At 46.6% G+C, this 53,820-nt stretch carries 68 protein-coding genes and 1 pseudogene (1 of these 69 only partly in view); 36 read left to right on the top strand and 33 right to left on the bottom strand.

The window, feature by feature from the left end; translation table 11 throughout:
• On the top strand, positions 1 to 442 hold a 442-nt coding region (locus tag ACE1CM_RS22200; RefSeq protein ID WP_374880442.1), incomplete at its 5' end, for a zinc ribbon domain-containing protein.
• A gap of 60 nt (positions 443 to 502) precedes the next feature.
• Here ACE1CM_RS22200 and ACE1CM_RS22205 read toward each other — a convergent pair.
• On the bottom strand, positions 503 to 607 hold the full coding sequence (locus ACE1CM_RS22205) for a helix-turn-helix domain-containing protein (RefSeq protein WP_374880444.1): 105 nt from the start codon (positions 605 to 607) through the stop codon (positions 503 to 505).
• 351 nt (positions 608 to 958) lie between these two features.
• On the opposite strand from ACE1CM_RS22205, the gene ACE1CM_RS22210 reads away from it, so the two are divergent.
• The 4 genes from ACE1CM_RS22210 (at position 959) to psb29 (ending at position 6,058) form a co-directional block, all read left to right on the top strand.
• Complete coding sequence (locus ACE1CM_RS22210; protein ID WP_374880446.1) at positions 959 to 1,903, top strand: RtcB family protein; 945 nt, start codon at positions 959 to 961, stop codon at positions 1,901 to 1,903.
• 201 nt (positions 1,904 to 2,104) lie between these two features.
• Positions 2,105 to 4,054: an RtcB family protein gene (locus tag ACE1CM_RS22215; protein WP_374880447.1), complete on the top strand. Its 1,950-nt coding sequence runs from the start codon at positions 2,105 to 2,107 to the stop codon at positions 4,052 to 4,054.
• A gap of 132 nt (positions 4,055 to 4,186) precedes the next feature.
• Positions 4,187 to 4,378 (top strand): hypothetical protein, encoded by a 192-nt coding sequence (locus ACE1CM_RS22220; RefSeq protein ID WP_374880449.1) that lies wholly within the window; start codon positions 4,187 to 4,189, stop codon positions 4,376 to 4,378.
• A 951-nt stretch (positions 4,379 to 5,329) separates the two neighbouring features.
• A complete protein-coding gene (psb29, locus tag ACE1CM_RS22225) occupies positions 5,330 to 6,058 on the top strand; it encodes a photosystem II biogenesis protein Psp29 (RefSeq protein ID WP_374880451.1) in 729 nt (242 codons plus the stop codon).
• A 167-nt stretch (positions 6,059 to 6,225) separates the two neighbouring features.
• Here psb29 and ACE1CM_RS22230 read toward each other — a convergent pair whose 3' ends face one another.
• The 7 genes and pseudogenes from ACE1CM_RS22230 to ACE1CM_RS22260 all read right to left on the bottom strand — a co-directional run bounded on the left by ACE1CM_RS22230 (position 6,226) and on the right by ACE1CM_RS22260 (position 13,574).
• The gene (locus ACE1CM_RS22230) at positions 6,226 to 8,355 is read right to left on the bottom strand and encodes a hypothetical protein (RefSeq protein ID WP_374880453.1); all 2,130 of its coding nucleotides are present in this window, start codon (positions 8,353 to 8,355) and stop codon (positions 6,226 to 6,228) included.
• Between the two features lie 441 nt (positions 8,356 to 8,796).
• Positions 8,797 to 9,426: pseudogene (locus tag ACE1CM_RS22235) on the bottom strand (HEAT repeat domain-containing protein); the annotation flags it as partial.
• Between the two features lie 97 nt (positions 9,427 to 9,523).
• Complete coding sequence (locus tag ACE1CM_RS22240) at positions 9,524 to 10,363, bottom strand: HEAT repeat domain-containing protein (protein ID WP_374880455.1); 840 nt, start codon at positions 10,361 to 10,363, stop codon at positions 9,524 to 9,526.
• 116 nt (positions 10,364 to 10,479) lie between these two features.
• The gene (locus ACE1CM_RS22245) at positions 10,480 to 11,331 is read right to left on the bottom strand and encodes a phycobilisome rod-core linker polypeptide (RefSeq protein ID WP_374880457.1); all 852 of its coding nucleotides are present in this window, start codon (positions 11,329 to 11,331) and stop codon (positions 10,480 to 10,482) included.
• 167 nt (positions 11,332 to 11,498) lie between these two features.
• Positions 11,499 to 12,311: a phycobilisome rod-core linker polypeptide gene (locus tag ACE1CM_RS22250; RefSeq protein ID WP_374880459.1), complete on the bottom strand. Its 813-nt coding sequence runs from the start codon at positions 12,309 to 12,311 to the stop codon at positions 11,499 to 11,501.
• A 146-nt stretch (positions 12,312 to 12,457) separates the two neighbouring features.
• Positions 12,458 to 12,946, bottom strand: a complete 489-nt coding sequence (gene cpcA / locus ACE1CM_RS22255) for a phycocyanin subunit alpha (RefSeq protein WP_374880461.1) — start codon at positions 12,944 to 12,946, stop codon at positions 12,458 to 12,460.
• A 109-nt stretch (positions 12,947 to 13,055) separates the two neighbouring features.
• Positions 13,056 to 13,574 carry a phycocyanin subunit beta gene (locus tag ACE1CM_RS22260; RefSeq protein WP_374880463.1) on the bottom strand — a complete coding sequence of 173 codons (519 nt, stop codon included), beginning with the start codon at positions 13,572 to 13,574 and terminating at the stop codon, positions 13,056 to 13,058.
• Positions 13,575 to 13,960: 386 nt separating this feature from the next.
• On the opposite strand from ACE1CM_RS22260, the gene ACE1CM_RS22265 reads away from it, so the two are divergent.
• The gene (locus tag ACE1CM_RS22265) at positions 13,961 to 14,194 is read left to right on the top strand and encodes a hypothetical protein (RefSeq protein WP_374880465.1); all 234 of its coding nucleotides are present in this window, start codon (positions 13,961 to 13,963) and stop codon (positions 14,192 to 14,194) included.
• Positions 14,195 to 14,283: 89 nt separating this feature from the next.
• Here ACE1CM_RS22265 and ACE1CM_RS22270 read toward each other — a convergent pair whose 3' ends face one another.
• The 3 genes from ACE1CM_RS22270 to ACE1CM_RS22280 form a co-directional block, all read right to left on the bottom strand.
• Entirely contained in the window at positions 14,284 to 15,036 is a 753-nt protein-coding gene (locus ACE1CM_RS22270) for a phycoerythrobilin:ferredoxin oxidoreductase (protein WP_374880467.1), read from the bottom strand.
• 97 nt (positions 15,037 to 15,133) lie between these two features.
• Positions 15,134 to 15,868 (bottom strand): 15,16-dihydrobiliverdin:ferredoxin oxidoreductase, encoded by a 735-nt coding sequence (locus ACE1CM_RS22275; RefSeq protein WP_374880469.1) that lies wholly within the window; start codon positions 15,866 to 15,868, stop codon positions 15,134 to 15,136.
• 100 nt (positions 15,869 to 15,968) lie between these two features.
• On the bottom strand, positions 15,969 to 16,559 hold the full coding sequence (locus ACE1CM_RS22280; RefSeq protein ID WP_374880471.1) for a phycobiliprotein lyase: 591 nt from the start codon (positions 16,557 to 16,559) through the stop codon (positions 15,969 to 15,971).
• 56 nt (positions 16,560 to 16,615) lie between these two features.
• Here ACE1CM_RS22280 and ACE1CM_RS22285 point away from each other — a divergent pair, with 56 nt between their 5' ends.
• The 6 genes from ACE1CM_RS22285 to ACE1CM_RS22310 all read left to right on the top strand — a co-directional run bounded on the left by ACE1CM_RS22285 (position 16,616) and on the right by ACE1CM_RS22310 (position 19,321).
• A complete protein-coding gene (locus ACE1CM_RS22285) occupies positions 16,616 to 17,416 on the top strand; it encodes a pentapeptide repeat-containing protein (RefSeq protein WP_374880473.1) in 801 nt (266 codons plus the stop codon).
• Between the two features lie 112 nt (positions 17,417 to 17,528).
• Positions 17,529 to 17,744 (top strand): hypothetical protein, encoded by a 216-nt coding sequence (locus ACE1CM_RS22290; protein ID WP_374880475.1) that lies wholly within the window; start codon positions 17,529 to 17,531, stop codon positions 17,742 to 17,744.
• Between the two features lie 74 nt (positions 17,745 to 17,818).
• Positions 17,819 to 18,235, top strand: a complete 417-nt coding sequence (locus tag ACE1CM_RS22295; protein WP_374880476.1) for a XisH family protein — start codon at positions 17,819 to 17,821, stop codon at positions 18,233 to 18,235.
• Positions 18,223 to 18,564: a XisI protein gene (locus tag ACE1CM_RS22300; RefSeq protein WP_374880478.1), complete on the top strand. Its 342-nt coding sequence runs from the start codon at positions 18,223 to 18,225 to the stop codon at positions 18,562 to 18,564. Before ACE1CM_RS22295 ends, ACE1CM_RS22300 begins: the two co-directional genes overlap by 13 nt.
• 99 nt (positions 18,565 to 18,663) lie before the next feature.
• Complete coding sequence (locus ACE1CM_RS22305; RefSeq protein WP_374880481.1) at positions 18,664 to 19,185, top strand: DUF29 family protein; 522 nt, start codon at positions 18,664 to 18,666, stop codon at positions 19,183 to 19,185.
• Between the two features lie 4 nt (positions 19,186 to 19,189).
• A complete protein-coding gene (locus ACE1CM_RS22310) occupies positions 19,190 to 19,321 on the top strand; it encodes a hypothetical protein (protein ID WP_374880483.1) in 132 nt (43 codons plus the stop codon).
• A gap of 10 nt (positions 19,322 to 19,331) precedes the next feature.
• Here ACE1CM_RS22310 and ACE1CM_RS22315 read toward each other — a convergent pair whose 3' ends face one another.
• On the bottom strand, positions 19,332 to 19,541 hold the full coding sequence (locus ACE1CM_RS22315) for a hypothetical protein (protein ID WP_374880485.1): 210 nt from the start codon (positions 19,539 to 19,541) through the stop codon (positions 19,332 to 19,334).
• A gap of 300 nt (positions 19,542 to 19,841) precedes the next feature.
• On the bottom strand, positions 19,842 to 20,498 hold the full coding sequence (locus tag ACE1CM_RS22320; RefSeq protein WP_374880487.1) for a HEAT repeat domain-containing protein: 657 nt from the start codon (positions 20,496 to 20,498) through the stop codon (positions 19,842 to 19,844).
• Between the two features lie 95 nt (positions 20,499 to 20,593).
• Here ACE1CM_RS22320 and ACE1CM_RS22325 point away from each other — a divergent pair, with 95 nt between their 5' ends.
• The 6 genes from ACE1CM_RS22325 to ACE1CM_RS22350 all read left to right on the top strand — a co-directional run bounded on the left by ACE1CM_RS22325 (position 20,594) and on the right by ACE1CM_RS22350 (position 24,237).
• Positions 20,594 to 20,833, top strand: coding sequence for a hypothetical protein (locus tag ACE1CM_RS22325; protein WP_374880489.1), 240 nt, complete (start codon positions 20,594 to 20,596; stop codon positions 20,831 to 20,833).
• A gap of 231 nt (positions 20,834 to 21,064) precedes the next feature.
• Positions 21,065 to 21,979: a HEAT repeat domain-containing protein gene (locus ACE1CM_RS22330; protein WP_374880491.1), complete on the top strand. Its 915-nt coding sequence runs from the start codon at positions 21,065 to 21,067 to the stop codon at positions 21,977 to 21,979.
• Entirely contained in the window at positions 21,979 to 22,818 is an 840-nt protein-coding gene (locus ACE1CM_RS22335) for a DUF3598 family protein (RefSeq protein WP_374880493.1), read from the top strand. The genes ACE1CM_RS22330 and ACE1CM_RS22335 overlap by 1 nt, the downstream gene beginning before the upstream one ends.
• Positions 22,819 to 22,820: 2 nt before the next feature.
• Positions 22,821 to 23,219 carry a nucleotidyltransferase family protein gene (locus tag ACE1CM_RS22340; RefSeq protein WP_374880495.1) on the top strand — a complete coding sequence of 133 codons (399 nt, stop codon included), beginning with the start codon at positions 22,821 to 22,823 and terminating at the stop codon, positions 23,217 to 23,219.
• Positions 23,220 to 23,293: 74 nt separating this feature from the next.
• Entirely contained in the window at positions 23,294 to 23,545 is a 252-nt protein-coding gene (locus tag ACE1CM_RS22345) for a DUF86 domain-containing protein (RefSeq protein ID WP_374880497.1), read from the top strand.
• A gap of 86 nt (positions 23,546 to 23,631) precedes the next feature.
• Positions 23,632 to 24,237 carry a phycobilisome protein gene (locus ACE1CM_RS22350; RefSeq protein WP_374880499.1) on the top strand — a complete coding sequence of 202 codons (606 nt, stop codon included), beginning with the start codon at positions 23,632 to 23,634 and terminating at the stop codon, positions 24,235 to 24,237.
• 61 nt (positions 24,238 to 24,298) lie between these two features.
• Here ACE1CM_RS22350 and tnpA read toward each other — a convergent pair whose 3' ends face one another.
• Positions 24,299 to 24,742, bottom strand: coding sequence for an IS200/IS605 family transposase (gene tnpA, locus ACE1CM_RS22355; RefSeq protein WP_374880501.1), 444 nt, complete (start codon positions 24,740 to 24,742; stop codon positions 24,299 to 24,301).
• 3 nt (positions 24,743 to 24,745) lie between these two features.
• Between tnpA and ACE1CM_RS22360 the strand changes: the two genes are divergently transcribed.
• From ACE1CM_RS22360 to ACE1CM_RS22370, 3 genes are all read left to right on the top strand, one after another.
• Positions 24,746 to 24,907, top strand: coding sequence for a hypothetical protein (locus ACE1CM_RS22360; RefSeq protein WP_374880503.1), 162 nt, complete (start codon positions 24,746 to 24,748; stop codon positions 24,905 to 24,907).
• Positions 24,908 to 25,180: 273 nt separating this feature from the next.
• Entirely contained in the window at positions 25,181 to 26,083 is a 903-nt protein-coding gene (locus ACE1CM_RS22365) for an IS200/IS605 family accessory protein TnpB-related protein (RefSeq protein WP_374880505.1), read from the top strand.
• A 95-nt stretch (positions 26,084 to 26,178) separates the two neighbouring features.
• On the top strand, positions 26,179 to 26,832 hold the full coding sequence (locus ACE1CM_RS22370) for a Uma2 family endonuclease (protein WP_374880507.1): 654 nt from the start codon (positions 26,179 to 26,181) through the stop codon (positions 26,830 to 26,832).
• On the opposite strand, the gene ACE1CM_RS22375 is transcribed toward ACE1CM_RS22370, so the two are convergent.
• Both ACE1CM_RS22375 and ACE1CM_RS22380 read right to left on the bottom strand, forming a co-directional pair.
• On the bottom strand, positions 26,818 to 27,468 hold the full coding sequence (locus ACE1CM_RS22375; RefSeq protein WP_374880509.1) for a Uma2 family endonuclease: 651 nt from the start codon (positions 27,466 to 27,468) through the stop codon (positions 26,818 to 26,820). The genes ACE1CM_RS22370 and ACE1CM_RS22375 overlap by 15 nt on opposite strands.
• A 1-nt stretch (position 27,469) precedes the next feature.
• Positions 27,470 to 28,114 (bottom strand): Uma2 family endonuclease, encoded by a 645-nt coding sequence (locus ACE1CM_RS22380; RefSeq protein WP_374880510.1) that lies wholly within the window; start codon positions 28,112 to 28,114, stop codon positions 27,470 to 27,472.
• Between the two features lie 112 nt (positions 28,115 to 28,226).
• Here ACE1CM_RS22380 and ACE1CM_RS22385 point away from each other — a divergent pair, with 112 nt between their 5' ends.
• The 8 genes from ACE1CM_RS22385 to ACE1CM_RS22420 all read left to right on the top strand — a co-directional run bounded on the left by ACE1CM_RS22385 (position 28,227) and on the right by ACE1CM_RS22420 (position 35,316).
• Positions 28,227 to 28,931, top strand: a complete 705-nt coding sequence (locus ACE1CM_RS22385; RefSeq protein WP_374880512.1) for an ankyrin repeat domain-containing protein — start codon at positions 28,227 to 28,229, stop codon at positions 28,929 to 28,931.
• Positions 28,932 to 29,458: 527 nt separating this feature from the next.
• Positions 29,459 to 30,307 carry a phycobilisome rod-core linker polypeptide gene (locus ACE1CM_RS22390; protein ID WP_374880514.1) on the top strand — a complete coding sequence of 283 codons (849 nt, stop codon included), beginning with the start codon at positions 29,459 to 29,461 and terminating at the stop codon, positions 30,305 to 30,307.
• Positions 30,308 to 30,577: 270 nt separating this feature from the next.
• Complete coding sequence (locus ACE1CM_RS22395; protein WP_374880515.1) at positions 30,578 to 31,333, top strand: phycobilisome rod-core linker polypeptide; 756 nt, start codon at positions 30,578 to 30,580, stop codon at positions 31,331 to 31,333.
• 362 nt (positions 31,334 to 31,695) lie between these two features.
• Entirely contained in the window at positions 31,696 to 31,857 is a 162-nt protein-coding gene (locus ACE1CM_RS22400; RefSeq protein ID WP_374880517.1) for a hypothetical protein, read from the top strand.
• Positions 31,858 to 31,908: 51 nt separating this feature from the next.
• On the top strand, positions 31,909 to 32,436 hold the full coding sequence (locus ACE1CM_RS22405) for a phycobiliprotein lyase (RefSeq protein ID WP_374880519.1): 528 nt from the start codon (positions 31,909 to 31,911) through the stop codon (positions 32,434 to 32,436).
• Between the two features lie 3 nt (positions 32,437 to 32,439).
• On the top strand, positions 32,440 to 33,045 hold the full coding sequence (locus ACE1CM_RS22410) for a chromophore lyase CpcT/CpeT (RefSeq protein WP_374880520.1): 606 nt from the start codon (positions 32,440 to 32,442) through the stop codon (positions 33,043 to 33,045).
• Between the two features lie 12 nt (positions 33,046 to 33,057).
• Complete coding sequence (locus ACE1CM_RS22415) at positions 33,058 to 33,408, top strand: CpeR family transcriptional regulator (RefSeq protein ID WP_374880522.1); 351 nt, start codon at positions 33,058 to 33,060, stop codon at positions 33,406 to 33,408.
• A 393-nt stretch (positions 33,409 to 33,801) separates the two neighbouring features.
• On the top strand, positions 33,802 to 35,316 hold the full coding sequence (locus ACE1CM_RS22420) for a hypothetical protein (protein WP_374880523.1): 1,515 nt from the start codon (positions 33,802 to 33,804) through the stop codon (positions 35,314 to 35,316).
• Positions 35,317 to 35,856: 540 nt separating this feature from the next.
• On the opposite strand, the gene ACE1CM_RS22425 is transcribed toward ACE1CM_RS22420, so the two are convergent.
• From ACE1CM_RS22425 to ACE1CM_RS22445, 5 genes are all read right to left on the bottom strand, one after another.
• Positions 35,857 to 36,465 (bottom strand): HEAT repeat domain-containing protein, encoded by a 609-nt coding sequence (locus tag ACE1CM_RS22425; RefSeq protein WP_374880525.1) that lies wholly within the window; start codon positions 36,463 to 36,465, stop codon positions 35,857 to 35,859.
• 16 nt (positions 36,466 to 36,481) lie between these two features.
• Positions 36,482 to 37,750 carry a HEAT repeat domain-containing protein gene (locus tag ACE1CM_RS22430; protein WP_374880527.1) on the bottom strand — a complete coding sequence of 423 codons (1,269 nt, stop codon included), beginning with the start codon at positions 37,748 to 37,750 and terminating at the stop codon, positions 36,482 to 36,484.
• A gap of 135 nt (positions 37,751 to 37,885) precedes the next feature.
• A complete protein-coding gene (locus ACE1CM_RS22435) occupies positions 37,886 to 38,380 on the bottom strand; it encodes a bleomycin hydrolase (RefSeq protein ID WP_374880529.1) in 495 nt (164 codons plus the stop codon).
• Positions 38,381 to 38,444: 64 nt separating this feature from the next.
• Positions 38,445 to 38,993: a C-phycoerythrin subunit beta gene (gene cpeB, locus ACE1CM_RS22440; protein ID WP_374880531.1), complete on the bottom strand. Its 549-nt coding sequence runs from the start codon at positions 38,991 to 38,993 to the stop codon at positions 38,445 to 38,447.
• Between the two features lie 178 nt (positions 38,994 to 39,171).
• Positions 39,172 to 39,348, bottom strand: a complete 177-nt coding sequence (locus ACE1CM_RS22445; RefSeq protein WP_373872973.1) for an NblA/ycf18 family protein — start codon at positions 39,346 to 39,348, stop codon at positions 39,172 to 39,174.
• A gap of 471 nt (positions 39,349 to 39,819) precedes the next feature.
• On the opposite strand from ACE1CM_RS22445, the gene ACE1CM_RS22450 reads away from it, so the two are divergent.
• The 3 genes from ACE1CM_RS22450 to ACE1CM_RS22460 all read left to right on the top strand — a co-directional run bounded on the left by ACE1CM_RS22450 (position 39,820) and on the right by ACE1CM_RS22460 (position 42,014).
• Entirely contained in the window at positions 39,820 to 40,473 is a 654-nt protein-coding gene (locus tag ACE1CM_RS22450; RefSeq protein WP_374880533.1) for a phycobiliprotein lyase, read from the top strand.
• A complete protein-coding gene (locus tag ACE1CM_RS22455) occupies positions 40,470 to 41,063 on the top strand; it encodes a hypothetical protein (RefSeq protein WP_374880535.1) in 594 nt (197 codons plus the stop codon). The genes ACE1CM_RS22450 and ACE1CM_RS22455 overlap by 4 nt, the downstream gene beginning before the upstream one ends.
• Positions 41,064 to 41,261: 198 nt before the next feature.
• Positions 41,262 to 42,014 (top strand): phycobilisome rod-core linker polypeptide, encoded by a 753-nt coding sequence (locus tag ACE1CM_RS22460; RefSeq protein WP_374880536.1) that lies wholly within the window; start codon positions 41,262 to 41,264, stop codon positions 42,012 to 42,014.
• A 596-nt stretch (positions 42,015 to 42,610) separates the two neighbouring features.
• On the opposite strand, the gene ACE1CM_RS22465 is transcribed toward ACE1CM_RS22460, so the two are convergent.
• Entirely contained in the window at positions 42,611 to 43,531 is a 921-nt protein-coding gene (locus ACE1CM_RS22465) for an RluA family pseudouridine synthase (RefSeq protein ID WP_374880538.1), read from the bottom strand.
• A gap of 179 nt (positions 43,532 to 43,710) precedes the next feature.
• Here ACE1CM_RS22465 and ACE1CM_RS22470 point away from each other — a divergent pair, with 179 nt between their 5' ends.
• Positions 43,711 to 44,100: a hypothetical protein gene (locus ACE1CM_RS22470; RefSeq protein ID WP_374880540.1), complete on the top strand. Its 390-nt coding sequence runs from the start codon at positions 43,711 to 43,713 to the stop codon at positions 44,098 to 44,100.
• 76 nt (positions 44,101 to 44,176) lie between these two features.
• Here ACE1CM_RS22470 and ACE1CM_RS22475 read toward each other — a convergent pair whose 3' ends face one another.
• The 7 genes from ACE1CM_RS22475 to ACE1CM_RS22505 all read right to left on the bottom strand — a co-directional run bounded on the left by ACE1CM_RS22475 (position 44,177) and on the right by ACE1CM_RS22505 (position 48,791).
• The gene (locus tag ACE1CM_RS22475; RefSeq protein WP_374880541.1) at positions 44,177 to 44,575 is read right to left on the bottom strand and encodes a PIN domain nuclease; all 399 of its coding nucleotides are present in this window, start codon (positions 44,573 to 44,575) and stop codon (positions 44,177 to 44,179) included.
• Positions 44,562 to 44,798 (bottom strand): type II toxin-antitoxin system VapB family antitoxin, encoded by a 237-nt coding sequence (locus tag ACE1CM_RS22480; protein ID WP_374880543.1) that lies wholly within the window; start codon positions 44,796 to 44,798, stop codon positions 44,562 to 44,564. Before ACE1CM_RS22480 ends, ACE1CM_RS22475 begins: the two co-directional genes overlap by 14 nt.
• Positions 44,799 to 45,059: 261 nt before the next feature.
• Complete coding sequence (locus ACE1CM_RS22485) at positions 45,060 to 45,266, bottom strand: hypothetical protein (protein ID WP_374880545.1); 207 nt, start codon at positions 45,264 to 45,266, stop codon at positions 45,060 to 45,062.
• A 54-nt stretch (positions 45,267 to 45,320) separates the two neighbouring features.
• The gene (locus ACE1CM_RS22490) at positions 45,321 to 46,259 is read right to left on the bottom strand and encodes an SUMF1/EgtB/PvdO family nonheme iron enzyme (RefSeq protein WP_374880547.1); all 939 of its coding nucleotides are present in this window, start codon (positions 46,257 to 46,259) and stop codon (positions 45,321 to 45,323) included.
• Positions 46,259 to 46,438, bottom strand: a complete 180-nt coding sequence (locus ACE1CM_RS22495) for a hypothetical protein (protein ID WP_374880549.1) — start codon at positions 46,436 to 46,438, stop codon at positions 46,259 to 46,261. The genes ACE1CM_RS22490 and ACE1CM_RS22495 overlap by 1 nt, the downstream gene beginning before the upstream one ends.
• Positions 46,439 to 46,504: 66 nt before the next feature.
• Complete coding sequence (locus tag ACE1CM_RS22500; RefSeq protein WP_374880551.1) at positions 46,505 to 48,556, bottom strand: NACHT domain-containing protein; 2,052 nt, start codon at positions 48,554 to 48,556, stop codon at positions 46,505 to 46,507.
• Positions 48,557 to 48,611: 55 nt separating this feature from the next.
• On the bottom strand, positions 48,612 to 48,791 hold the full coding sequence (locus tag ACE1CM_RS22505; RefSeq protein ID WP_374880553.1) for a hypothetical protein: 180 nt from the start codon (positions 48,789 to 48,791) through the stop codon (positions 48,612 to 48,614).
• A gap of 150 nt (positions 48,792 to 48,941) precedes the next feature.
• Here ACE1CM_RS22505 and ACE1CM_RS22510 point away from each other — a divergent pair, with 150 nt between their 5' ends.
• Positions 48,942 to 49,181 (top strand): helix-turn-helix transcriptional regulator, encoded by a 240-nt coding sequence (locus tag ACE1CM_RS22510; protein WP_374880555.1) that lies wholly within the window; start codon positions 48,942 to 48,944, stop codon positions 49,179 to 49,181.
• A 67-nt stretch (positions 49,182 to 49,248) separates the two neighbouring features.
• Positions 49,249 to 49,437 carry a hypothetical protein gene (locus tag ACE1CM_RS22515; protein ID WP_374880557.1) on the top strand — a complete coding sequence of 63 codons (189 nt, stop codon included), beginning with the start codon at positions 49,249 to 49,251 and terminating at the stop codon, positions 49,435 to 49,437.
• 264 nt (positions 49,438 to 49,701) lie between these two features.
• Here the strand turns inward: ACE1CM_RS22515 and ACE1CM_RS22520 are convergent, their stop codons facing one another.
• From ACE1CM_RS22520 to ACE1CM_RS22535, 4 genes are all read right to left on the bottom strand, one after another.
• Positions 49,702 to 50,469 (bottom strand): MinD/ParA family protein, encoded by a 768-nt coding sequence (locus tag ACE1CM_RS22520; protein ID WP_374880559.1) that lies wholly within the window; start codon positions 50,467 to 50,469, stop codon positions 49,702 to 49,704.
• A 78-nt stretch (positions 50,470 to 50,547) separates the two neighbouring features.
• Positions 50,548 to 50,832, bottom strand: coding sequence for a hypothetical protein (locus ACE1CM_RS22525; protein ID WP_374880561.1), 285 nt, complete (start codon positions 50,830 to 50,832; stop codon positions 50,548 to 50,550).
• Between the two features lie 323 nt (positions 50,833 to 51,155).
• Positions 51,156 to 52,055, bottom strand: a complete 900-nt coding sequence (locus ACE1CM_RS22530; protein WP_374880563.1) for a pyridoxamine 5'-phosphate oxidase family protein — start codon at positions 52,053 to 52,055, stop codon at positions 51,156 to 51,158.
• Positions 52,056 to 52,303: 248 nt separating this feature from the next.
• Positions 52,304 to 52,900 (bottom strand): glutathione S-transferase family protein, encoded by a 597-nt coding sequence (locus ACE1CM_RS22535; RefSeq protein ID WP_374880565.1) that lies wholly within the window; start codon positions 52,898 to 52,900, stop codon positions 52,304 to 52,306.
• A 155-nt stretch (positions 52,901 to 53,055) separates the two neighbouring features.
• On the opposite strand from ACE1CM_RS22535, the gene ACE1CM_RS22540 reads away from it, so the two are divergent.
• A protein-coding gene (locus tag ACE1CM_RS22540) for an NB-ARC domain-containing protein (protein ID WP_374880567.1) crosses the window boundary here: on the top strand, positions 53,056 to 53,820 show its 5' portion. The gene runs 1,791 nt beyond the window's last position; 765 of the gene's 2,556 nt are visible here — the first part of the coding sequence; it begins with the start codon at positions 53,056 to 53,058; its stop codon lies off the right edge, out of view.

Genomic DNA, 53,820 nt, shown 5'->3' on the forward strand with positions numbered 1-53,820 from the left:
GTGGAAACAAGCAGTTTGTCTGGGAAAAGTCAATAATCAACATTTTGTTTCTATTCCCCACAAGCGGTTTGTGGATATGCTGGTGTACAAGTGCCATTTAGCTGGACTATCGGTGTTACTTATCGAAGAAAGTTATACATCCGTTGCTAGTTTTATCGATGGTGATGCGATTCCCACGATGGGAGAAGTTCGTTGTGCGCCTGTTTTCAGTGGTAAACGGATTTACCGAGGTTTGTACAGAAGCTTGGGTGGCGTCACTTTGAATGCGGATGTCAATGGCAGTGTGAATATTTTAGTTAAAGCATTCCCCGACGCCTTCGGGATAGGGGATAAGAGCTGCTATGTTCAGCCCAGGCGGGTCACACCGCTCAAAGTCAATAACGTTGCGGGAAATCTGCAATGGTTTCCGGGCTGGTTTAATATTTGCCTATATTTTGACTAACTATTCCCGATTGATCGAACATCTGTCCACCAAACACTTACGCGAACCCGTCCAGTCTTTCTACTCTCCCAGCGCTCGGTTATAAACTTGGCGCGAGGTTTCGAGCCATTCGAGCATCTGTGCCGATTGGTAAAAGTCTGGATAAATGCGGTAAGTGTAGTTCATTGTCAACATTCCTCTATTCTACCATATATAAAATGTTGTGGTAGAACCTTGCTAGACAAGTCGTTTGGTTGTTTTGCCGGTATTGATCGGACGCAACAACCTCGCTATTCATCCCCATCCGACGGGAGCGGTGGGGAATTCTGCGAAATTCGTTAATCAATTTTCCTCATCAATGCATTCCCAGCTTTACAATCTGGAATTGCTTTTGTAATACTTGTAGTATAAAATTGATTGCAGCGTCACTACTGTGATAGAAAACGAACGGTTATGCCCTACGAAAAGTTAAACATTTCAACGCCAGCCCCGGTATTGTCTTGGGCAAACCACGCCCTTGGCTCAGAAGAAACCAAAATGGCAAAGAACGTAGCATCCTTGCCATTTGTGTTCAAACACGTGGCGTTGATGCCAGATGTTCACTTAGGAAAAGGTGCATTAGTGGGTTCTGTAATTGCCACGAAAGATGCAATTATTCCGGCTGCTGTGGGTGTGGATATCGGTTGTTTTGTTGGAGAAACTTTAGTTCCTCTAGTTGATGGTAAATCTTATCGGATTCGAGAATTGGCTGGAGGTTATGAGGAGTTTATTGTTTACGCTTGTACTCCAACAGGAAGAATCGTAGTTGCTAAAGCAACCGCGAAGTTGACCCGAAAAAATGCGCCATTAGTCAAAGTGATTTTGGATAACGATGAGGAAATCATCTGTACGCCAGAACATCAATTTATGCGGCGCGATGGCAGTTATGAATCAGCGCAAAACTTGCAACCAGGGACATCTTTGATGCCATTTTATTCTCAAGTGGATAAAGATGGTTATACATTAATTCAGCAACCAGATTCAGGTGAGTGGGAGAGAGCGGAGTTGCTATGCGAACGCTCCCAAATACAGCATAAAATTACCGAATATAACCATCTGGCACATGACAACCACAAAGTAGTAAACGTTATTCCTCTGGAAGAAAAACAAGACGTATACTGCCTAACAGTGCCGGGATACCACAACTTCGCGCTGAAAGCTGGTGTCTTCGTTCACAATTGCGGCATGATGGCGATTAAAACCCCATTTAAGGCCGCTCAATTGGAAGGGAAGCTGAAGAAAATCCGCCTCGATATTGAAGCAGCAATTCCCACTGGCTTCACCGAAAATAAGGAGGTAGAAAAAACAGTTACAAACTGGCAAAATTGGCGCGATTTCAAGGAATTGCATCCAGGGGTGCAAGACTTGCAAGGTAAAGCCATGAAACAAATGGGTTCTCTCGGCGGGGGTAAAAGATTGCCCCTTACTGTAGTAATACAGTAATCAAAACTCGTCCAAATCGGTGAAAGCTGAGATGCTAATACCGAGGGAAGCGGTAAAACGCCCCGTAGAGAGCAGAGGGACTTGGGCATCCTAATTAATTAGGATGAAGGTGTGCTCCGAACTATACCGAACTCCGAAGGTATAGAACCAAGCAGAAATGACTTGGTCGATTGCACAAAAAGCTAAGCAATCAGTAACAAATTGAATCACTTCATTGAAGTTTGCCTCGATACAGAGGACGCTGTTTGGCTCATGCTACACTCTGGTTCGCGTAACATTGGAAATATGTTAGCGCAGTGCCATATCAATACGGCTAAGGAATTAGCGAAAATGGCTGACAATCGCTTGCCAGATCCAGATTTAGCATACTTTATTGCCGGAACGCCTGAATTTCGAGCCTATTGGCACGATTTACAATGGGCGCAAAATTACGCTCGTTCTAATCGGGATGTAATGATGGAACGCTTTGTGCGAATAATCGAAAAGCATCTCGCAGGTGGGAAGAAAACTAAGCCTTTAATCTCGGTGAATTGCCATCACAATTATGCGGAAAAAGAAGTACATTTCGGGGAAGAAGTGTACGTTACTCGCAAAGGTGCAGTGAGGGCGCAAACTGAAGATTACGGCATTATTCCCGGTTCGATGGGGGCAAAATCTTACATCGTCAAAGGGAAAGGTTGCGAAGAAAGCTACTGTTCTTGTTTTGCGGCTGGAACCAAAGTGTTAACTGAGTTCGGTTTGATGAACGTAGAAGATGTATTTAATTCATCCGAATCGATCAAGTTAATTTCTTACAACCAAGAACTGAAGAAATTTGAGGCCAAGAGCATTTTAGATAAAAGCGAACGACTCGCGATCGCTAACAAGTATTCTTTGTCTCAAACTCGACGCAGGTTAGAAAATACAATCGTTTGCACGCCCGAACATCCTTTTGCTACCTACGAGAAAGGTGTTCTTTCTTATCATCCCATTGAAGATATCGCTTTGTCCTCTGGAGGTGCAATTGTACCAACTCGCGTTAATATGCCCTCTAACTTAACTGTAGAGGAACAAGACATTAATCTCTACTACTTACTGGGCATTATTTTATCAGATGGGACAATCCACGTAAAAGAGCGAAAAATTGCCCCGGAACTTGATAACAGACCTCGCGGTGGTAAATACTCTAATATGTACATTCGTATTTACCAGTCAATTATAGGATGGAAGCAACCTTTTATGCAGTATGTGGAGGAACTGCTGAAATCTTACACAGCACAGGTTTCTGTCAGATTTCAAGAACCAAGGACTTGTAATTTGAAAGGACGCTTGATAACTGGCTTGGGATTGGTTGAATTGACTGTCAACGATCCATTGTTTGTAGAAAATATATTGCAAATTTTGCCAGGATTACCCAATATTTTAATGGGAAATCCAATTTTAGCGCTTTATTTCCTTGCTGGCTACTTGGATGGTGATGGCACTTACAACAAACGTACTGTGTCTATCAGTGTCGGCAAAAAGAAAATGTTTTCCCCTCTGATTTGTGCTTTACTGTCTCTGGGAGTTGCTTACAAAGTTTATCGCAATCGGGATAACTATGCTATAGAATTTCGCGACAATGCAGTTTTGAGTAAGTTACGATCTATTTGCAAAAGACTTGCGATCGCTGAGCCATCGGATCGGCTTTACTCGGATAAGCTGGTGTTAGCAAAATCAATGGCTGGTGGTTTATTGAGATGCGACAATCTCACTACTATGGCAAAGTGCGGCAAGATGGTAGCTGTTTCCAATTTCAAGGAGCAATTTATAGACCTTAGTTTGGCGATGAATCGAGTGTTTAAGGTTGACGTTGATTGGGAATTACCCGTTTACAATTTTACAGTTGAAGACAATAATAATTATATTGTCTTTACCGATTACTATACTCCCATACTCGTACACAACTGCGCCCACGGGTCAGGGCGTTTGATGTCTCGCGCCCGGGCAAAAAATGTCTATACTCTTGACGATTTGATCGAGCAAACTAAAGGTGTAGAATGCCGCAAAGATCCGGGGGTTCTCGATGAAATTCCCGGTGCTTATAAGCCGATAGACGAGGTGATGAAAAATCAATCGGATTTAGTCGAAGTTGAAGCAACTTTGAAGCAGGTTGTTTGTGTAAAAGGATGAATTTTGGGTGGGCAATGCCCACCTTTTTTATAGGTATGATCAATTGCAATCCTGAAAACTACCGCAGTGCCAGAGAAAAAATGGTTGAAACAATGTTTGTTGCGTGCAAAGGGGAAGCAATAGTCGGTTTTTATGCATTATAAGAACGGCACAATCGAATTGGCTGAGATAGCAAAAGGCATATCTGAAAGTCGGGTCATTGTGACATTTTTGGAAGTTAAGCCAACCCGACAAACCGGACAGATGATTTATTTTGGCATGTTGAGTGGAACATATATTAATTCCGGTTCCATCGGAATGATTGGCTTTCTTGGTAATTGGTAATTGGTAATTGGTAATTGGTAATTGCCCCTGCAGGTCGTAATTCCTTAGCAACGGTCAACGATATTACGCAAGGGCGTTGCCACAAACCCGGTTTCGACCGTCGATCTCTAGTTCCCTTTCCCAACGATTTTTCGTAGAAACCGGGAACTTGCGCGTACGGCTGGCCTCGAGCAAAAAACTCAAGCTGCCCGATCGGGGTCTATCCGCCAGCAGCTTAAATTGGCGCTGATTCGTCTGGCGCGATCGCGTTGCCAAGCTGGTGAAACTGCTATTTAAGCAGTTAGTGCAAGAGTTCTCAGGACTTACGCAAACACCAAAGTTTCTATGAAAAATCGTTGATTTGGTTGGGAGAGATCTACAAAGAAACTTTGGTGATGGCAAGGTCGTGGGTAAGTCCTGAGTTCTGTAGGGGGGCGCACCGTCAGCAGAGGAAATCGCGGTTGACTCTAACGGCGTACCGCTATGGCTCAATGGCAAGCAATTGGCAGCGAGAATCGCCAGATCGCATAGTTGGGTTGGTAAAGCCAAAAAAGACAGGAATTACGCAAAAAAACAAAGGTGATACGCAAAATCGTCCGTGATTAGTCGCGAGATTGACGCATCACCTTTGTTTTTGGCCCCGCGTGCCTAAGTCCTGAAAGATTTAGGCGACGGCTTTGTTGATGCGATCGCGCAACTCGATCCAGACGGCTACCGCTGTTCGGGGCAAGAGGGGAAGTTTTATTCGGCGCTCAACGGCTCAAGATCGCTTGCAGTCTATAATTGAGGCGATTTTGGCAAAATTCGCGGCATGGGGGTAAATCATGACATTGAAGTTGAGAATTTTACCTGATCGGCAAAAGCGAGAGGAACATCCCCCAAGTCAAGGCGATCTTGTCTCAAACCGAATCGCCTTGGCAAAGGGACTGTTAAACGCGACAATAAAAATTAAACGATTATAAAATTGTCTCCGTGAATAACGTCCGCACTGTCTCAGATACCAAGCGAGCTTTCTACAGCCTTCACACTCGTCCGATTAATTCGATCTACCGGCGGGTGGTAGAGGAATTAATGGTAGAGATGCACTTGCTCTCGGTTAATGTTGACTTTCAGTACGACCCAATCTACGCGCTGGGTGTAGTGACGACATTTGAGCGCTTCATGCAAGGCTATCGACCAGAAGCGGATAAAGATGCGATGTTTGATGCCCTGTGTCAGGCTGTGGGGTACCAACCGCAACAATATCGCCAGGATGCGAAACGGCTTCTTGAGATGGCTTCACGTCAATGGGGGGCTGATATAATTGCCGGGTTGAGCCAATCGGCTGCTTTAGGAGATGGCGACTTAGAGAAACATTTCCAAGCGATCGCCAGCAATCCTAAATTTAAATACAGCCGCTTGTTTGCCGTTGGCTTGTACACTCTGCTAGAACAAGCCGACCCCGATCTGCTCAAAGATACCAAGCTGCTGAATGAGGCGATCAACAAAATAGGTAAGGGGTTGCACCTGCCAGCAGATAAAATGCAAAAAGACCTCGAGCTTTACCGCAGCAATTTAGACAAAATGGCCCAGGCGCGTCTGCTGATGGAAGATATGCTCAAAGCCGAGCGCAAAAAACGCGAGCAACGTGCCGCTGATAAAGGTGTGGTAGTTGCACCTCCTGGAGGGCAAAAAGAACCAACCGATGCAGCGGGGAGTTAAACCGGAGATCCCCCCAACCCCCCTTAACAAGGGGGGCTTTTAATTTTTTTGGTAAAAACAGCCTGCTAGGGGTCGTTAAACGAAAAATACCTTATGTGCTAGATCCCCGACAACTTTTGCCAAGTCGGGGATATGAGTGTTTATGTTTATTGATACCCACCTGATTGCTAGAACAGGTAGACTGCACCAGCACTGGTAAAACCGCCCACCATTTCAGCAGAAACTCCAATGACTGCATGATTATCGAGTGCTGCCAGCGAGGAGCCAAAAAAGTCATAGGCTCTGTAATTAAATACAAAACTTTGCGGATTTGAAGGTTGGAAAGTTTTCAGCAGAGAACCAGTGGTACTATCAAACAGATAGACAGCTCCAACAGGAGAGTTGCCACCCCCATTGTCATAAGGCGCTCCAATCAGGACATTATTACCGACTGCCGCTACTTTGGCTCCAAAGAATTCACCCTGTTCTGGAGTTGGATTTGGGAAAGTTTGCACTAGATTTCCGGTTACGCTGTCGAATAGGTATGCGGCGCCAGATGAGATCGCACCCCGATCTTCTCCAGGCGCTCCAATTAAAACCCGATCGCCCACTGCTACTGCTGAAAAGCCGAAGGTGCCGGGATCTGGATTGGGGCTGTGGAAAGTTCGCAGAAGATTTCCCGTCACGCTGTCGAACAGGTATGCAGCTCCAGCGCTAGGAGCGTTTGTGTTGTCCCTTGGCGCTCCCATCAAGATGTTATTCCCCACCGCTGCTACTGAGTAACCGAACTGGTCAAATTCTTCTGGAGTGGGGTTTTGGAAAGTCCGCAGCAGATTCCCGTTGCTGCCATCGAACAGGTATGCGGCTCCAACGTTCCTTGCACCCACATCTTCGTAAGGCGCTCCAATCAAGATGTTGTTACCGACTACCGCTACCGAGTTGATGAAGCGGTTAAATTGAAAACTCCACAGCAGGTTTCCCCCATTGCTGTCGAATAGGTACAAGGCATTCGTTGTTCCAATTAAGACATTATTGCCAACTGCCGCTACTTGTGAGCCAAACAGAGCTTGTTCTGGATTGGGGTTTTGGAAAGTCCGCAACAGAGTTCCCGTAGTGCCGTCAAACAGATAGGCTACCCCAGCATTATTCAAGCGATTCAAACCATTGGTGTCCTCACCAGGCACCCCTACGAGCAGGTTATTGCCGATAGTTGCCACCGATGTGCCGAAGCGATCGTAGCCTGGGCGCGGCATTAAACTTCTATCGACAACGTCAAAGCCTTGTGGATTGGGGTTGCGGAAAATCCTTAAAACACGGCGTTCTGATCCGCCAAACTTGACATAGTGTTCAAAACCCGAACTTATCCGTCCCTGCTCAACTGCCTGTTTGACATCGGGGTTAAATTCCAGATACCCTGCCTCAGAAAAACCAGCAAAAGGCGATCGCTTCTCAGACAACCCAAACAGGGTAAAGTGTTGCACAGCCTGCCGGTAGTTCAGTCCAGCTTGCACTAAATCTGGGTAAGTTTTCAGGTAGTAGCGAGCATTGAAAAATTCTGAAGCGGAACGTCCTTCATCTAAGCCGTAAATTGTGTAGTGTTGCAGCAGTTGTCTGTTATTGAAGTTTAAGGCGGCTAAATCTGGGTTAACTCCTCGATAGTAGTTGGGTTGAAATGTTGCAGACAGGCGACGTCCTTCGTCGATACCATAGGTTTGCAAATGCTCGAAACTGCGTTGGCGATCGCTCCCAAAAGCCTGCAACAGATCCGGGTTATCCCCCAGATAAAAGTCTAAATCTACTACTGGGGAAAACCGACGCCCTTCGCCTAGACCAAACCTTTGCAGATGCTCAAAAGCTTTTGCGCGATCGCCCTTCAACCTGGTATTTAAATCTGGGTTAGCCGCCAGATAAAAGTCTACATCCACCCAAGGCGAGAATTGCCGTCCTTCGGCTAGACCAAACTGTTGCAGATGCTCAAAAGCTTGGATGCGATCGCCCCTAAAAGCTCGCTCTAAATCTGGGTTAGCTGCCAGATAAAAGTCTAAATCTAGCCAAGGGGAGAACCTCCGTCCTTCTGCTAGCCCTGTCTTCTGTAGATGCTCGTAGAGTTGAAAATTTGTTTTCAGTCCTGCTGCGATTAAATCTGGGTTACTCTCGCGATAATATTTCAGGTCTACAAACGTTGAGAAAGCTCGCCCTTGGTAGATTCCAAAGTTCTTAAAATGGGCAAATAATTGCCTGTCTGTTTTCAGTCCGGCTGCCACCAAATCCGGATTGACGGCTCTGTAGTAAGCGGCGTCAAATAGATTGGCTTTCATAAGTTTTTTACCCTAAATCAAGTTTTGTATAGTCTTTTTTTTAGACAGCCGACTTACTACAAAAACCTGACTGGGGCTAATTTAATCTTAACTTCCTACCCCACTAACCTGTTGATATTCTTTAATGATTCTTGGGATAGAGTTACACTTTTCAATAAAAGCTATTTCATCCCAGACATGTTCGTTCTGGGATGAAATACGGCGCAATTAAGCTGATGTTTCAATTGTGCAGTGGAGCGCTTGACGCTAGGCGATCGCACTACAAATCGCCGCCGCCAACTCGCGAAACTTGCGCGGATCTCCCTCTTGCAGGGGTTCTTCCCGACGCTTGCGGGCATATAGCTTTTCTAAGGTTGCTTGCCAATCAAAGTCGAGCGCACACACCAGGTTGCTAACAGTTTCAGCAGGTTGACTTTCCAGTATCTCTGTGGTATAATCCCGAATTTCTTTCTGCGCCAGCCAAATCCGAGCGATGACAGCCAGATTGTCCTCTTCTTCTACGCGGCGATCGAAATGTGCCAGGATTTGCAGTGCGGAATCGATGTCGGAGAGGGTGAAAGACTTGGCTAATTCCTGCAACGCGGTTACTGCCGCATAGCGCACCACCCATTCCGGATCTTGGGACACTTGCCGCAGGGCTTCTAGCGCCCTCTCCTGGGCGGGTTGGACTTGCTCGCTGGGTAATTCTTCCCAACGCATTTTACCCAGTCCCCTGGCGGCTGCCCGTCGGACGCTGAGGGCAAAGTCATTTTTTGCCGCATCGAGCAACATTTCCAATCCCCGTGGATCGCCAATTCCGGCGAGTGCCCGAATTGCCCAAGCTCTGGCTCCGTAGTTGTAGCCATCCAACAGTTCGAGCAACGGCACTACCGCTGGTTCCCCGATCTGAATTAGCCCATCCACAGCGGCTACTGCTGCCCCTGGATTGTTGTAACCCAGTGCCGCAATCAGGGTGGGAATTGCTGCTGTTAGACAGGCGGCTGACAGTTGCTGGACAGCTTCTAATAATCGAGTTGAGGAATCAGCCTGTTCAACGGCACGGATGAGGACTTGGGCTTGGTTAACGGTCATAAATTTTGAATGATTTTAAATGTTGGGCGGCTAAAGGTTGAAGGTTCTAGCCGCCTGAATTTTTTAAGATCTTGTTCAAATTTTAAACCAGCCGGTGCTACAGCAGATCGTCCATTAACGCCATCACCCGGATAGCGCCCTCGGATAATCGATCGAAGGGAGAGCGATCTATTTGATGTTCTAAGAGTCCTTTGAGCGCAATCAATTTCAGGCTGTTTTCGGCGTGAGTTTGAGCGATCGCTTCCGCTGCTGGCAAATAGCCAATCGCTCCCAAATCCGTTAGCGCCGAACGACGCAGTTGCAGTTTATCGTTTGCCAATGCTTCGAGCAAGCGATCGCCATACAGGTTATCTTGCGTTAATTGATACAGCGCCCTTGCGGCTGAATACTGAACCAGTTCGGTTGGATGCTTCAAGAATGGCTCAATGCGCGAGAAAGCTTCTGCTGCTTCCAGCGCCCCCAAGGCTTCCAAGATCGCATCGTAGGGTTGTGCCAAGTGGGGACAGCCTGGAATTGGTTGTGCTGCTTCCAATCCCCCATCCAGCAGTTGCATTAATTTTGGCACGGCTGCACGATCGCCCAACATTCCCAACGACTGCGCCGCCGCTTCCCGCACGTAAAAATCTGTGCAATCCAAACATTCGATTAATGCTGGAACTGCGCGTGTATCTCCCAATTTACCCAGCGCCCTGGCAGAATTGCGCCGCAGTGGGTAGCCGCCATCGGGGGTAAGATCGCTTTCATCCGACAGAGTAGCAATTAAAGCATCGACGGCTTCCGGAGTGCGGACGCGAAATCGACCCAGCCACCAAGCAGCATAATACCGCTGACCCCGATCCGTGCCGGTTAAATTGGCGATCGCTGCAAGGATGGTTAAAGACTCACCGTTTGCCGATGCATCCGCTTCAAATGCTTCCAGATTTTCCAACTCAGACATTTTCTTCTCCGGGCAAGCTGCAAACACCTGAGGCAGAGCCTCCCTATCTCGTACCCTGGCAAGAGCCTGGGTACGAGGTAGGAGAGGCTCTGCCTCGCTTCATTAACTATTAAAGACTACAGCGGCGTGATGCTGGAAATCTTGCCACCTTCGCGCTGAACCCGTTGCATATAATCCGATAGCTGATCGTAGGGGATGACTACGGCTTTGTTGCTGCGGCGCACGCGCGGATATTGGGGCGTCAGCAGGGCAGTGACTTCTACCCGGTATAGACGGCGATCGCCATAGATAGCCGAACCACCAAAGGCGCTGTTGGGTGTGTTGCCCTTGGTAGAAGGACGATAGCCAAAGCCGGGGCTACCAGGTGCTAGCACGGGGGTTGCAGAATTCCGCCCTAACTCTGTAGCCAGGTGGGGAGCGTTACCCCCAAACTGAGCCCGATCGCTATTTGCATAGCCGCGATACAGCTGGAACATGCGGCTAAATCCTACCGTTTTTTGTCCGGTTTGGGTGTTGAATCCGCGATAATAGGGCACAATATTTTCCCCAAAGTTCACCTGATATTCGGGTGAATCAATGTAGGAATCAATATCTGCGTCGTAGCCCTTGTTTTGATACAAGTCCAAGTGGTAGGTGAATTCCGCCTCATCATAGGGTGCGCGACCCAACAAGTGCTTATAATTCAACTCAATCGTGCGAGTTTGGAAACTGTTGTAGAAAAACTTTTTCTTGTACAGTTCCGATTTTGCCACTTGCCGGACAAATTCTTGCACTGTAATCTTGCCGTTTGCCAGCAGCGATTCAATACTCTTGAGCCGATCCGCTGCCATTAAATGGTCGTTACCCAACAACTGACGATAGACAGATGCAATCACTTTCGGGGCATCTGCCAAACTACGCAGTTCCACGGGGGACTGATCGCTAAAAGCAGATGTTCCAAGCCGGGAGGCTTCTGCTGTGATAGCCATTGAAAAATCTCCTTATTAACAAACGAGTTATATCGCTTCCGTTTAATTAGTCATGGTCAATGCAACTATGACCAACTAAACGGAATCGATATTAGCGATCGCTATTTATTGTGCCTTGCATTTAAATAGCGTTCTAGCGCAACCGAACTATGACATTTGCCCGCAGCTTAAGACAGCGTGATGCTCATTACCTTGAAGCCCTTACGATTCAGTTGCTGCAACTTGCTAGACAGTTGCTCGAAGGGAACAATAACTTCGCTAGTCGCGCGTCGGAGTACTGCCGAGTTTGCCGAAGGTGGTTGCATTATTTGCAGTCTGTAAGTACTGCTGCCACGGCTACCACTCGAAACGCCAGTCAACGACCCGCTGGAAGCTGGGTAGATGGGTGACGCCAGATTCTGAACTACTTCCCGCGTCAGCTTTCCTTGATTTTGTTTTTGGGCGCGATCGCTATTGGAATATCCCCGGAACAGTTGGAACATGCGGCTAAAGCCGACATTTTTCTGACCAACTTGTGTTTGAAAGCCCCGATGGTAGGGGACTATATTTTCACCAAAATTCTGTTGATATTCGTCGCTGTCAAGGTAGGAATCAATATCTGCTTCAAACCCGCTCGCGTCCAAAATTTGACTGTGAGCCACCATTTCGCTATAGTCATTTGGAGCGCGACCAAGCAGATGTTTGAAGTTCAACTCAATCGTGCGGTAACGGTAGCAATTATCAACAAACCGCGACCGGTACAAATCCGATTTTGCTACTTGCCGTACAAACTCGCGCACTGAAATTTCGCCGCGCTTAAGTTGGGATTCCGGAACAGCGAGCCGCTCGCTTTCCATTACGTAGGAATTGCCCAATACTTGTCTATATACAGCGCGGATCGCCACCTCGACATCTTCTGAATTGAGTTCGGGGGTCAGTTCTATCCATGCTGACGTTTCGCTGGGTGCAATTCCCAGTCTTTCTCCCGCTAAAATCGCCATTTTTGCCTCTCCTTTTCAACTGCCCATCTGACAACGTTTCCAAGGCATTTAACGAACTTAGTCTTGAATAAAACTGCCCGGTAAGCTGAACAACTCTTCGCCAATCCAGCGCTTAGCTGCTCACCTTACCGGGCTAAGTAAGTTCTTTAGCTCAGAGCGTTGATCGCGTAGTCGATGTAGGAGTTTGCTTCTACAGCGGGATCGCCACTCAGACCGTGGTTAGCTTTAATGTGCTTGAGAGCTTCAACATACCAGCTGGGAGACAGTTCAAAGGTGCTGTTGATTTCTGCCAAACCGGAGATCAAATAATCATCCATTGGGCCTGTGCCGCCTACAACCAAGCAGTAGGTGACCATGCGGAGGTAGTAGCCGATGTCGCGGGCGCACTTCGCTTTACCAGTTGCGGTAGAAGCGTAGTTGGGTCCTTGCATCGAGGTGGTGTAGGGGAACTTTTGGTACACCGCATTGGCTGCACCGTCAGTCAAAGATTGAGCCTTGCTGGTCAGTGCTTTAGCAGCTTCCAAGCTAGCGCTAGCTTGGCGGAAACGACCAAAAGCAATTTGGAGTTCGGTGCTGCTTAAGAAACGACCTTGAGAATCGGCGGCTGAAACTGCTTCAGTGAGGGGGGTTTTCATTGATTTCGTATCTCCCTATTGTTTTACAAACTTTTAGTTCAAACAGAGTTTGCCATTTGTCTTTGGTCATTTGTACCTTTTATGACCCGCGACTAATGACGATTGTTGATTAAGCAACTGCTGAAGCAGCGCGATCGAAGTAGCTAGCAACTTCTGCCATCAGAGCGCTGCAATCGCCTCTGGTGATACCGTTGGGGTCACCCGCAATTGCTACTGCTGCATCTTTCATTTTTTGCACGCCTACTGCTACGGAAGCACCGGGGGTTCCCAATGCCAAGTAGGTTTCTTTCAAACCGTTCAAGCAACGATCGTCGAGTACGCTAGCATCTCCAGCGAAGATTGCATAGGTAACGTAGCGTAAGATGATTTCCATGTCGCGCAGGCAAGCAGCGTTCCGACGGCTGGTGTAAGCATTGCCACCAGGAGCGATCAGCTGGGGTTGTTCCGCGAACAGAGCGCGAGCTGCGTTAGCAACAATCGCCGAGGCATTGCTGGTGATGCGGTTTACAACATCCGCACGCTTGTTGCCATCTGCAACCATTGCGCTCAGGGCATCGAGTTGAGCGTTGCTCAGGTATTCGCCCCGTGCGTCAGCTTGAGAAACAACCTTAGCAAATGCATCTAGCATGATTTTTGATCTCCTAATTGGGTTGTTTGAGTTACGATCTGGTCTTACAACCGATTTGAGTTGTAAGTGATTTTTGCCTGCCTGGGCAGTTTTGAAAGGCTTACTTGTTTCAACATGTTACTGCTTTTGCAACATCCTGTAACCAATCTGAGAACACCTCAAACTGAGGTTCAGACGATCACAAGTCTCCCCGAGCCATCTTTGAGCTTAGCTTTGAGCTTGCGCGCATCCGTCTCTTTTGCCTTTCAACATTCTTTATACAATGAGAACGTGCGTTTTGTTCGTTACGAATTATTAACAATGTTTTGTTACAAACGGTAACAATGCAGATGCTGTCGAGCTTTTAAGCTTGGCAATAGGTACCACAGTTACATCACTTTTGCACCGTGCCAAAGAAGAAAAGTCGGCTAAACGTTTCATTGGATGACCTGGAAAGGGAGAAGCTGGAGAAGCTCGCCGAAGAAGCGGGACTCTCCTTATCTCGCACGATCGCTCAATTAATTCGCAAAGCCAAAGTTAACAAGATGACGGGCGACGCGGTGACACGGGGACGCGGTGACGCGAGGGAAGAAGACGCGGGGGAAGAAGACGGGGTGAGGCGAGGGAAGAAGACGCGGTGACGGGGTGACGGGGTGACGCGGAGAGACTGGTGGAAACATTCTTCTTGTCCCCGTGTCAGGAGCGTCTTCCGTTGCTCTCTTTTGTCTGTTCAAGACAAACGGCATTCTGCCAGCTTTCGCTCCAGGTCAAATAGAAAGCCGTGAATGTATTCTTCTGTCCACTCTTCCCCGTAGAAACGCCTGAACATGCCCCGTGCGGGGTCTTTCTCTGCGCGATAGCGCAGGTAGCGCAGTTGCGCCTGCTCGATGGCTGCCAGGGATTGAGCATCCGTCAAGGGTTCTGCCTGTTCGACAAAATCCAAATATGCCTTGAGGTAATCCTTAAACGCCGCGAACACGTGGGTTTCCACCACAGTTGTTTCCTGGGGGCGAGTCCAAAGGAAAGCTGGGGAGAAAAAAGGGCGGGCTTCTTCAGGAAAATCTCCGCCCCAAGGTAGATGCGGCTGATATGCTTGGAAGATGGGCAAAATCGGCGTAGTGTATTTTGCCTGATAATCCGGATCGTCCCGGAACAAAGGTTGCATATCCAAGGCAATTAAGTGTCCTCCCGGCAACGTGACCAAATCTGCGCCAAAAAATGGCAGATCGTAGTTCAGTTGGGGAAAAATGACGAAATTAAGCACTTGGAGTGATTGACCACCCTGGACGTGAGCTGCCCGAATCTGTCGCAATTTCGGTGCAGTAAAACCATGACTGGTGGTGATGACTTCCTCCTGATGCTTGCCCTTGCCGGTAATCGCGCTTTTGTACTCGAAACCTTCTGGGATGGGATAGGAACCGAGGTCTAAGCGCGATCGCATATAAGACGTCGCATAATCCAAAAACGGTTGATATAAAGTCATAGGTAATGGGTAATTGGTAATGGGTAATTGGTAATAGGTAATTGCAGTAACAAGTAGCGATTAGCAATTAGCAATTAGCTATTACCAATTACCACAACTACTTTTTGCCAGCACTGACTGATAGCGGCGCTGCGTCTTCAAACAAAAACTCATAAAGAAAGCGTTCTGCCCATTCATGACCGAAATAACTGCCAAACAGTCCACTTGCCGGATCGCGCTCTGCACTATACTGGTCGTAGTCTTTTTGGGCTTTGACGATGCGCTGAATATCTTCTGGATCTGTCAGAGGTTTCGCCTCATCTAACAGTTGCCAGTACAAATTCAAATAGTCCTTAAACGCTGCAAATAGGCGCGTCTCCACAGTTTCGACATCAGTCTTGGCAAACAGCAGATACTTGGAGAAATACTGATTCGCATCGTAAAATTTCATCTCCAGTCCCTGTGCCAGATCCGGGTATTGAGCGTGGAGCGATTTCAGTGGTTCAATATACTGGCGCTGATACGCTTCATCCTGAAACAATGGCTGAAAGTCTAGCACCACCAAATTTTTGACTTTGCCGAACGAGAGAAAGTCTACTCCCAACAGCGGTAAGTCGTAATGATGGCTGGGATAAATGACGCTGTTGAGAATTTGGGCGCTAGCCCCCGCATCAATGTAGGTATAGCGAATTTTCCTCAATTCTGGACACTGGTAGCACCAGCTTTGGATCGTTGCCGGGTTTTTGCCGCGATCGCTTACCTTATACTCCAGCCCCGCAGGGATTGCGCGATCGCGTAAATCAAATCTGTTAAATAATTCGCTTTCTAAATGTTCCAGGAAGGGCTTGTACATTGAGCTTGACCCATCTTTTAAGACTTCCTCTGACAATAGGGGATTGGGAAACACCCTGTCACATTTCTGCCCCAGGAAGTAACAAATTTTAAAGATCGTCTTAATGTGCGGCTGCCCTTGCCAAATTTTTCTGTATCATTTGCTCCAACGTCGCCTCGGATACGCAACGCCGCTCCGAGCAATAGGTCATCAGGTAAACGCCATCCATCGTTCGCACGGTGCTAACGCGGACGCGAAAGTCATCCGTAAGAAACCAGCAGCGTTCTTGTCCCTGGTTGTTGTCGTATTCGGTATCGATGGTCAAAATGCCGTCCTTGCCAAACCAGTAGCGACTGATGACTGGCATTCTTTCTATGTAGCCGCGATCGCGAATTAATTTCCCCGACAACAGACTGGTATCATCTGGCACATCAACCAGTACTGCTGCCCGATCCGGATCTGGTTCGCGATCGTCCTGATTTTCCTGCCACATAAAGCTAGCGCCCCCCATCGCCAGGGCAGGATCGATGCCCTGCTGCTGACAAATTGTACTGACTCTAGGGTCATCTCGTTCCACAACTTGGACGATGAGGTTGGATTCTCCAGACTGATCCGCAGACAGATCGAAATGGTGTACGCTGCGCTGGGTAAACCAAGTACCCTCACTCTTGCGAAAAAAGTCCATCATCGTCGTGGGGAAGATCGGGGGCATTTGTTACCTCAAGTGTCGGTAAAATGACTTTGGAATCATAATTTTAACCAAATAGTGTGGATAATTCTCTCTTAGAAAGCCAGTCTTCGATTGCGATCGCTCTCAAAACGGGTATAGTACCCAACCAAGATTTGTATCAAATCGATCTCAGAGGTCAGGATTTACAACGAGCCAATCTGCGTCAGGCAAATTTAATTGGAGCCAACCTCAGCGGTGCAAACCTAAGTGAAGCCAACCTGGGGGGTGCAGATTTGCGGCGGGTTAACTTGCAGGGGGCAGATTTAACAAATGCGAATTTACAAGGTGCTTTTTTATATCGGGCGCAATTGCAAAATACCAATTTCAGCGGTGCGAACTTAGAGGGAGCCAAATTACAAGCAGCTAGATACGATCTAGAAACGATTTGGCCCGAAGATTTTGCTTATAAAAGTTTAGGAGCAATTGGGCCAAAAGCCAATCTCACCGGCGCACAGCTAAATACTGCTAATTTGAAAAATGCCGATTTAGAAGGTGCAAATTTAATTGGCGCATCCCTCAGCGGCGCCAACTTGACTGGGGCTAATTTACAAAATGCGCGCATGAGCGGTGCAGATTTACGCCTCGCTTATCTGACGGGAGCTTGCTTGCGAAATGTGCGATTGAATAACGTAGATTTGCAAGGAGCGGATTTGCGAGCCGCCGATTTCACTGGGGTTGAAATTGAGCAATTGAATAGCATTGCCGGGGCAGATTTTAGTCGCGTTCAAGGATTGAGCGAGAAGATTAGAAACATGTTGCTGAGCCGTCCTGATAGCGAATTGGATGTTTGGAATGCCTTTACTCGTAGAACTACGCGCCAGAGTTTGATGGTTAATTGATCTGGACTTACGCAAATCACCTTTGTTTCTGTGAAAAATCTTCGGTTTGGCAAGGAAAGATCGCAGCCAGAAACCCGGTTTCTAGGATCTTCGCGCGGCAAATCACCTTTGTTTGTGTGAAAAATCTTCGGTTTGGCAAGGAAAGATCGCAGCCAGAAACCCGGAATATGAGCGTAAGTCCTGTTATTTTAGCTTGCTTGCTGAAAATGCTCGAAAACTAGCTAAACTGCCAACAATATCGCGATTGGTAAAAATTGGCTTAACAGCAGAACAAATTGCCCAAGTTCTAGATTTGCCTCTGGACGAAGTAGAGTCAAGACTGCGCTAGACAAAAAATATAAGTTAAAATGAAATAGAATTAGTAAAGCTTGCTAGAATTGTCTATTCAATCCATTTCGCCCAATGCCTGCTAAAGATATCTACCACGATACCGTAAAAAAAGCGCTGATTAAAGATGGCTGGACAATTACAGCCGATCCCTATACAATTAAATATAAAGATGCTGAATTATTTGCCGATCTCGCCGCTGAAAAGCTAATTGCTGCGACCCAGAATCAACGAAAAATTGTTGTGGAAGTTAAAAGTTTTTTAAGTGCTTCAGTTTTCAGAGATTTTGAAACGGCTCTTGGTCAATATATTTTATATAGAAACTTTATTACTTTAACTGAACCAGAGTATCAACTTTACCTAGCAGTTTCAGAACAAGCTTACGAGAATTTCTTTAAAAGAGATTCTATCCAAGAGGTTATCAAGCTCAATCAAATACTGTTAATTGTTTTTGATATAAAAAAGGAGGAGATTTTACAATGGCTCAATTAGAACAGTACAGAGGTTTAATTAAAAAAATATTAACTGAATATCACGATTGGGTTTCAGGCTCGTCAAATCTCACTGATGAAAGTTGTTTGATATTTGACGAAAAGAACGATCACTATATTTGGTTATTTTTGGGTTGGGAAGGCAAAAAACACATTAGAAATACTCAGGCTCATATTCGGATTAAGAATGAGAAAATCTGGATTGAAGAAGATTCAACAGAAGAAGGAATTGCAACTGAGTTATTAAGGTTGGGAGTTCCGGCTAGGGATATTGTTTTGGGGTTTCATCCGCCAGAAGAGCGGAAATATACTGAGTTTGCTTTGGCTTAGCTAGCCCTTGGGATAAAGTATAAAAGATGTCAATTTCAATCGATCGCCCCTTCCTCCAGTGCAGCTAAGTAATGAACTAAGCTAAAGAGGTAAATAAATATGACGCAAGAACTTACAGATTTAAGATCCAGTATCTTAGAAGGACGCTACAGCGATGCTTTAGCGATCGTAGATGAGTTAGAAGCTATGAGTAAAAAGGAAATTCTGCGTAAAATAAAAGCATTTTTGAGAGTTTTACTAATTCACTTGATTAAAAACCAAGTCGAAAAAAGATTAACTAACTCTTGGGCAGCATCAATTCGCAATTCAATTTTAGAAATTCAAGAAGTGAATGTCAAAGAAAATAAAACTTCTTATTACATCAATCCTGATGAATGGGAAAATTTAATTGAGGAAGAAGTAATTGAGAAGGCGATCGCAGACGCAAGTGAAGAAGTTATGAACGGACAATTTACCCGTTCTCAACTATCAGAAATGTTAGATAAACTTCTACTGTTTCAAATCGCCACAAAACTAATTGACCTGACTTATACACATTCTGCCAAACAATTACCAGCGGTTATTGAAGAACATTTAGTACAGTTACCAGGTGGCGAAGACTGGATCAACCGGAGAAACTAGGATTTTGAGAAAAGATGGGAAAGAAGCAAGTCACGATCGCTTGAATTCAAACAGATGCAAAAATGCGAAGGAAAAAGCGATCGCTTCCTGTACTGCTGCGGTTCTGAGGATTTTTGTAATGCAGGTACTCAGATAAAAGAGCTGCTTTACGAGGATTTCACTGCTTGCCAGTTCTTTTTTAGCAGTGCCAGAAACGTGGCGTACCCTTCGGAAAAATGGGGTGGATCTGGCAAAACGTACTCCGGGAATTCCTTATAGTGCCGCCAAGGTTCTGAAGGACTGCGTCGCAAGTGTAGTACGCACTCCGTTGCACCTGGGGCTTTCCACGTCATTTGACCGGGATGGTTGCTAGACATAAGTTACCTCCTAAAAATGAGCTGAAAAACTGGTTTTCGCTATTCTAAATCTTTCTTCCAGAATTCTGGCAGACAAACTGTTAAATTCTGTAAGAATTTATACTTTTTGGCCTTGATGTGATATAATGGCAATTTTTCCTTGATGATAGCAAGGCAAAAGCCTTGAGTAGCGGGCTTCCGAGGTTGTATGAAGTTCTGGTGAAAATTCAAACAAGTCTATTTAAACGATAAAATCCCCACCTTTGGGCGAGACAGTACCCAAGAGGGGGATTTTTGTGCGTCAAAAGGCAGAGTTTGTTGTTAGAGCAAGTCTTCTAAGGCAGCGGCGACGACTTGATGATCCGAATCTTGCCGCAGTTGACTCAGAGCTGCTTTGGCTTGCGGATGGTCAAAATGCTTCAGCGCACGAGCAACGTGGAGGCGAATCTGTTCCGAGTCGGAATTCACCAATTCCAGCAATCGAGACATGGCGGCATCTTGCTGACTGGTTTGTGCTAATGCAGCCAGGGCATCGACGGCAGTTTCTTGGACGCCTGCATCTTCTCCAGCTAAGGCTTCGATGCAGACTTCCAACAGTTCCCTGGGACATTCGAGTTCAACTAGGGCGGGCAAAATGCTGCGACGCACCAGCCAGTGGTCATCCTGGCAAAAGGCGAGAACTAGATGGGATGCAGCCACCTTGCCAAACAAAGACAGGGAATTGGCTGCCTCTGCCCGCACGTTTGGGGTATTGTCGAATTTGATCATTTCCAGCAGTGCGGCGAAAGATTCCGCCGTCTGCTGCTTGCCGAGTTCCCTGGCAACGAAGGTTCGCACCAGGAATTCATCATCGTGGAGTTTGCTGGTGAGTAGGGGAACGGCTACCTCTGGGGTATAGTCTTTGAGGGCAGCGATTGCTTTGAGCCGATACTGAAAATCAGGGTTATTGAGCGAAGTTTCGATTTCTTGAATATCCATAGCAACTCAAAAAGGTTAGCCCGTTGGCGACGGGATCTGAGAAAATCTGAAATAGACTCTTTATTTTATAGATACCGATTTAGGAAAGAACGGAAATGTCTGAAACCTCAGAACTCACTCCAATAGACCAGGCAACCCCTGAAGAACTGGCAGAGACGATCGAAGAATTTGAACAATATCGGGAACGTTTGCTCAACGAGACTCTGGCAACGGCGCAACGGGCTAAGGTGATGAAAGCAGCTGCAATGGCTCAAATCGAACCCGAACTTGCCAAAATTGATGCCATTATCAGCCAACTTCGCGAGCTTCAGACTGCTCTAACTACTGGTAATTAATTAGTACTGGCACGGCATTAACAGTCTTGTAGTGCAGCCCCAAACCCTATCTAGGCCGTGCCTCTAGGGTGTGGTAAAAAGAACAGGATCCACGCACGACGAGGCCAGAAACCGGGTTTCTTCGCCGATATTTACCTGACAAATCCACGATTTTTCCTAGAAACCCGGTTTCTTGGCGTCAGTCCTGAAGAATTGAAAATATTTTTAAGCATGGGTGATAGGTGATTGTCAATGAGTAATTCGCTCAAGTTTGAGACTCAATCCGGGGAGAATCCTGTGCCGCTTTCCCACGCAGAAACCGATGCTTTGTTGGCATCAGTCAAGGAACAATTAGACTTGGAAACCTTCGACCCCGATAACCATCAACTCCTCAAGCAGATGGTGGAGTGTCTGGGAGATACGCGCGGGTTAGTCAGGTTGAGTTTCGCACAGACTTTGGGTGAAATTGGCGAACCAGCAACCCCTTTTTTGCTGGAAGCGCTGGCAAATCACCCAAATGTGGTGGTGCGGCGAGCTAGTGCTAAAACCCTGACCTTGCTCGCAGATCCAAAAACCGTCCCCAACCTGGTACATGCGTTCTTAAACGATGAGGATACGGTTGTCCAAGGTTCGGCGGTAGGGGCGCTGGCGCGGACAGGAGAAGCAGCAGTGCCGGTATTGTTGGAAATTTTAGCGGCGCCAGAAAATTCAGAAGCGACTAAAGGTCATGCCGCATGGGCGCTGGCATTTATTGGATCAGAGGCAAAAGAGTATATTTATCCAGCAATTGCATCCGATTCGCCAGAAGTACGTGGGGCGGTGGTGGGTGCGATCGCTAAAGTCGCCCAGGAATCCCCCGAACCCCAAGCTTTCAACCTTTTGGTAAATGCCCTCACCGACTCAGACGCGAACGTGCGATGCGAAGCAGCAGCGGTGTTGGGTAACTTAGCTTATCAACCGGCAATTCCCAACCTGGCAGAATTATTGCATCATCATGATTGGGAAACCCGCAAAGCAGGGGCGCTGGCGTTGATGAAAGTAGGCGATCGCTCAGCTATAGTACCTTTGCAAGCCGCATTATCCCAAGAATCAGAAACGGCGGTGCAGCAGGTACTCAAGTTGGCAATTTCTCAACTTGAGCGCAAAACAGAGGCAGACGACTGGTGATGAAAAAGCAATGGGACTGCGTACTGGAAAATCTGGGAGAGTGGGAGGGGTCATTTACTCACCTCTCGCCCCAGGGAGAAATCATTGATGATATTCCCAGTGTAATTTCGCTGACAGGGGTGAACGAAAATCAAACCATTCACCTGGCTTTGCGTCGCTACTATCCTACCGCCCCCGGTTCATCCGAATTAAAGCCCCAGGAACTGGCTTTCGACTTCAGTGCGCCGAGTGCCGGGGCTTTATTTTTTGAGACTGGTGCTTTTAGCGAAGGTTCGCCCTACTTTTCTACTGGAACTCTCTTTGGTGCCGAGTTTGGTTTTAAAGAAAGCGATCGCCGAATGCGTCTGATTCAACAGTTTGATGCCGCCAATAGCCAGCTATTTAAGCTAACCTTGGTGCGAGAGCGACGAGTCGGAACAACAGCCCCAGAACGTCCACCGTTAGCCCTCGAGGACTTTCTGGGCGAATGGGAGGGAGAAGCCGTCACCCTGTATCTAGATGGGCGTCCATCGGTTACTGCTAATACTAGCTTTAAGTGCGATCGCCTCAGCGAAAACCAGCTCGTACTTTCATCGGGTGAGGAAACAGATTATCCGCTCAAAATAGCAGAGAACAGCAATCAATTGTGCCTCAATTTTGAGCAAAATTCCCAACAATATCAGATTTTGTTATTGCCCGATGGCGCAGCTTCAACCTGTCCAATTCAGATTACCCCAGGACATCCCTTTTTTATGGAAGTAAGCTGGTTAATTCAACCAAGATTACGCCAGCGCATGATTCGCACCTACGACGACAAAGGAAAGTGGGATAGCCTTACCCTAGTTACTGAACAAAGATAGCGATGAAAACAAAAAACAGGCTCGCATATCTGCTCAAAAATGGGACTGTGATAAACTCAAAGACAGATGGGTTGGCGCAGCAAGCGATGCCTGTACAAACTAAAAATAAAGTGATATCTCTTCTCCGAGAGCATCAACAAGAATTACAACGTTTTGGTGTTGAACGTTGTGGACTTTTTGGTTCCTTTGTCCGGGATACAGATATCCACGCTGAAAGCGATGTCGATATTCTTGTTGTCTTTGAGCCAGAGAAAAAAACATTTGATAACTTCATGCAGTTGTCATTTTTTCTGGAAGATATTTTCGATAGGGCAGTTGACCTTATTACTATCGAGTCATTAAGTCCTTATATTGGTCCGCACATTTTGCGCGAGGTTGAATATGTCTCCGTCGGCACGTGAGTATCTACAGCACATCCTCGACGAGACAGCCTATATCATAGCCAATTCTAGTGGGGTTAGACAAAGCTACCTTTGTGGAAGATGAAACATTGAAACGAGCTTATGTACGCAGTATTGAGGTGATTGGTGAGGCGGTTAAACAATTGCCAAATCCATTGCGTCAAAAGTACAGTGCCATTGATTGGCGAGCAATTGCTGGAATGCGTGACAGATTAATTCATAACTATTTTGGCGTTGACTACGATATTGTGTGGGATGTTGTCACCAACAAAGTTCCTGAGCTAAATGCAGAGATTAGAAAAATGATTGAGCAGGAGTTTTCTTAGAGTGTGCTTCCCAGTTAGTTACCTGTGATGATATTCAGTGTATCGTGAACTTGTAGACCAAAAGCTCCATTAGCGGATATTGAACTATGAACCCTGCACTCAGCGAAGCAGTTAAAGAACTGATTAAAAAAGCCAGAATTGTCAGTTTTTCAGGCTGGGAAGCGACGCATCCACCTGGGATTATCCCCCTATTCCAAGCAGCAGATGATGAGGGAAGATATCTCACCGATGAAGATTTGCAGCAGATCCAGAATCTTTCTCCCGCAACTTCAGATTTGATTGGCGTAGCGAAACTGTTGCGCGATCGCGTCACCGAAATCGTAGACGAAGCTAGAGAAGTTGTCCTCACAACCTTTCCCGATATTACTCAACCCGGTGGCGGTTTATACCCCGCCCCGCGAGCCGAAGCTTGTTGGCGTGATTTTTGGCACTTTCTGCGCTGCATTACTTACGGAATTGCTGGGAATAACGCTGAATATACAAGCGATACAGGTTTGCATTATATGAAAATGCTGTATCAAGAATTACAAGTGCCTTTGGAGGCGATGGTAGTGGGATTGGAAGGGATTAAAACGGCTAGTTTGAAGCGGATAGATGGGGAAGGGGAAGATGCGATCGCGTCAGCGTGCCGGAGGCATATCGCACCCTATTTTGACCATCTAATCGAGCGCCTAAAATCCTTCCGAATTTGAGCAAAATTCCGCCGCGCATCCTACGCTTCTATGGGAAGCATGAAGCGGTAGTTAGCGGCGGTCAGGGTTTATCGGCTTTACCTTGATTTTTAATATAAGTAATCAACACCTCAATACTGGCGCTAGCTCCAACAGAAATAATGGTAGAGCCATCATTCCAGAACTCGCCACCCCAAAGATGTTTTTCCAGGTATTCTTTGTACTCTTTCCTCATGTGGCGGGACGATACAGCCTTCAGGTTTTTGATGAAGTTCACAAGGTTTAGTCCTGGATAAGCATCAAACAGAATGTGGATGTGGTCGCCTTCCCCACCTAGCTCAATGGGTTCGCATTCCCATTTCACCAACAAAGTGGTAAGGATTTGCTTCAACCTATCTTGCATTTCCTGGGTAAGGATATCTTTCCGATACTTCAGTGTCAGAATCAAGTGGTAACACAATCTGAATGTCATGTGATTTCTTGATTTCAGTTTTAACGTTTTGTCTTGATTCACGGCTATAATCATTGCATGGTTCAATCAATTGTACGGACTGACCGATGGTTTCTCGAGCTTAGTCGCCAGACGACCGAACATCTGGCGGCAACGGTTGCTCAGTACCGTGCATTTTGTAAAGCGTTAACTTACGTTGTGTATGGTCATTGGGTAGAAATCAAATCTGCTAAAAGTTAGTGCAGTGCAGTTGAACGACTCATTCACAAGACCAAATCTAACCCTAACCCCAAGTATCAATATTTCGGCAAGCGTTTCTATAAGTTTCCTAGCTACCTAAGACGAGCGGCGATTGAATTTGTCTGTGGACAAGTATCGTCCTTTGTTACTCGTTATCAAGAGTGGCAATCGGGTATCAGAAAAAGACGAGATGCTAGACCTCCAAGACTTAACCCAGAAGCCGGTTGTTATCCTGCTCTGTACCGAGGGCAATGCCTTTTGTTTGGGAACAATTTGGAAACTACCCAGATTAAGATTTGGAATAGTTCAGATTGGGTATGGAGTGAACCTATCGCCATAAAAACCAAGCGAGACAGACATCTTCTATCTCATAGCAAAACCCTGTCTCCCTACTTGATGGTTAACCATCGAGGTGTTTATCTTAGCGTTCCATTTGGACTTAAGCCAGATAAACTTCAAGGCGACAGGGTTTGTGCTGTTGATATTGGCATCAATACCTTGGCAACAGCAAGTATTGTCGGAAGTGATGGCACTGTGACTGCGAGGAAGTTTTTGCATCCAGCAGCCGACATAGACCATCGTGACCGACTGTTTAAACGCGTTAGTCGTAAAGCACGACTAACAAAAAAGCTACACAAGGGATTTTGCAATTCCTTGTACCGTAAAGCTCGACATATCAACCAAAACCTTGCCCAACAAGTTTCAAGGAAAATTGTTAATTTTGCCGTGGGTAATGGAGCAAGTGTAATAGTTTTCGAGCAGCTTAAAAACTGGAAACCTAAAGGTGGGCGTAAGCGTTCAACCTTGAAACAGAGGTTTCACGGTTGGTTGCATCGGAAATTGGTGAAACTTGTCGAGCAAAAGTTTGAAGAAGTTGGTGGAACAACGGAATATGTTTATCCACGAGGGACATCAAGCTGGGCTTATGATGGCTCAGGGCAAGTTTCTCGCGATAAGTCCAATTATTCTAACGCCACTTTTAAAACGGGTAAGCGGTACAATTGTGACCTTTGTGCTAGCTATAACATTGCTGCCCGATACTGGGCATACAAACTTAAACTGACCCGCCGCAAGGACGGACGGTTGTTGGATGGCGAAAGTTCCTCCGACAAACAGAGAATGCCTGTTACTTTGTCTTTACTGTGGGAGCCTCGTAGCTCCATAGTAGTGGATTAAGACGCCACGCTTCTACCCGTTAGGGTGAAGCGCTGGAGCATTCACCATCCCGATATTATAGTAAACAAACATCCGCAAACGGTACGGAGGATGCAATGGTCGTAACACTACAACTGCGTCAGATCGACGTTCAACCAGGGCAGTACTTGACATTGCGCGATATTAGTTGGGCAGAATTTGAAGCAATTTTAGATGAACTGGGAGAGCATCGCGCTGCACGAGTTGCCTATTTTCAGGAGGTGTTAGAGATTCGGATGCCGTTACCAGAACATGAAGTTAATAAAGAATTGATCGGCGACATGGTTAAGCTGCTGCTTGATGAGTTAGAACTGGACTGGCAATCTTACGGATCGACAACCTTTAAACGTCCGGAAATGGCAGCAGGTTTAGAACCAGATACCTGTTTTTATCTCCAAAATGCTCGCAGAATGATCGGAAAGCGAAGGCTGAATCTGTCAGTCGATCCACCACCAGATTTAGCAATTGAAATAGACGTAACTTCAAAGACTCAGCTTTCAGCTTATCTGGCTTTAGGTGTGCCGGAACTCTGGTGTTATGCAAATGGCAAGTTGCAAGTATTCGTCTTGGGTGAAGGCGAATATGTGCGGGTAGAAACTAGCCCGACATTTGGAAACTTGCCTATTATTGAGGGAATTTTACAGTTTTTGAAATTGAGCGAGACAGAGGGATCTAGTGCAGCAAGAAGAGCATTTCGGCAGTGGGTGCGTGAAGCGTTACTCACATCTTAAACTAGCATCCAACCATGCTTCAAATTCCAGCAACACTTGATACATACCGATTTCCCTTGCTCGCTCAACCATTCTGGGAATGATATCGGTTATTGGCAAATCTGGAAATGTCGGACTCGCGATTGACTCGACATACTCATCATTTTGCAGCAAATTGATAACGAACTTACCTGCCCCATATATCCATAACTCCGGAACCTTTATAGCTGTGTAGGCATCTGTTTCTGTCTTGGAAGTGAGATCGCTTTCAATTGCCAAATCAGGAGGAGGATCGATCTCTATATCGATTCTATCTTTGCCAATAATCGCCCGATAATTCTGAATATAGAAACAGTCATCTGGCTCAATCCCGGCGATTCCCTGGCGCTTAAATGTGGTAGAGCGTAGTGATTCCCAAGGGCGTTGCTGCTTCCGCAACAATGTCTTAACCAAGTCGCTAATAACGACAATTGCTCTTTCGTGCTGCGGTAAGGGTGACATGATTTCTAATGTTCCTTGGCTATATGCGATGCGGGTGCTGCGTTTTTCGCCTAACTCTTCTAAAATTTGCTCAAACTCTTGCCAATTAATGTGGGGAATTATCACAACACTTCCCGGCTTTAGCTGAATCTGACGAATTGGTGTGGTGACTGGCATTTTAGCCCTCCTGTTGCATTTGTTGTCTGAGTTCTCTCAGCATTTTGCTGCTGCCTTCTTGAAAAGCTTGTTTTACCAAGCGGGGTATCATTTCGATAATCGGTAAGTCGGGGAATATGGAACTGGAATCAGATTCCCAATAATTGCCATCTCGCAATAGCCAGATTTTCAGTTTTTCATTGTTGTATATCCAAACCTCTGGCACTTTTAAAATTGCGTATGCCTCCAAAGTTGTTCGAGAAGTAACATCAGTTTCAATTGCCAGATCGGGGGGTGGATCTTCATCCATGTTCATTCGCATTAGAGAACGCACCCGTTCCGCATTCTGAATATAGAAACAAGTGTCTGGTTCTAATCCAGCTTGTGTGGGTTTCTTGAATGTAGTAGAACCGAAATCTTCCCAATCTCTCCCTTGGGCATCCAGTAGAATTTTGACAATATCTGAAATAATGCGATGAGGACGTTCCTGGGCAGGTGAAGGTGACATCAGTTCTAGGCTTCCATGGCAATAATTAATTCTAGGAATGCGGCGTTCTTCACCTAGTTCTTCCAGCAAGGCTTCATATTGTTCCCAGGTGACATCGTTGATCGCCAAATGGCTGCCGGGAGATAGAGCGATCGCTTTCAATGGAATGACCACTGCCATAATAGTTGTCCCTCACAGTGATAGTAGGATCTTAGTTGATGTCTATCGGGCTTGCAGACCAGGAATTAGATAGTCCGCCAAGTTTAAAGTAAAACTATGCAGTGGGGCATAAATGTCTTCATTAAACCAGCAGTTGATTAGAGCCACCGTTCGGGGTGATGCTAAAACAGTTGAAGCTCTTTTAGCTCAAGGAGCAAACGTCAATGGGACTGGGGGAGTCACCCCAGTTGGAGAGAGCAACACCGCCCTCATGTGGGCAGCAGCAGAGGGTCACCTGGATGTAGTTAACATTCTGCTGGCGCACGGAGCCGATGTGAATGTCAAAAATGATGCCAACTACACTGCGCTAATGTACGCAGCGGAGCGCGGAGATTCGGATATTATCCATGCCTTGCTCGATCGAGTTGCGGATATAACTGGTAAAAACAATTACCAAGAAACAGTGCTGATGTCCGTAGCTCGGTTTGGTCTGGTGGATGTTATCCGGCGTTTGATTGACTTGGGGGCAGATATTGATGCCACCAACAAGATTGGCGATACGGCTTTGTACCTGGCAGTTGACAATGGGCAGTTTTATGCTGTCAAGGCGCTGATCGAACGGGGAGCATCGGTCAATACCCAGAACATGGGTGACTGGACTCCATTGATGATGGCATCGGCACGGGGAGATTTGGAAGTGATGGAACTGCTGCTGGCGCATGGTGCGGACTTTCGTCCCAGAACCCGCTGGGGGGCGACGGCATTGAGCGAAGCCAAGCGATCGTTCCGTTCCGTCAGGGCGGCACAACTGTTACAGCAGGCAGGCGCGACCGAGTAAAACCTTTCTCAGAAACTTTACAAATCGCAGCGGAATTTTAATCTTGACGGCTGGCGATCGCCTAGCCTCCCCTCAGAGGAATTCCCCTGGCAAAACCAACCCAGACTCTGAACTCCGGGTTATACCACAAAATGAGAGTAATTATCATAAATGTAACCAATCTATACAAACAAGCTCAATAATTTTTAATATTTTGAGTGACAAGCTTGTACGAAGATCGGGAAGTGCAAGGCGTTACAGCTTTGTATCGAGTTGATGAAACTCATACAGCTCGTGGCTTTCCCGGCTCCCAGAGTTGATTGCAACTCGGAAGCCTAAAATTTTTTGCTTGCAAAAGCAATTCATCAATTTGCTCTCATCTGAGTAGGCGGGGCAAGCGCGGAATTCACGCCTGTGGACAGGTTAGGAGCCGACTCGCTTGGTAGAAGCAGGAAGCTTTCGGTCAATTTAAGCGAAAGTTTGAATTGTGTCTGCTTTCTATTGCAAAATCGATCTCGGTGTATTTCTTTAACTAGGAGATTGGCTTAATGCCTTTTGGACCAGCGTCGCGCTTAGGAGTTAGCCTGTTTGACGAAACTCCCCCGTTGGAGTGGCTTGCCGGTACTTCTAACGAAGAAGCGGAAACCTTAATCAAAGCCGTCTACAGACAAGTGCTAGGCAATGCCTACGTCATGGAAAGCGAGCGTCTGGCAGTACCGGAGTCGCAGTTTAAGCGGGGCGAACTCAGCGTCCGCGAGTTTGTCCGCGCTGTGGCCAAGTCGGATCTTTACTTGTCGCGCTTTGCAGATTGCCCTCGTTATCGGTTTATCGAGTTGAACTTCCGGCATTTGCTCGGTCGTGCCCCCAACAGCTACGAAGAAATGAAAGCCCACAGTGCCATTCTGGATGCGGGCGACTTTGGAGCTGAAATCGACTCCTACATCGACAGCGACGAATATCAGAGCGTCTTCGGAGAGAACATTGTGCCTTACATCCGAGGCTACAAGACCGAAGCAATTAGCCACATGATCGGCTTTACCCATACCTTCCAATTGGTACGGGGTGCTTCCACCAGTTCTCTCAAGGCAGACTTGGCAGGTAAGACTCCCAAGCTCAACTCATTGGTGATTAATGCAACGCCAACTCCAGTGGTTCCACCGGGGACAACGTTCCGCAATCCACCAGTGGGCGCGCGGGTTCGTCTGGGCACGGGAGCCAGCGAAAGCGGCAAAGTCTTCCGCATCGAAGTCACTGGTTACCGTTCCAAAGCGGTTAACCGGATTTCCCAATTCCGCCGCAGCAATCAAGTCTACTTGGTTCCGTTCGATAAGCTTTCCGAAGAGTATCAACGGATTCACAAGCAGGGTGGTGTAATCGCCAGCATCACGCCTGTGTAAAAGATCCTAGCGATTAGCTAATGGCTAATGGCTAATGGCTAATGGCTAATAACTCAAGTAGGGGCGGGTTTTACCAACCCGAAGTGTAGAACCGAGAAATATGAAAGTTAAACCCGCCCCTACTCATGCATAGCAGCTAATGGCTAATGGCTAATGTAAGTAAAAATCATTTATTAGCAATTAGCAATTAGCAATTAGCAATTAGCAACGCGGAGCGGGCGAGTTTTGCATTCTGACTTCTGATTAAAACATTTGAGGAGTAGTTTAGCTATGCCAACAATGACAGCAATGGAACTCCGCACTCCCCGCACTCAAGATGAAGTGCAGGCAATTATTCGCGCAGTCTATAAGCAGGTTTTAGGCAATCCCCACATCATGGAAAGCGAACGCCTGGTGACGGCAGAATCCCAATTGGCAGATGGTAAAATCTCGGTGCGGGAGTTTGTCCGGGCAGTGGGTAAGTCGGAATTCTATCGTTCTCGCTACTTTGAAAAGTGCGCTCCCTACCGTTTTGTAGAACTGAACTTTAAACATTTCCTGGGACGTCCGCCCCAGTCTCAGGCGGAAATTTCCCAACACCTCGTTCGTTGCGTCGCAGAAGGATACGACGCCGAGATCGATTCCCTCATCGACAGCGAAGAGTACCAGTCGGCTTTTGGCGAAAATATTGTGCCTTACAATCGCGGGGCGAAAACAGAAGTTGGAAAGAGTCAGGTTACCTATAACCGTACCTTCGCGCTGGATCGGGGTCCGGCTCAAATTGATAGCGCAGTTACAGCATCTCAATTAGTTTATGCTGTAGCAACCAACTCCTCGAATAAAATACAACCAGCAGATGTAAATCTGGGTGGTTCCGGTGAAGCGAACAAAAAGCGGTTCAAAATCGTGGTGCAAGGTTCTAAATTTGACAGCCCCCGCCGCGTCAGCAGGACGGAGTATATTGTTCCCGGCGATCGCATGACTCCTCAGATTCAGCGGATTAACCGCACCAGCGGCAAGATTGTCAGCATCACTGAGATTGTCTAGCCATCGAACCCACCCAATAGCAGAGGTTTTGCCTCTGCTATTGTTGCCAGGAAAGGGAATTTTTTGGTAGCGGACGCATAGGAGTGCTAAAAAACTGCTTTCACACCCGATCGTTGTTAGTATTTTGGCACTGACAGGACTGACGCAAGGGCGTTGCCAGAAACCCGGTTTCGACCCTCGATCTCTGGTTCCCAAACTAACGATTTTTCGGAGAAACTGGGTTTGTTTGCCTCAGTCCTGACAAATTTAAATTCAGAAACCTGGTGCAATTTCTAATTGACATTGCTACGGGTATCAAAACTTGGCTTTGAACCCTCAGTCTAGTCAGCGGTCGGACTATTTCCCCATTCTCCGATTAAACCATGAGAGAAATGGCTCAGCTGTATCAAACCGAACAATCAAACTCATTTACCGGATTGCCAGCGAGTGAAGGAAAGCCTTATGTCTTCGTTTGTGTAGGGGCAGCATTAATCCTGCCGCTAGATAAACGAAGGTGTAATATCAACGGCTGCAATCCACTGTAACGATCTGGATCTTGGCTCAGTTATTGTGGGGAAAGTTGATTAATCAAACAAATGGACATTACTGAGTTTGTTGAGCGTTCAATAGGGCATTGGCGATCGCAGCGCAGCGCCCATCATTTGGCTTTCAGCCATTTTGAAGCCGTGCAATCAGAGATCGATATCATTGCCCTCTCACCAGAAGATCCGGCAGTGCTAGACCTTTGTAAGTTGTATAACATCGACCCCAGCAAGATAGTATCTCCCTTTCGCATGACCTGGGAAGGACAATCGGATTGGGATGAAAATGCAGAAATAAAAGGCACTAGCGTCCTGATACCTGTACCAGATCCAGATGTCCCCAAGCGGGGTAAATTACTTCGCGATCAAGGATACGCTGAAACCGTGGCGGCGGCGGGTGATTATCACTTTACAGAGGACGGAACCTTTGTGCTGCTGACAAGTTACGACCGCGCCGCAGCTGAGGAAAAAATCTGGTTTGCCAATCCAAACTTACGCTTTCGGGTGTCGCTAATCAAAACCAGCGCTGGAAGTGGAGTGGTGACTGCATCTTTCTCATCGGAAATTCGTTCTTCGTCTTGATTTATGACTTCAGTCAAAACAAACGATTTAGTAACCCTGGCGCAGTGGATGGCAGGGGATTTCAGCAATTACAAGCAATCCTTTGAAAAACCTCGACAATTCGCCCATATTCACATCTTTTTTCGTCCGCTACCGTTTGAGTTTTTTAATGGGATTGGTTTTTACTCGGAACAAGTTTACGACCACGATCTGTGGAGTCCCTATCGTCAGGGCGTCCATCGATTAGTTGACTTTGGCGACCAAATTTATATCGAAAATTATGGTCTGGACGATCCGATGCTGTACGCAGGTGCGGCGAGAGAATTAAGCATTCTCAGAACTATTACGCCCAACTGCATCGAACGACGATATCACTGCTCGATGATTTTCTTTCGCGAGGGCGAGATGTTTCGAGGAAGTGTGGAACCGGGTAACAAGTGTTTGATCGAACGCAACGGGTGTTTGACATATTTGATCAGCGATGTAGAGATTACGGAAACAACCTGGCTCAGTTTAGATCGAGGCATGGATATGGAAAACCATCAACAAGTCTGGGGATCTACCTTTGGACCGTTGCAGTTTGAAAAGCGTGCCAGTTTTGCTGACGAACTCCCTCTAGATCGACTTTGAGGGGGTAGTTTTATGAACGCATTACAGGAGCGAACTGAAGTTCGTGTCAAAGCGGCTATGCTACCACCCCAGGCGCAAAAAAAGATGCAATGCTGGATTCGCAGCCGACATTTGATTTGTTCGGGCAATTTTTTTATTTATGAAACGGTTGATTATAGCGCACTGGAGCGATTTTCTGACTGCATCGCGGCTTTAGGAGGTGCTTTATTATCTGTTGAACCCGTTGGCAAAATTTGGATGGGCGATCATCGTCAGGTGATTCTTTATCGAGCAAAGGCAAGTTTACATACGCCTCACCATGCTTTGAAGCAATACTGGTTGAAATACGGTGGTTTTCGCACTAGATTTGACGCACGGGTTTAGCTCTTTTAGGCTGGGTGGAGCGGAATGCGATTCCTGCGGAAAGCTTCGCTAACGCCTAACGCTCAAAACACAAAATGGAAAAAAGTCAATAGCTGAGACAATAATTTTATTAATTATTGAGGATTTTAAATAAATCTTGATTGTAAACAACAAATCTTGCACCGTTTGTCATAAAAAAGTTGGCGAGGGATGAAAGGCGGATTGATTTTGCCGGATCGATCTGTGCAAAATTGACAAATACTAATAGCTCGATGTAGGATTAAATCCTGCCCGACTAGCTGAAAACAAAGAGGGGAGAGTCTCAGCAAAGCTCAATCGCTGCAAGATGGAACATTCCCAGTGTTGCAAGTGGAGGCGGATGTCAATCTGTGAATGCGTTGGGAGATGAATTTAATGCCGAAAAAAACTCAAAGTTCTAAACCTGCACGCACTAAAGCTGCGCCGCGTGCCAAGAAGGAAACAACCGCTAAAAAATCAGATCCCACGCCTGAAATACAGCCAGCTGCTAGTGGCGCGCTCGCAGCGACTGCTACTCTAGAACCACCAACTCAGGCTAAAGCCCCAGAAGAACAAGGTGTATCCCTGGAAAAGCTGCAAGCTCTAGAACAAGAGTTAGCAGAAAAATCAGCTGTTATTGGCAAATTGCAACAGCAGATGGCTGAGGCGGCGGCTCAACAAGAAAGCAATGCTAATTGGCAACAACAAGCGGCAGTTCAAAACGAAACAATCGCCGATTTAAACCAACAAATTGCAACGTTACAAAATCAGTTGCAACAGCAGATGGCTGAGACGGCGGCTAAACAGGAAAGCAATGCTACCTTGCAACAACAAGCGGCAGTTCAAAACGAAACAATCGCCGATTTAAATAAACAAATAGCGACGTTACAAAATCAGTTGGATCAACAAGTAGTTGCGGCGGCGGCTCAACAGGAAAGCAATAGTAATTTGCAAGAACAAGCGGCGGCTCAAAACGAAACCATCGCTGATTTAAACAAACAAATTGCGAAGTTACAAGAGTGGTTGCAACACCAGATTGCTGAAGCGGCGGCTCAAACAGAAAGCAATAGTAATTTACAACAACAAGCGGCTGCTCAAAACGAAGCGCTCGCCGATTTGAACCAACAAATTGGGACGTTACAAAATCAGTTGGATCAAGCAGCAGCCGAAAAAACTGCCCAACAGGAAAGCTATGAGACGCTGCAACAGCAGTCGGTGGCTAAAGTTGAGACAATCAACAATTTAAACCAACAAATTGCGACCTTACAAGAGCGGTTAGAGCAACAATCTGCCGCAGATGCTGCTCAACAAGAAAGCTATGCAGCTTTGCAACAGCAATCAAAGGAGCAAGGCGAAACTATAGCCGATTTAAACCAACAAATTGCGAAGTTACAAAATCAGTTGGCTCAAGCAGCAGCCGAAAAAACTGCCCAACAGGAAAGCTATGGATCTTTGCAACAACAGTCGGCGGATCAAGGCAAAACAATCGACGATTTGAACCAACAAATTGCGAGGTTACAAAATCAGTTAGAGCAACAATCTGCCGCAGCTGCTGCTCAACAGGAAACCTATGCTGCTTTGCAACAGCAATCAGCGGATTGGGTGGAAAAAATTAATGATTTAAACCAACAAATTGCGGCATTAAAAAATCAATGGGAACGGCAATCTTCTGCTCAAGCAGAAACCATCGCTGGTTTACATCGACAAATTGCCGAGTTACAAAACAAGTTAGAGGAGCAAATTCACGCTCAGACTGCCCTAGCAGAAAACAACGAATTGCTTAAGCAAGAGTTGGCAAGATATGCTCAGCGCATCACTGAGTTAGGAAAGCACGCTGTTGAGCAAAACTCGGTTGCTTCAATTGGCGAAGGGTATCTCAATAAGTGGCGGTATCGCAATTTTTCTAGCTAGGGTTGAGATAGTGCAAAAGTAACCTTAACTCCAGGAGAGGGGCGGGCGTCCCGCCCACCCCACAAGAATTTTTATCAGTTTCAAGACTTACGGGCGACGCTCCTATCACCTTAGTTTCCAGCTGCGATCTCTGATTCCAAAGCGACGATTTTTCAGAGAAACCCAGTTTATTTGCGAACCTATCACCTTAGTTTCAAGCTGCGTTCGCGCAAGCGTTGGGAGGCATATCTCTGGTTCCCTTTCCCGACGATTTTTCAGAGAAACTTTGGTGTTTGCCAACCGAGAAACCGGGTTTCTGGCGGCGGACTCTGATTCCAAAGCGACGATTTTTGATAGAAACTTTGGTGTTTGCGAGGGTGGGCATCCTGCCCGCCCCATATATTGACTTTATGGGGTCGGTGCAATATCTAACTCAAGTTGCTAGTTATAAGTTGTGACATTGGTAATTGGTAATTGGTAATTGGTAATTGGATTCTTGAGTCAGTCTACTCTTGACAATTACCTATTACCAGCGCCCTTGAATGTAACTAGCAAATTGCTCTATTGTTTTTTAAAGTTAATTACTTGATCCAAACGACCTAACGAACTCACCGCCGACTCGCGCACGTAGGAGTCAACGGATTCGTCCTGAGTTAATGCTGTGAGGACTTCTACCGCGCGTTCATCCCCTGAAGAACCGAGTGCGTTGACGATCGCTACCGCCACTGCCACATTATCGGTTGTTTTCAGCGTTTCCACCAATATATCGAACGCAGGCTCGCCAATTTCTCCCAATGCCATCACGGCGGCGATGTGTACAACGGGATTGGGGTCATCGATGGCGGTTTTTAATCCTTGAATACCTTGATCTGGAAAGGTAACATCTGGGTGGTTGACGGCAATTTGTGCCAGCGCTTTCGCACAGCTACCTCGAACGGTGACATTATCGCTGTTGAGCAAGGATTCTACCAGGGATGGTACTGCATCTGCACCAATCATTCCTAACGCCACTACCGCTGCGCGACGATAGGTAACATCTTCGTTATCCAGAACGCTCATCAGACGAGGAATGGTTGTTTCATCGCGGACTTCAGCTAGTTCTAACATTGCCCGTTTCCGCAAGTTGGGATTGGGGTGTTTGAGTTGTTCAAATAGGGTGTCTTGAGTCATGAGAAGATTTTAGATTTTAGATTTTAGATGCAAAATTTAAACGAATTAGCCAGTCTGGGTCATTTGCTGCGATTTTATGACTGCTGGTATCTCCCAGTTTTTCTAATGCCATTAATGCAGTATATTTCAGATCCCAGATTTTAGTTTCCAGACAACTTTTGAGGGCGTCAATCGCGCGGGAATCGCCGAGTTCGCCTAGTGCGATCGCTGCGGCGGCGCGGGACTTCTGAAACTGGGGTTGGCGATTGTGCAGCGCTTCGATTAACAAGTCATATGCGGCAGCGTACTTTAGCCAACCAAATAGTTTCATCACGTGGTAGTGAGCGCCATAGTCATTGTATGCTTCTTCTGCATAGGTCGCGAGCAAAGCCTCCGGTGCTTCATCTGGGTAAACCTCCAACAAGGTTTTCGTAGCGAGATAACAGCGTCCAAAGTCGGTTTGATATAACTCGCGGATCAAAAACTCTAAGGTAGGGGTTTGATCGTAACAATGAACCAAGTCGAGGTGATGCGGATGGTCGCGCAGCACTTGCTCTAAACTGGGCTGAATATCCTCAAAAGTAATCTTGCCAGCGGGTATCCCTACTTCTGCCATCAATCGAATTCCTCGCAGGCGAAACACGAGGGAAACCGGACAGCGGGCAATGAAAGGAATTGCCGCATAATATTGGGAATCGATTAGGTCTTGAATGCAACCGCGTCGAGCATTGACATTGGGGTGTTGCAGCAACGCCACAACCTTTTCCATCAAACCAGAATCGCCGGTGAAGCGGTAAACTGCTGACATGGCAGCACTGGCAATTGGTTTGTCATCAGCATCGACAAATTTGCGAATGCGTTCTAGCGCTGGTTTGTAATCCAACTTCGCCAATGTATGAATAATTACCCGATAAATTTGCCCCGGTTTTTCCAACAATTGAGCGATTTCTTCTAATATCTGTGGTTCTTGCGTGCCGATTTCTCCAATTGCCCAGACAGCCGTTTCTACAGTGTAACAATCATCATCTGCCAGACAAGTTTGAATTGCAGGCAAGGCTAAATTTGTCTGTAGTTTTCCTAGTGACTTAACCGACTCTCGTCGCACGATGCGGTTATCTAGGGAAGGGTCAGAGTTTTGTACTGCCCCGAGCAGAGCATTAATTGATGCTTCGGTTGGGAAGTTGGCTAAATGGGAAGCTGCGATGTAGCGAGAATCATCTTCTCGGACTTGGTCTTGGGGTGTATTTAACAGAGCGATCGCTTCTTCTTCTGTCAGATTAAAGAGATTCCGAAAGCGCTTATCCATGTATAAGTTCCTTCCCAAACATAAACCTGGGGACTCTTAAAACAATACTTAACCCAAGTTGGCAAAGCACTGTTCTAAGAATCCCCAGAACTGATGAACCTAAATTCTATCAGCGATTCGAGGTGTTTAACTCACTTACGACAGGGAGTTAATTACGTAGTCGAGCAGCGCATTGTATTCTACCAGCGCTTGAGCGGACATATCGCGAGGAGAGCAACCACGATTGCGAGCGAAGCGGAGAGCTTCAACGTAAGGAGCGGTGGGCAGATCCAAAGCGCGGTAAACTTCACGCTGACCGGCAATGCCCCACTCATCCAGAGGACCAGTACCGCCAACTACCAGGCAGTATTGGATCAGACGCATGTAGTGCTTGATGTCGCGCAGACACTTGTCTTTCTTGGTTTGAGTGTCATTTGCTTCACCAGCATTGTTCAAGTAAGGATACTTAGCAATACAGGCATTGTATGCTTCCCGAGCAACGGCATCGATATTGCCAGCGAGCTTTTCAGCAGCTTCTAAACGAGCAGCAGAACGCTGAATGCTACCTTGTACGGATTCTAAATCTGAAGAGCTAGGAAAGCGACCGGCTGCATCAGCAGCGGCAATAACCGTGGTAACAACTGATTTCATTTCTTTCTATCTCCGAATAGAGTATTGATACTGTGTTGATTTCAATTCGCTAACGCGCTCTTGCCTAGCTCAGAGCGGAAATAACGCGATCGAAGTAGCTGGATACTTCAGCGGTTATAGCAGAGCAATCGCCTTTAACAGCTCCCATGCGGCGGAAATTCTTGCCACCACCAGCTTCGGTGTTGGTATCGTTGATGTGAGCGGCGGCTTGAGCCTTCATGATTTGAATCGCGCGGACGGTGGAGGTGGTAGGAACGCCCAGTGCAGCGTAGGTTTCCTTCAAACCGTTGAGGCAGCGATCGTCTAAAACCGAAGCGTCGCCAGCCAGCAGTGCGTAGGTTACGTAGCGTAAGATGATTTCAGCATCGCGCAAGCAAGCAGCCATGCGACGGTTGGGGTAGCAGTTACCACCAGCTTGGATCAAGCCTTGGTTTTCGCAGATCATCCCAGCTACAGCGTCAGAAACCATACAGCTGGCGTTGCTAGCGATCGCGTTTACCGCATCTAGACGCTTGTTACCTTCAGCAACAAAAGCTTTCAAAGCACTCAGGTCAGATACACAAGAGGTGCTGGTATCTGCCGTTACAACGGCTCTGGAAAATGCGTCGAGCATTGAACTCTCCTAATTTCAATCAGTTTTATCTTGTCTTTAGCAAGACACTCTTGAAGATAAAAGAAGAGGCGCGCGACCGTCTCAGTTATGAGAAACAAAGTAATATTCTGTAATAAAATTTAAGCCCCCAAGCCATAACCTTGGCTGGGGGCTTTGATTTTAGCGAATTCTGACCGCTCTATAGGCGCTTCGTCTTCATCAGGTGCTTGATTACATTATCCTTAACCATCAGCTGCCGCATGACTTCCAACAGGAACCCTTGAGCCTCTTCCTGGCTCAGTCCTTTGACCTGCTGCTCATACGCCTTCAGGTTAAATTGTTGCTCCAAGCTAAGTCCAACGGGAAATTCCATCATCTTTGCCTCAAATCTGGTTGGTTGGTTACAGGTGAGAAAGCCAATTGGGTTTTGTTCCAGCTGGAATCGCGATTTTGTTGAATGGCACCCCTGACGGTGAGTGCGTTCATGATTTATTATTAAATATAGTAACAAATACTTGACAAAATATCTAGTGTGTATAGCGAGTTAAGGCGGGGTTCAAGGACAGGGAGAGGGGGAGACGCACCGGACGCGGCGACGCGGGGAAAAGGTTCAGACGGGGATTGAAAGTCGGCTGCAACGAGCAGCAGAGAATCTTTGATCGGCGTCGGGGTTGGGGGATATGGGAACGGACGTTCCAGACACGGGGCATCAGACGCTTCAAACAATCCGCGTCTTTGCGTCTCCACGTCCCCGTGTCTTCTTGGCTCAACGCAGACTGGTGGGCGATAAAAGCTTTATCATCAAAAAGCGTACTACGTGAAAAAATGGGGCTGGAGGCTGGGATTGATGGACGCAATGGAGTTTTTTCAACGGAGTGCTGGCAAGTGGCGCTCGCAGCGCACAACGCATCACCTTGCCTTCAGAAGATCTGAGGTGGGTGAGTCAGAAATCCAAGTGGATGCTTTGGCGGCGGACGATCCAGAGATCGTTGCCCTGTGTGAATTCCATCAAATCGATGGGACTCAGGCGATTGGGGGTTGCCGCGTCACCTGGGGTGGTTCGATGGGGTGGGATAAAGAGGGAGAGAATCACGAAGGCAAGACGGTGTTTGCCCTCGTACCCGATGCAGACAATCCCCACCAAGGTCGGTTACTCCGCGACAGAGGTTATGCCGAAATCGTGCCCGTGGTCGGTCAATACCACATGGATGAGGACGAAGGACTGGTTCTGATCACCGAATACGACACCATGAGTTCGGAGGAGCGTTTCTGGTTTGCCAGTCCCGATTTGCGGATGCGAAGCAGTATTGTGAAACGCTTTGGCGGATTTAGTACGGCGTCGTTTTGTACTGAAAGCCGCATTGGGACAGACTTGGGGAGTCAAAAGCAAGCGCATGCTGTGGCTGTTGCTAGTGGAGATGTCACGCCTGCACTAGCTCAGGAAGTGCTGAAAGCCAAACAAGACGCTTCTAGACAATATTTCTCTTTCCTGGGTTGGTGAACCATCGTCATAGGGCTGATGCCTACAACCGTGGGGTAGAGTATTTGCGAGGGATGCAAAACCTGCTGCCAGATCCGGCGATGGTGGATGTAATGGGAAACCTGCGCGATCGCTCGCTCATCTGCACCTGGATCGGTGAAAATATTGATGCGGTAAATGGGGATCTGCGACGCTGTCTAGTTGCCTGTCACGATTGTTTCCATCCCCAACAGCGTCGCCCGATACAAATCTTTGCCGTTCCCCTGACCCAATCGTTTGGACTAGATGGACTATGCCACCTCTCAAACAGCGCGATCGCTATCCTAGTCGATCCAGGTCGTCTGGCGAGAAACGATTGGTTGCGTCTCGTCGCCCATGAATACGCCCACGCTTATCTCAACAGTCCCGGTCACGGTCAGGAGTTTGCAGCCGTCCTCTCCCATCTCTGTTTAGGTTTGGGTCTAGAACCCCCTCCAAACCAGATAAACTCGATCTTGCAAAGTTGGCCTCCCTACACCCCAACCCTAGATGCGCTGGCATTTTGGCGAGGAGAAAGGGTATTTAGCAGCGGGTGCGGTCAAAACCACTTGAGGAATCATTCCTGGCGCTGATACTCATCGGTGCCGGATGCATTCAGACAAAACGTGCCAAAGTGATGTAATCACCTTTGGATGGAAGCATTACAGCATCTAGGTTTGCTCTGGATATTAAGAAGCTTAACGTTTTATCAGGTTGGTGAGAATTATGGTCCCTTTTGCCCTTATGATGAGGAAAATTTGTAAAGTTTCGTAAGAAGGAAGTTTTTAAACGTGGCTATTCCCCTGTTAGAGTATGCCCCTTCGTCGCAAAATGTTCGCGTTGCTGCCTACGAAGTTCCAGGCGACGAACAGCCCAGGATCTTCTCGACAGACAACCTGCTGTCTCCGACTGACATGGGTAACCTGATCGAAGCGGCTTACCGCCAGATATTCTTCCATGCCTTTAAATCGGATCGCGAGCGCTTTTTGGAGTCGCAACTCCGCAACGGACAAATCACCGTCCGCGAGTTCATTCGGGGATTGTGCCTGTCCAATACCTTCACCAAGAGCTTTTACAACCTCAACAGCAACTACCGCTTTGTTGAGCATTGCGTTCAGAAGATTCTGGGACGGGATGTTTACAGCGAGCGCGAAAAAATCGCTTGGTCGATCGTATTAGCAACCAAAGGTCGCGCAGGTTTCATCAATGACCTGATCAACAGCCAAGAGTACCTGGATAATTTCGGGGACAACATCGTTCCCTTCCAGCGTCGTCGGGTTCTACCCTCTGGTGCTAGCGAGTTACCGTTCAACATCAAGTCTCCTCGCTACAACGAATACTACCGTGGGAAACTTGGCTTCCCGCAGATCATCTGGCAAACGTCTGTGCGTCGTTACACTCCACCCGACAAGCAAGCCAAAGCAGGCGATCCATCGCTGTTTATGGGAATGGCTCGCAGCATCAGCGCACAAGGCAATCCCCCACAACGGGTTTCGCCATACAACATCGACTACGAAAGCAAAGTACCTTATCGCAAGCGCTAAGGACTGTTGGTTATGTGGTAAGCGTAAGATAAACTAACGCTAACCATCCAAACATAGGAGTCGGAATTCAGGTTTTAGGGTTCAGAAAATGCTTTTCTGAATCTTAAGTTCTGAAATCTGGCTCCTTATTTATTTGAGGAGCATAAGCGAGACATCAGCGCCCAGATAAAACCCGTTAAAACTGGTTAGGCATATTTGTTGTAACAAATTTGAGCGTGCAATTCTGCCGGAGCCGCGATCGCTTTCTTTGGAGCAAGAATAGTTTGGGTTGAACAAAAGGCTGTTGTAGAAAAGCATAAATCCGACTGTCCCTAGCGTTTAACTGTCTTTAATTAACTACATTCACTCGCGGCGCAGTTCCGTAATCCTGTTATATTTTTGCAGATCGGTGTTTACCGCAAGTTCATGAAATTGGGTCAGGGAACTATAAAGTTTGAGTAAAAACCTGAGTTCGCTCTAAAAATCAAAAGCAATCAGGAAGATGGGGAGAGGGGGACGCGGGGACAGGGGGACGCGGGGACACGGCGAAAGAATGCAGCCCCTCGCCGCGTCTTTGCCTCCCCGCGTCTCCGCATCAGAGCGTCTTCTACCCCATCTCATCGCCGCCTGAGAACTTCCAGCAGGGTATTAAACGCCTTTGGTAGAGGGGCGGTAACGGCAATCCACTCCCCAGATATGGGATGCTGTAAGGTGAGTTTCCATGCGTGGAGTGCCTGTCCGGGCAAGTTTACACCGATGTCCCGCCCGGAACTGTATAGGGGATCGCCGACGATAGGATGTCCCGTATAAGCACTGTGAACCCGAATTTGGTGCGTGCGTCCGGTTTCTAATTGAAAGTGAATTACCGTGTAATTACCGAGTCGTTCTTTAACCTGCCAGTGGGTGACGGCGGGGCGTCCGCCTTTTTCTTCTGGGACGACTGCCATTTTTTTCCGGTCTACGGGATGGCGTCCGATGGGTTGGTTGACACTACCGCTTTCGGTTTTGGGGACGCCGTAGACGACGCCTAGATATTCCCGGCGGGCGGTTTTGGCTTTTAGTTGTGCTTGTAGGTGTTGATATGCTTGGTCGGTTTTGGCGATGGCGATCGCTCCGGTAGTATCCTTGTCTAATCGGTGGACTATTCCCGGACGCTGTTCGCCGCCAATTTCTGCTAATGGACAATGGGCTAAAAGGGCATTGACAAGTGTGCCATCTTGGTGTCCGGCGGCGGGATGAACGACTAATCCGGCAGGTTTGTTGAGGATGAGTAGGTGGTCATCTTCGTAGAGGATATCGAGGGGGATGTCTTCGGGTTGGATGTTGGTGGGTTGGGCTGCGGGGATGGTAAGGTGAATGCGATCGCCCGGTTTAACTTTGGCGTTCTTATCGGTACAGGTTTCGCCGTTAATTTCTACGCACGCTTGTTCGATTAGCTTTTGGATGCGAGAACGGGATAATTCGGGTAATTGGGTAGATAACCAGCGGTCGAGGCGGTCTGGCTTTGTTGCTGTCAGAATTTCGCTGGTTTTGTGCAATTCTAGCTGGATTTCTGAGTGAGATATGTTGATTGGGCTGAACTCGTCTATCTTCTATTTTGGCTTTTGTTGAACCGCAGAGGACGCAGAGAACGCAGAGGAAGAGAGGAAGGTAGAGGTTATCGCGTTCTGCTCATCGCCTTTAATTATTTTCCTGTTTATATGGAGGACGACTAACTATGCGGAAATACATCATTTTTCAAGCTGACGAACGAGAGGAACACGAAGCGGAACGTCGCATCCTAGCTCACACAGGAGCTTGTACTGACATCCTGGCTGAGTATTTCGATTCATCAGATGCCCCCATCCCTGAACCGGGTTATAGACCCTCTGAATACTGCCAAGTGCAGGAAGCCATAGATCCAGAATCTCCCGGTTCTAGTACCCATTTCCGGCGCGGTGATTGGGAAGTAGTGCGAGTTGAGCAATATGCCCCTATCGGAACTGCCGAATTTGACCTCGTTGTCGTCTGCTACTGTCGGTACGCACCTATCGAATCGCCTCTTTTCCCGATTCGGCGGGGGAAAGGTAGTCCACAACTGCAAGAGGCTTCGGGGATGGTAACGTGAATTTAAGGTGACGGCTTCGCACCAGAGCGATCGCGCATAGACCAACCCTTGTCCGTCGATGCTTTTCAGGAAAGACTCAAGCTTGAAAGCGAAGGTGTTGGAGCGATCGCACTTGGGCAATAGTTTCAAAGTCGCGATCGTTGTGAATCAAAAGTAAATTGTTTTCCAGTGCGGCTTGAGCGATACAGCAATCGATTGGGCTGCGAACGGAAAGCCCTTGGCGACGCAAATCATAGTAGATGCGTGCAGCAGCTTGCCAGGAATGAATCGTGAGTTCAATATAATCTTGTGTTGCTAGGTAGGTGGAGAGGAGATTCCATTCTTGCTCATTCAGGCTACCTTGAAGCAATTCCAGCTGAGTGAATCGGGTGAGTAAAACTTGACGATCGGCGATCAAGGTTTCAAGCTGCTGGCGAACTTGACCGCTGCGATCGCGAAAGACTGCGATCCAAACAGATGTGTCAATCAGCAGCATGACGAGTTTCGCGCAGGGTTTTGTGGTCAAAATCTGCAACGAATTGAATTTGCCCAGCCAGGTCTAGGAGATTTTTCTTTCTGCGCGATGCTCCAGAGGAGCCACTTCGTGAACGCACGAGTTCTTGCAGGGCTAGATTGATCAATTCTTCCTGGTTGGTAATGTTGGTGAGTTGGAAGGCTTCGTTAAGAAGGGCTTCGTCGAGGTTCAGGGTGGTTTGCATCGGGAGGCTATGGGCTGATTGTTGTCAGGCGCGATCGGTTTTAGCTTTAGTATAGCTAAGAGATTCGGTTGATTTAACTCCTGGCGTTGGTTCAACTATGTTGCTGTCTAGAGGCGTAGAATGTTCTATGCTTTTTAAGCCTGTTAATTAAAAAACTATTTTTAGGAATAATACCGTTTTCCTATGAATAAGCTACACATATTTTGCCCACCTGCACACCTGCCGATGTGTAGTATTATCAATGGAGATTGGTATAATTTTTTATTTCGGGGAAGGTGTGTTTTCGGTGACAGGTATTTCTGCTGGAGGTATCCAGACAACTTTGCCATCCCACCATACGGCAACGGGATTACTTGCTTTTTTGTGTTTCACTAAACCATTTTCTACGGCTTGAGCCAATGCTTTGCTAACTTTTTCTATATCCAGCAGGATTAGTTTAATTTTATCTTCCCCTAGCTGATCTTTCATCAGATATTTCCTCAATTTGCTGCAACTATTCAGGCGCTATATCCGCTACCAAATCTACCGATCAACTCTTTCCCTGACAATCCGAATACTTTCCCATGCTGGTATCCGACCCGCTTGTCGCTCATCTAGTAATACTAAGTAAACATAAAGTGGGTAGATTTTATTGAGATTATCTAGATACTTACGGCTAATAGCTTCACTTTCTCGACGGCTTAAATTAAGTTGATTGATCGCTCCTTTATTTTTGGAGATTACCTCATAATTTACTGACAAGAAATGATAGATAAAAATCACAAAAATCAGTGGAAAGTATAAAAGTAGGAAATCACTAGCTTCGCCTGCTTCAATTGCTTTAATTTTGGGGTCGAGGACGCGGTCGAGGACGCGGTCGAGGTCGCGGTCGAGGTCGCGGTTGAGGTCGCGGTTGAGGTCGCGGTCGAGGTCGCGGTCGAGGTGGCGGTTGAGGTGGCGATCAAGGTCGCTGTCGCGGTCGAGGAGGCGGTCGAGGTCGCGGTTGAGGTCGCGGTTGAGGTCGCGGTAGAGGTAGCGGTCGCGGTCAAGGACGCGGTAGAGGTCGCGGTCGCGGTAGAGGTCGCGGTCGAGGTCTAAAACCTCAGCTAATTTCTGTTCCCAAGTTTGCTTCTGTCCAGTTTCTATTCCTGCAATGATTCGCTGTTCTCCATCAAAGCACCAGCATCCTATTTGTTTTTCTGTGACTGGATACTCCTCTACTTCAGCTAAAGTGGGAACTCTGTACTTAAATCCCTGTGCAGATTGCTGCTGATTTAACCATTCACAAAACTCCTCAGCATCGCTAGATCGTACTCCAGCAATCGGTTTTTTGGCATCTCCTGGCAGCAATCTGTAACTTGTCCAATGGTCAGGTTGGCGATGTTTACCTGCTTTCAGCTTCTCATCAATAAAAAGTTGATATTCGGCGCAGGTGATGTAACTCATGTCAATTTCGATATTTTCATCAATTCGTAACAGCATTATTTCAATCGCCTCGATAACTGTACCTGTGCTGCTAATTTGGCAATTTCTGGGTCTGTCGAGTTCAAACCTAGTTCTAAAATTTGCTCCAGTTGTTGCCGAATGTCTGGATTTACACTCAACCCCTCATCCAAGCAATCACAAGCGAGTGCCATTGCCTGAACAGATTGAGATGGCATCGCCAAGACTGCACGAATCAGATTGCTGGCATTACTTTGCGCTGCATAAAGACGGATAGTTTCAGTTCACCAAGATTGATTAATATTTCCAATTAACAGATTCTCTTGATTGGATTCCTTAATCTGAACTGCTGCTAAATATTCCTGGAAACTCAAGTGAGCAAATTCATAAACGCCTGCTTCTTTTTCCACTAACAACCCACTCACATCCCGAATTTGCTGGATAAATTCCTCTGGATTCGCCCCACTGCCTGCTACATCTGCCAATTTGTTTTTAATCAGATCGATTCCATCGGATAGTTTGAACTCACGAGTTTTCTGCTGCATTAATTCAAATGCCAGCACTTGCAGCACAGATTGCTTTTGCGTTGCTGTTAGAGCATCCGCAATATTCTTAGCTCTCAGTCGCTTTTCTAGTAAAACCTGGCAAATTTCTTTGTAAAGCTCGACTCGTTTTCCCGGCAAGGCGCTACCGCGACGGTGAACTGTGGCAATCATTGTTAGCAGTAAAGGATTCACCGCCATGTCCGCCAGAGGTTTGCTATTCTTAATCCGCTTAATTAAATCATCTGCTTGTTGTTTCGCTTCTTCCCGCACTCCTAAATCTTCTTGTCCAGCGCGACTCATTACTTCTGTTGCCAAATACCAGTTATGAATAAACTGTTGCATCTGTTTCAGGCTAAATGGTTGCACTTCTAAGACAGTCACATCTTGTTGCAACCGCGCAGTTTTATAGCCAAAAGGTCGAGAAGTTAAAATAAAAGCCGTGTCCGGGTATGCCTGCATCTGTTCGTCTACCCAACGACTTACTTGCTGGCGCTGGGTTTCATCCGCGACTTCATCCAATCCATCTAACATTACCAAACATTGGTTTTGACGTAATTTTTCGGCAAACCAGTTAGGCGGTGGATTCAGCGGTTGAATTTTTCGTTGTTGCTGTACCTGTTGAGTAATTAACTCTGCCAGAGACGGTTTTTTATTCACAATTTCCTGGCGCACATCTCGGAGATATAACAATATTGGAATCAGTTTCGACGCTTTCGGATGCACTTTCCGCTGTTGCTTTGTGGCATAAGTCAGCGTTAAATGTCTCAAAAGGGTTGTTTTCCCCGAACCGGGTGCGCCCAACACTGCCATGCGCCGAAATGCCGGATACTTATCTATCGCTGCTAAGAAATCCCAAATTTGCGTTTGATTTGAGTTATTTCCGTCATCTTTTAGCGGCTGAATCATTGTCTGACTTGCGTTCGCTGCCTCTTTTGCCGCAATTTTGATCGGCACAAAAACCTTTGGCAAATTCAGGATGCAGTCTTTATCCAATCCCTGTGTTTGATAGTCTCGACAGATATCAATCAAACTCTGGTAATATTCCCGCTGAAAAGGTGAGGTTAAATCTAACAACCAATTGTCGATTTGGTTCCAAATCCAGTCCGCAAAACTATCTGCAAGTTGCTGTCTCTTTGCTCTCAACTTCGGTGAAAGTTGGTTAGTAACTGGGATGAAAAACTTGATGATATGGATAAACAGCATCAAAATTACAGTCACAAACAAAGCCAAAAACGCTGCTGTCCATTCGCGCCTCAGCATGAAATACAACATTACCAGCAGTCCCAAACCAGGAGGAAACCATACCAACCTGTTCTGCCATTGTCTTCTTGGTAAAAGCAGTACAGGCGGCAGTACAGTTCCCAAACCAAACAGAACTAGGGATGTATAAAAAACTGCTGAACTGAATTCCCCGCCTACGTAGTTAACCTTCAACAGTCCGAAAAGGATACCACCTCCCAGCAGGGGTAAAAAGCCAACAAGCCAATTTTGATTCCCAGGCGTTGCACTCGGCGGAGATTGACTGGATATAGCACCGAGGATAAAAAGTGCCAATATACACAATCCCGTCAGTAAGAGTATTAGGGGGTCATCAATTTTTAAGTCCTGTTTACCAGGCAGTTGGTTGATCAGCCAACCTAAAAAACCATTACTGAGTATCAATAGCAACGGTAACAGCCAAGTTTGGATAAATTTGGAGATGAGCGATCGCATTCCAAAGCCAGTTGTTTCCGAGTTTAGGCGATCGCCCTCATCAATGCCGACAGAATAATAATCGCAGAGTCCCGCCAAGAAACCCGGTTTTTGAGAAAAACCGGGTTTGTGATCTGCGTTCGCTCCCCTACCCCTAACTCTGGTTGGTCAAATCAAATACAACCAGTAACTGAATGTGCGGTACTTTCCAACGCAAGAACTGAAAATGCCCATCAGCATCAGAACGGTTGCGGAAGCGGGCGATAATTGCCGATTGGTGAGTGGGGAGTAGGCGTGCGATTGCCCAGCAATTAAGGCGTTGTCGATAGGTCATAATGTACTTTGTCTCCAATCAATAACGGAGTCAGAGCCAGTCCTTTACTTTGCACGGTTCCGGGCTGGCTTTAAACACATTGTCTAATTATCTTATTGCTTTGTCAAAATGTTTAGGCATTTTGTAGAAGTACCGTGTTTATTGAAGGTTATGCCAAAGAAGCCAACTCCAAGACCAGAAGATGAAGAGTCGCACCTAAAGAAAATCCGAGAGGAACTGGGAATGAGCCAAGAAGACTTGGCGCGAGAACTTGGGGTATCATCGCAAACGGTTAGCCGTTGGGAGTTGGGTAAGAACGTGCCGACATTTACTGTCAAGCAGATGAAAGCCTTAGAGCAATTGCTCAAATCTATTGGCAAATCAATTAGCGACTTGCCAGATCACCTATGATGCTTCATTTAAAGAAACCCGGTTTTTGCGAAAAACCGGGTTTCTTTCTAGGATTGCAGCAAAGAGTATGATGGATAAGCGTCAAGATGTTCGGGGAGAAATGGCAAAGCGGATTACAATTACGTTGCCGGACGAAGTTGCAGAAGCATTGGAAAAGTGGGCGAAGGAAGAAGCTAGACCAATGGCGAATCTTGCTACTTTCCTAATTCAGAAGTGCATTGCCGAAAAGCAGCATAATAAACAGCAAAATAAATAGCGATCGCTCAAAATGGGACAAGCGGGTAAAGCTCTTAGGGAAGTGTTGACGAGCCAAAATAAACTGGCAATGACAATGGGACTTCAAAGATCTGCGGTGTATAAATGGGTTCACGAAGAGAGAGATCCCACCGCCCTTACGGTTGTAGGGATAGTTAAAGCATTGAGAGGGATGAACTCAGAAGCAGCAGAAGCGTTTATTAGGCTTTATTTGGGTGAATCAAAGCAGAATCAAGACCCAGAATCGAAAGAAACCCGGTTTTTCTCAAAAACCGGGTTTCTGGTCTGCGATCGCTTTGAGTGCAACTTGGTTAAGGATCTGCGTCAAGGGATGGTTAGGATATCGCAAACAGAAAACTCCACTACTTCCCAATTGCATCATTTCTTCTGATACTGGCAAGATTCCTGCGACGGGAATGTCGTAAGTCATCTCTACTTTTTCCTGAAGTTCAGAAAAGTCAATTTTGCTCGCTACTTTGTTGATCGCAATCAGCATGTTGGGAACTTTGAGTTGACGCGCAACATCGACTGTAACAGCAGTTCCCTGAAAATCTTGGCTGTCGGGGCGCAGAATTAGGATTAGAAGATTGGAAATGGCAATTGATAGCAATGTTTCTCGACTAAGACCGGGATGGGTATCGAGAAACAGGTAATCTAATTCAAGTTCTTTAATCAATCGCTGGAATCCGGAATTTAGCAAGTTAACGTTATAACCTTCGCTAATAATCCGGGCAATTTCATTCACATTGACGCTGGAGGAAATGAGGAAAATCTTACCTTTTTGCTCAAGTCCTATAGCAGAACTGACATCGTAAGCTGTATCTTGAATTGAACAGCGATTCCACAAGTAGTCATTTAAAGTTTTGCTTGGTATATTGCTGTTAAAAATGGTATGAATGCCTGGGGATTGTAAATCGGTGTCTACCACAGCAACTCGTTTTCCTTGGAGTGCGATTGCTACTGCCAAATTTGCTGTTAAATTCGATTTCCCAGTCCCGCCTCGGTAGGAATGAATTGCGATAATTTTTGGCATATATTACCTCACTCAAAATCTAAAATATCAAATTCAAGACGCATCGATCCCCCCCAACCCCCCTTGCCAAGGGGGGCTTTAGGTTGCCCTAAAATTGTTTGAAGCTCGGAGAAGTTCAACCTCTGCGAGTAACTGTTGAAAATAGTCAGATTGGGTAATTGCGGCGACTTGATGCGCTCGCTTGTTTTGATCGAGATCGATTTGCATTTGGTAAACTTGACTTTTGGGATGATTGGTGATATTTTCCAGCAATATTTCCAGGTTAGCTTTTTCCTGCTTTACAGATGCCAATTCTCGCTTCAAAGCTGCAATTTCTGCCCTTAATTTGTCTTCAGTAGCGATATCAAGAGAATATTGACGCATTATCCACTCCATTGGTATCAACACCCTTGTTGAGAGTTTCCTCTTCAGGATGGCGCGATCAGGTGACCTTGCGAAAGATCAGTAGTAGAGCAAAAAGCATCTGGCTAAACTGATCTTGACAAATATGTAACTAAATGATATTCAAAATTTTCAATGTAGGGTGCGTTAGCGCGCAGAGTACGGCACCAAGGCATATAGTATTGCCGGTGCGTTACTTCGTTAACGCACCCTACGTTTAGAATCTTTGCGTATTTTAAACCGCTCCAGGCGCTCCAGGACGCAGAGAAAGAAGAAAAAGAGATTTTGATAAATCCTGTTCAATCCTAGAGAGGATTGACAGGGGAATATTCCCCAAACCGCCAACCCATGGGAGTAGCATTCTTGGTTTCCACAACTTCTTCGATGTCAAATTCTACCAAACGTTGCGCCCCAGGGAAGGCATTTAAGCGTGTTATATCCCAAATCAATGTAGCTTTTCCAGTCAGTTGCAGAGTATGACCTTGCTCAAAATTAATGAATAAAAGACCTGCATTTGGATTGATAGCCAAGTTGCCGAAAGTTTGGAACATATTATTACCAGAGTAATCGGGAAATACTAGCTTTTTGCTATGCAAAACTTGCACAAATCCCGGATATCCTCCTCGATGGGAGGCATCTGCACCAATCTCAGGATGAGAACTAGCGATGAAAAAAGTATCGGCTTGGGTAATCCAATGTTGTTGATGCTGGGTTAAAGACTCGTTGTTACTGATTTCAGAATCTACTGGCGCTTGAGTTATTTCTGTTTCCAGATAACGCGCTTGAATGTACTTGGGACAGTTAAAAAATACCTGCTGAATCTGTAGGTTAATCGCTCCTTCTGGCTGGATTTGAGCCTTGCCGTTTAGACGCAAACGCCTGGGATTTGCTAATGCGATCGCTAGCAATCCCATTAGAGCATTACTTTGCAAGTTTTGCTGCAACATATCCCTAGAAATAATGTTGACATTAATCTGTACCATCTGGTTATTTAACAATTGTAAAAAGCCTGGTTTTCCAGTTAACAACGATGCCCAAACTCTGGCGTTTGCATCAACTGTACTGGCAACGGCTAACTGTTGCGTGCGAAGGAACTCCTGGGCAGGTGGCTTGATAACATCGCTAATGAAACTGCACAGACGTTCAGCTTCTTCGCGCACTCCTGCCTGGGTTTGGATGGCAATTTCTCCAGAATGAAAAGTCATTATGATTTGAGATTGTAGATTTTATACTCCCCCCTTCTTAAGGGGGGCAGGGGGGATCGGATTTTGGATTGAGTAGCGCACCCTTTCTGAGTTTATTGGTGCCGTACTCTCGGCTAACGCACCCTACTTTTAATTTTGAATTATTTAAAGCCATACCTGAGTTTATTGGTGCCGTACTCTCGGCTAACGCACCCTACAACCTCCCCCCGCTGTTTTGGGGGGCAGGGGGGGATCAGATTTTGAATTATTTAAAGTCCTGGCATTCCGATGTAGCCTGGTAGTTGTTTAATACGCTCAATCCAAGCAATTACATTGGGATAATCATCGAGAGATACTTTGCCTTCTGGGGCTAATCCAACATAGGGATAGCAGGCAATATCTGCAATTGTGGGACGATTTAATTCCAGCCAATCTCGATTCTGTAAATGTTCGTTTAGTATCTGAAGAACCTGCTTACCTTTTTGTTGGGCTGATTCCCAGTCAACATCCATATTGAAGCGGAAATATAAGCGGGCAATGAACACACTGTTATTAATTTCATTGGCAGCAAATGATAGCCATTGCATAACTTTCGCCATTGATTGGGCTGCCAAGGGTAACCAACTTTCATCGCCATATTTTCGTGCCAGATACACTAGAATTGCTTGGGAATCTCGAATAATTATGTCATTGTCAACGAGAACGGGAATTTGCCCCAGGGGATTGAGTTGCAGAAATTGCGGCGACTTGTGTTCGCCGCCTAGCAAATCTACGGGTATAAGTTCGTACTCGACTCCCAGCAGTGCCGACATTAACCGTACTTTGTGGCAATTTCCCGACAATTCAGTGTGATAAATCTTAATCATGGGATTTCTCGCGTGCTAAGTTGTTGTTTCCATCTTCGAGTGCATCGCCCGATCGTTCAAGTTCGACAAGGGTAAGTTAAACTGATCTTGGCGATCGCATTGTTATATGATATATCTCAAAGATTTTTGTTTTGTAGATATATTTATTGATAACTGTGGTTACTCTCAAAGCTTCTCAACAGGGACTCGCAAAAATTAAGCAAGCCAGACTGGCAAAAGGTTGGGCTGTGGATGATTTCCGCTGGATTGAGAAGGCTAGTGAAGTTTTAGGGGTTTTTTGGGAAAAAGAAGGCTTTCTTGCTGTGGGGATTTCAGAAGGAACTTGGAAGCGTTTTTTAGCAGGAAAGTCCCCCATTAATGCGGCAGCGTTTAAAGCTTACTGCCAAGTTCTCGAACTCAATTGGGAAGAAGTTGTTGAGTTAAAGAATAAAGCAACAATTAAGGATAAATTTGCTCGTCCCAGTGACGTACCAATGCAAAATCGATGTGACTGGGGAGAAGCACCAGATGTCTCGATTTTTTATGGTCGTTTGGCAGAATTGAACATTCTCGAAAGATGGATTGTGCAGGAAAATTGTCGCCTGGTAACGCTGCTGGGAATGGGTGGAATTGGTAAAACGGCACTTTCTGTAAAAGTGGCGCAACAAATTCAGGATAAGTTTGATTTTATTATTTGGCGCAGTCTTCGCAACGCTCCACCGATTGAAGATATATTGGCAGAAATAATTCAATTTTTATCGGGACAGCAAGAGACGAATTTACCAAAGCAATTAGATGGCAGAATTTTGCGCGCGCTACAATATCTCCGCAGTTCGCGCTGTCTGCTAATTCTAGATAATATTGAGTCAATTTTACAATCGGGCGATCGCACGGGTCGTTATCGGGCAGAATATGAAGGATATGGTCAGTTTCTCCGATGC

Source organism: Microseira sp. BLCC-F43, from assembly GCF_041929235.1.
Taxonomy (GTDB): domain Bacteria; phylum Cyanobacteriota; class Cyanobacteriia; order Cyanobacteriales; family Aerosakkonemataceae; genus Microseira.

Bases quoted from the DNA above. Each gene is read 5' to 3' on its own strand.
- ACE1CM_RS22275 (WP_374880469.1), bottom strand. From the start codon at position 15,868: ATGTACAAGCCCTTCCTGGAACATTTAGAAAGCGAATTATTTAACAGA.
- ACE1CM_RS22520 (WP_374880559.1), bottom strand. From the start codon at position 50,469: ATGCCAAAAATTATCGCAATTCATTCCTACCGAGGCGGGACTGGGAAA.
- ACE1CM_RS22425 (WP_374880525.1), bottom strand. From the start codon at position 36,465: ATGACTCAAGACACCCTATTTGAACAACTCAAACACCCCAATCCCAAC.
- ACE1CM_RS22320 (WP_374880487.1), bottom strand. From the start codon at position 20,498: ATGGATATTCAAGAAATCGAAACTTCGCTCAATAACCCTGATTTTCAG.
- ACE1CM_RS22245 (WP_374880457.1), bottom strand. From the start codon at position 11,331: ATGGCTATCACAGCAGAAGCCTCCCGGCTTGGAACATCTGCTTTTAGC.
- ACE1CM_RS22350 (WP_374880499.1), top strand. From the start codon at position 23,632: ATGAACCCTGCACTCAGCGAAGCAGTTAAAGAACTGATTAAAAAAGCC.
- ACE1CM_RS22475 (WP_374880541.1), bottom strand. From the start codon at position 44,575: ATGCTGCTGATTGACACATCTGTTTGGATCGCAGTCTTTCGCGATCGC.
- cpeB (WP_374880531.1), bottom strand. From the start codon at position 38,993: ATGCTCGACGCATTTTCCAGAGCCGTTGTAACGGCAGATACCAGCACC.
- ACE1CM_RS22405 (WP_374880519.1), top strand. From the start codon at position 31,909: ATGGACATTACTGAGTTTGTTGAGCGTTCAATAGGGCATTGGCGATCG.
- ACE1CM_RS22445 (WP_373872973.1), bottom strand. From the start codon at position 39,348: ATGATGGAATTTCCCGTTGGACTTAGCTTGGAGCAACAATTTAACCTG.
- ACE1CM_RS22370 (WP_374880507.1), top strand. From the start codon at position 26,179: ATGGTCGTAACACTACAACTGCGTCAGATCGACGTTCAACCAGGGCAG.
- ACE1CM_RS22495 (WP_374880549.1), bottom strand. From the start codon at position 46,438: ATGCCATCTCAATCTGTTCAGGCAATGGCACTCGCTTGTGATTGCTTG.
- ACE1CM_RS22335 (WP_374880493.1), top strand. From the start codon at position 21,979: ATGAAAAAGCAATGGGACTGCGTACTGGAAAATCTGGGAGAGTGGGAG.
- ACE1CM_RS22485 (WP_374880545.1), bottom strand. From the start codon at position 45,266: ATGAAAGATCAGCTAGGGGAAGATAAAATTAAACTAATCCTGCTGGAT.
- ACE1CM_RS22280 (WP_374880471.1), bottom strand. From the start codon at position 16,559: ATGCCCCCGATCTTCCCCACGACGATGATGGACTTTTTTCGCAAGAGT.
- ACE1CM_RS22505 (WP_374880553.1), bottom strand. From the start codon at position 48,791: ATGACCTATCGACAACGCCTTAATTGCTGGGCAATCGCACGCCTACTC.
- ACE1CM_RS22385 (WP_374880512.1), top strand. From the start codon at position 28,227: ATGTCTTCATTAAACCAGCAGTTGATTAGAGCCACCGTTCGGGGTGAT.
- ACE1CM_RS22450 (WP_374880533.1), top strand. From the start codon at position 39,820: ATGGACGCAATGGAGTTTTTTCAACGGAGTGCTGGCAAGTGGCGCTCG.
- ACE1CM_RS22295 (WP_374880476.1), top strand. From the start codon at position 17,819: ATGCCTGCTAAAGATATCTACCACGATACCGTAAAAAAAGCGCTGATT.
- ACE1CM_RS22415 (WP_374880522.1), top strand. From the start codon at position 33,058: ATGAACGCATTACAGGAGCGAACTGAAGTTCGTGTCAAAGCGGCTATG.
- ACE1CM_RS22395 (WP_374880515.1), top strand. From the start codon at position 30,578: ATGCCAACAATGACAGCAATGGAACTCCGCACTCCCCGCACTCAAGAT.
- ACE1CM_RS22375 (WP_374880509.1), bottom strand. From the start codon at position 27,468: ATGCCAGTCACCACACCAATTCGTCAGATTCAGCTAAAGCCGGGAAGT.
- ACE1CM_RS22360 (WP_374880503.1), top strand. From the start codon at position 24,746: ATGGTTCAATCAATTGTACGGACTGACCGATGGTTTCTCGAGCTTAGT.
- ACE1CM_RS22340 (WP_374880495.1), top strand. From the start codon at position 22,821: ATGAAAACAAAAAACAGGCTCGCATATCTGCTCAAAAATGGGACTGTG.
- ACE1CM_RS22470 (WP_374880540.1), top strand. From the start codon at position 43,711: ATGCGGAAATACATCATTTTTCAAGCTGACGAACGAGAGGAACACGAA.
- ACE1CM_RS22230 (WP_374880453.1), bottom strand. From the start codon at position 8,355: ATGAAAGCCAATCTATTTGACGCCGCTTACTACAGAGCCGTCAATCCG.
- ACE1CM_RS22260 (WP_374880463.1), bottom strand. From the start codon at position 13,574: ATGCTAGATGCATTTGCTAAGGTTGTTTCTCAAGCTGACGCACGGGGC.
- ACE1CM_RS22250 (WP_374880459.1), bottom strand. From the start codon at position 12,311: ATGGCGATTTTAGCGGGAGAAAGACTGGGAATTGCACCCAGCGAAACG.
- tnpA (WP_374880501.1), bottom strand. From the start codon at position 24,742: ATGATTATAGCCGTGAATCAAGACAAAACGTTAAAACTGAAATCAAGA.
- ACE1CM_RS22490 (WP_374880547.1), bottom strand. From the start codon at position 46,259: ATGCTGTTACGAATTGATGAAAATATCGAAATTGACATGAGTTACATC.
- ACE1CM_RS22205 (WP_374880444.1), bottom strand. From the start codon at position 607: ATGAACTACACTTACCGCATTTATCCAGACTTTTACCAATCGGCACAG.
- ACE1CM_RS22240 (WP_374880455.1), bottom strand. From the start codon at position 10,363: ATGTCTGAGTTGGAAAATCTGGAAGCATTTGAAGCGGATGCATCGGCA.
- ACE1CM_RS22390 (WP_374880514.1), top strand. From the start codon at position 29,459: ATGCCTTTTGGACCAGCGTCGCGCTTAGGAGTTAGCCTGTTTGACGAA.
- cpcA (WP_374880461.1), bottom strand. From the start codon at position 12,946: ATGAAAACCCCCCTCACTGAAGCAGTTTCAGCCGCCGATTCTCAAGGT.
- ACE1CM_RS22305 (WP_374880481.1), top strand. From the start codon at position 18,664: ATGACGCAAGAACTTACAGATTTAAGATCCAGTATCTTAGAAGGACGC.
- ACE1CM_RS22315 (WP_374880485.1), bottom strand. From the start codon at position 19,541: ATGTCTAGCAACCATCCCGGTCAAATGACGTGGAAAGCCCCAGGTGCA.
- ACE1CM_RS22480 (WP_374880543.1), bottom strand. From the start codon at position 44,798: ATGCAAACCACCCTGAACCTCGACGAAGCCCTTCTTAACGAAGCCTTC.
- ACE1CM_RS22515 (WP_374880557.1), top strand. From the start codon at position 49,249: ATGATGGATAAGCGTCAAGATGTTCGGGGAGAAATGGCAAAGCGGATT.
- ACE1CM_RS22210 (WP_374880446.1), top strand. From the start codon at position 959: ATGGCAAAGAACGTAGCATCCTTGCCATTTGTGTTCAAACACGTGGCG.
- ACE1CM_RS22325 (WP_374880489.1), top strand. From the start codon at position 20,594: ATGTCTGAAACCTCAGAACTCACTCCAATAGACCAGGCAACCCCTGAA.
- ACE1CM_RS22270 (WP_374880467.1), bottom strand. From the start codon at position 15,036: ATGACTTTATATCAACCGTTTTTGGATTATGCGACGTCTTATATGCGA.
- ACE1CM_RS22530 (WP_374880563.1), bottom strand. From the start codon at position 52,055: ATGACTTTTCATTCTGGAGAAATTGCCATCCAAACCCAGGCAGGAGTG.
- ACE1CM_RS22430 (WP_374880527.1), bottom strand. From the start codon at position 37,750: ATGGATAAGCGCTTTCGGAATCTCTTTAATCTGACAGAAGAAGAAGCG.
- ACE1CM_RS22400 (WP_374880517.1), top strand. From the start codon at position 31,696: ATGAGAGAAATGGCTCAGCTGTATCAAACCGAACAATCAAACTCATTT.
- ACE1CM_RS22380 (WP_374880510.1), bottom strand. From the start codon at position 28,114: ATGGCAGTGGTCATTCCATTGAAAGCGATCGCTCTATCTCCCGGCAGC.
- ACE1CM_RS22300 (WP_374880478.1), top strand. From the start codon at position 18,223: ATGGCTCAATTAGAACAGTACAGAGGTTTAATTAAAAAAATATTAACT.
- ACE1CM_RS22330 (WP_374880491.1), top strand. From the start codon at position 21,065: ATGAGTAATTCGCTCAAGTTTGAGACTCAATCCGGGGAGAATCCTGTG.
- ACE1CM_RS22410 (WP_374880520.1), top strand. From the start codon at position 32,440: ATGACTTCAGTCAAAACAAACGATTTAGTAACCCTGGCGCAGTGGATG.
- ACE1CM_RS22510 (WP_374880555.1), top strand. From the start codon at position 48,942: ATGCCAAAGAAGCCAACTCCAAGACCAGAAGATGAAGAGTCGCACCTA.
- ACE1CM_RS22525 (WP_374880561.1), bottom strand. From the start codon at position 50,832: ATGCGTCAATATTCTCTTGATATCGCTACTGAAGACAAATTAAGGGCA.
- ACE1CM_RS22435 (WP_374880529.1), bottom strand. From the start codon at position 38,380: ATGAAATCAGTTGTTACCACGGTTATTGCCGCTGCTGATGCAGCCGGT.
- ACE1CM_RS22420 (WP_374880523.1), top strand. From the start codon at position 33,802: ATGCCGAAAAAAACTCAAAGTTCTAAACCTGCACGCACTAAAGCTGCG.
- ACE1CM_RS22220 (WP_374880449.1), top strand. From the start codon at position 4,187: ATGCATTATAAGAACGGCACAATCGAATTGGCTGAGATAGCAAAAGGC.
- ACE1CM_RS22535 (WP_374880565.1), bottom strand. From the start codon at position 52,900: ATGATTAAGATTTATCACACTGAATTGTCGGGAAATTGCCACAAAGTA.